At 67.7% G+C, this 57188-nt stretch carries 46 protein-coding genes (1 of these 46 cut by a window edge); 24 read left to right on the forward strand and 22 right to left on the reverse strand.

The annotated features are described in order from the left end of the window. On the reverse strand, positions 1-2431 hold the 5' portion of the coding sequence (locus C0R07_RS04015) for an efflux RND transporter permease subunit (protein WP_070473601.1). Its footprint begins 743 nt before the window's first position; 2431 of the gene's 3174 nt are visible here — the first part of the coding sequence; its start codon is at positions 2429-2431; its stop codon lies off the left edge, out of view. A gap of 4 nt (positions 2432-2435) precedes the next feature. Beyond that, complete coding sequence (locus tag C0R07_RS04020; protein ID WP_102788210.1) at positions 2436-3581, reverse strand: efflux RND transporter periplasmic adaptor subunit; 1146 nt, start codon at positions 3579-3581, stop codon at positions 2436-2438. Positions 3582-3702: 121 nt separating this feature from the next. On the opposite strand from C0R07_RS04020, the gene C0R07_RS04025 reads away from it, so the two are divergent. From C0R07_RS04025 to mgtE, 5 genes are all read left to right on the forward strand, one after another. Further along, complete coding sequence (locus C0R07_RS04025) at positions 3703-4368, forward strand: TetR/AcrR family transcriptional regulator (RefSeq protein WP_070425872.1); 666 nt, start codon at positions 3703-3705, stop codon at positions 4366-4368. Between the two features lie 131 nt (positions 4369-4499). Continuing rightward, positions 4500-5147 (forward strand): protein-L-isoaspartate O-methyltransferase family protein, encoded by a 648-nt coding sequence (locus tag C0R07_RS04030; RefSeq protein WP_102788211.1) that lies wholly within the window; start codon positions 4500-4502, stop codon positions 5145-5147. Positions 5148-5163: 16 nt separating this feature from the next. Then, the gene (locus C0R07_RS04035; protein WP_019183798.1) at positions 5164-6525 is read left to right on the forward strand and encodes a TolC family outer membrane protein; all 1362 of its coding nucleotides are present in this window, start codon (positions 5164-5166) and stop codon (positions 6523-6525) included. 458 nt (positions 6526-6983) lie between these two features. Next, entirely contained in the window at positions 6984-7652 is a 669-nt protein-coding gene (locus C0R07_RS04040) for a hypothetical protein (RefSeq protein ID WP_102788212.1), read from the forward strand. A gap of 175 nt (positions 7653-7827) precedes the next feature. After that, the gene (mgtE, locus tag C0R07_RS04045) at positions 7828-9210 is read left to right on the forward strand and encodes a magnesium transporter (protein WP_102788213.1); all 1383 of its coding nucleotides are present in this window, start codon (positions 7828-7830) and stop codon (positions 9208-9210) included. A 57-nt stretch (positions 9211-9267) separates the two neighbouring features. Here mgtE and waaA read toward each other — a convergent pair whose 3' ends face one another. Further along, positions 9268-10566, reverse strand: coding sequence for a lipid IV(A) 3-deoxy-D-manno-octulosonic acid transferase (gene waaA / locus C0R07_RS04050; protein WP_102788214.1), 1299 nt, complete (start codon positions 10564-10566; stop codon positions 9268-9270). A gap of 95 nt (positions 10567-10661) precedes the next feature. On the opposite strand from waaA, the gene C0R07_RS04055 reads away from it, so the two are divergent. Continuing rightward, positions 10662-11582, forward strand: coding sequence for an LpxL/LpxP family Kdo(2)-lipid IV(A) lauroyl/palmitoleoyl acyltransferase (locus C0R07_RS04055; RefSeq protein WP_019183794.1), 921 nt, complete (start codon positions 10662-10664; stop codon positions 11580-11582). Positions 11583-11673: 91 nt separating this feature from the next. Here C0R07_RS04055 and C0R07_RS04060 read toward each other — a convergent pair whose 3' ends face one another. From C0R07_RS04060 to C0R07_RS04075, 4 genes are all read right to left on the reverse strand, one after another. Further along, complete coding sequence (locus C0R07_RS04060) at positions 11674-12129, reverse strand: REP-associated tyrosine transposase (RefSeq protein ID WP_070473612.1); 456 nt, start codon at positions 12127-12129, stop codon at positions 11674-11676. Between the two features lie 106 nt (positions 12130-12235). Then, entirely contained in the window at positions 12236-13558 is a 1323-nt protein-coding gene (locus C0R07_RS04065; RefSeq protein ID WP_102788215.1) for an O-antigen ligase family protein, read from the reverse strand. After that, positions 13539-14651, reverse strand: a complete 1113-nt coding sequence (locus tag C0R07_RS04070) for a glycosyltransferase (protein ID WP_070473615.1) — start codon at positions 14649-14651, stop codon at positions 13539-13541. The genes C0R07_RS04065 and C0R07_RS04070 overlap by 20 nt, the downstream gene beginning before the upstream one ends. Positions 14652-14666: 15 nt before the next feature. Then, on the reverse strand, positions 14667-14864 hold the full coding sequence (locus tag C0R07_RS04075) for a zinc-finger domain-containing protein (RefSeq protein WP_070473617.1): 198 nt from the start codon (positions 14862-14864) through the stop codon (positions 14667-14669). Between the two features lie 387 nt (positions 14865-15251). Here C0R07_RS04075 and C0R07_RS04080 point away from each other — a divergent pair, with 387 nt between their 5' ends. Beyond that, positions 15252-18608, forward strand: coding sequence for a GH92 family glycosyl hydrolase (locus C0R07_RS04080; protein WP_102788216.1), 3357 nt, complete (start codon positions 15252-15254; stop codon positions 18606-18608). 8 nt (positions 18609-18616) lie between these two features. Next, a complete protein-coding gene (locus tag C0R07_RS04085; RefSeq protein WP_102788217.1) occupies positions 18617-19303 on the forward strand; it encodes a basic secretory protein-like protein in 687 nt (228 codons plus the stop codon). Positions 19304-19728: 425 nt separating this feature from the next. Here the strand turns inward: C0R07_RS04085 and C0R07_RS04090 are convergent, their stop codons facing one another. Together C0R07_RS04090 and C0R07_RS04095 are read right to left on the reverse strand one after the other, a co-directional pair. Beyond that, positions 19729-22023, reverse strand: a complete 2295-nt coding sequence (locus C0R07_RS04090; protein WP_019183787.1) for an NADP-dependent malic enzyme — start codon at positions 22021-22023, stop codon at positions 19729-19731. Between the two features lie 199 nt (positions 22024-22222). Further along, positions 22223-23572, reverse strand: coding sequence for a dicarboxylate/amino acid:cation symporter (locus C0R07_RS04095; protein WP_070425883.1), 1350 nt, complete (start codon positions 23570-23572; stop codon positions 22223-22225). A gap of 264 nt (positions 23573-23836) precedes the next feature. Here C0R07_RS04095 and C0R07_RS04100 point away from each other — a divergent pair, with 264 nt between their 5' ends. Next, positions 23837-25003: an OprO/OprP family phosphate-selective porin gene (locus C0R07_RS04100; protein ID WP_102788218.1), complete on the forward strand. Its 1167-nt coding sequence runs from the start codon at positions 23837-23839 to the stop codon at positions 25001-25003. A 56-nt stretch (positions 25004-25059) separates the two neighbouring features. Then, positions 25060-27723 (forward strand): hybrid sensor histidine kinase/response regulator, encoded by a 2664-nt coding sequence (locus C0R07_RS04105; protein ID WP_102788219.1) that lies wholly within the window; start codon positions 25060-25062, stop codon positions 27721-27723. Here the strand turns inward: C0R07_RS04105 and C0R07_RS04110 are convergent. Continuing rightward, positions 27720-28370, reverse strand: a complete 651-nt coding sequence (locus C0R07_RS04110) for a LuxR C-terminal-related transcriptional regulator (protein WP_019183783.1) — start codon at positions 28368-28370, stop codon at positions 27720-27722. The genes C0R07_RS04105 and C0R07_RS04110 overlap by 4 nt on opposite strands. A 111-nt stretch (positions 28371-28481) precedes the next feature. On the opposite strand from C0R07_RS04110, the gene C0R07_RS04115 reads away from it, so the two are divergent. Then, positions 28482-29783 carry a CitMHS family transporter gene (locus C0R07_RS04115; protein WP_102788220.1) on the forward strand — a complete coding sequence of 434 codons (1302 nt, stop codon included), beginning with the start codon at positions 28482-28484 and terminating at the stop codon, positions 29781-29783. Here C0R07_RS04115 and C0R07_RS04120 read toward each other — a convergent pair. Genes C0R07_RS04120 through C0R07_RS04130 form a run of 3 tightly spaced genes read right to left on the reverse strand, consistent with a single transcriptional unit; the run spans position 29711 to position 32920 of the window. Beyond that, a complete protein-coding gene (locus C0R07_RS04120) occupies positions 29711-30850 on the reverse strand; it encodes an ABC transporter substrate-binding protein (protein WP_070473626.1) in 1140 nt (379 codons plus the stop codon). The two genes, C0R07_RS04115 and C0R07_RS04120, sit on opposite strands and share 73 nt — an antisense overlap. Continuing rightward, the gene (locus tag C0R07_RS04125) at positions 30847-32229 is read right to left on the reverse strand and encodes a sensor histidine kinase (RefSeq protein WP_102788221.1); all 1383 of its coding nucleotides are present in this window, start codon (positions 32227-32229) and stop codon (positions 30847-30849) included. The genes C0R07_RS04120 and C0R07_RS04125 overlap by 4 nt, the downstream gene beginning before the upstream one ends. Beyond that, entirely contained in the window at positions 32219-32920 is a 702-nt protein-coding gene (locus C0R07_RS04130; protein ID WP_102788222.1) for a response regulator transcription factor, read from the reverse strand. Before C0R07_RS04130 ends, C0R07_RS04125 begins: the two co-directional genes overlap by 11 nt. A 156-nt stretch (positions 32921-33076) precedes the next feature. Here C0R07_RS04130 and C0R07_RS04135 point away from each other — a divergent pair, with 156 nt between their 5' ends. From C0R07_RS04135 to phbB, 3 genes are read left to right on the forward strand one after another with little or no spacing between them, the layout of a single operon-like run. Next, entirely contained in the window at positions 33077-34258 is a 1182-nt protein-coding gene (locus C0R07_RS04135; protein WP_102788223.1) for an OprO/OprP family phosphate-selective porin, read from the forward strand. 40 nt (positions 34259-34298) lie between these two features. Next, positions 34299-35627, forward strand: coding sequence for a CitMHS family transporter (locus C0R07_RS04140; protein ID WP_046273531.1), 1329 nt, complete (start codon positions 34299-34301; stop codon positions 35625-35627). A 25-nt stretch (positions 35628-35652) separates the two neighbouring features. Next, entirely contained in the window at positions 35653-36393 is a 741-nt protein-coding gene (gene phbB / locus C0R07_RS04145) for an acetoacetyl-CoA reductase (RefSeq protein ID WP_019183776.1), read from the forward strand. Positions 36394-36614: 221 nt separating this feature from the next. Here phbB and C0R07_RS04150 read toward each other — a convergent pair whose 3' ends face one another. The 3 genes from C0R07_RS04150 to rsgA all read right to left on the reverse strand — a co-directional run bounded on the left by C0R07_RS04150 (position 36615) and on the right by rsgA (position 41454). After that, positions 36615-38906 (reverse strand): TonB-dependent receptor, encoded by a 2292-nt coding sequence (locus tag C0R07_RS04150; RefSeq protein WP_019183774.1) that lies wholly within the window; start codon positions 38904-38906, stop codon positions 36615-36617. 177 nt (positions 38907-39083) lie between these two features. Next, entirely contained in the window at positions 39084-40325 is a 1242-nt protein-coding gene (locus C0R07_RS04155) for a flavohemoglobin expression-modulating QEGLA motif protein (protein ID WP_019183773.1), read from the reverse strand. 31 nt (positions 40326-40356) lie between these two features. Then, positions 40357-41454: a ribosome small subunit-dependent GTPase A gene (gene rsgA, locus C0R07_RS04160; RefSeq protein WP_026069867.1), complete on the reverse strand. Its 1098-nt coding sequence runs from the start codon at positions 41452-41454 to the stop codon at positions 40357-40359. A gap of 185 nt (positions 41455-41639) precedes the next feature. On the opposite strand from rsgA, the gene C0R07_RS04165 reads away from it, so the two are divergent. The 5 genes from C0R07_RS04165 (at position 41640) to C0R07_RS04185 (ending at position 45034) form a co-directional block, all read left to right on the forward strand. Further along, positions 41640-42914, forward strand: coding sequence for a pyridoxal phosphate-dependent aminotransferase (locus C0R07_RS04165; RefSeq protein WP_070473632.1), 1275 nt, complete (start codon positions 41640-41642; stop codon positions 42912-42914). Further along, positions 42914-43534, forward strand: a complete 621-nt coding sequence (locus C0R07_RS04170) for an SGNH/GDSL hydrolase family protein (protein WP_070473633.1) — start codon at positions 42914-42916, stop codon at positions 43532-43534. The genes C0R07_RS04165 and C0R07_RS04170 overlap by 1 nt, the downstream gene beginning before the upstream one ends. 17 nt (positions 43535-43551) lie before the next feature. After that, on the forward strand, positions 43552-44235 hold the full coding sequence (locus C0R07_RS04175) for a class I SAM-dependent methyltransferase (protein ID WP_167390319.1): 684 nt from the start codon (positions 43552-43554) through the stop codon (positions 44233-44235). A 68-nt stretch (positions 44236-44303) separates the two neighbouring features. Further along, the gene (locus C0R07_RS04180) at positions 44304-44675 is read left to right on the forward strand and encodes a hypothetical protein (RefSeq protein ID WP_046273503.1); all 372 of its coding nucleotides are present in this window, start codon (positions 44304-44306) and stop codon (positions 44673-44675) included. Positions 44676-44710: 35 nt separating this feature from the next. Further along, positions 44711-45034 carry a hypothetical protein gene (locus tag C0R07_RS04185; RefSeq protein WP_046273502.1) on the forward strand — a complete coding sequence of 108 codons (324 nt, stop codon included), beginning with the start codon at positions 44711-44713 and terminating at the stop codon, positions 45032-45034. A 30-nt stretch (positions 45035-45064) separates the two neighbouring features. Here C0R07_RS04185 and C0R07_RS04190 read toward each other — a convergent pair whose 3' ends face one another. Then, a complete protein-coding gene (locus C0R07_RS04190; protein WP_102788225.1) occupies positions 45065-45841 on the reverse strand; it encodes a polysaccharide deacetylase family protein in 777 nt (258 codons plus the stop codon). A 58-nt stretch (positions 45842-45899) separates the two neighbouring features. On the opposite strand from C0R07_RS04190, the gene grxD reads away from it, so the two are divergent. Next, a complete protein-coding gene (grxD, locus tag C0R07_RS04195) occupies positions 45900-46826 on the forward strand; it encodes a Grx4 family monothiol glutaredoxin (RefSeq protein ID WP_046273500.1) in 927 nt (308 codons plus the stop codon). A 76-nt stretch (positions 46827-46902) separates the two neighbouring features. Here grxD and C0R07_RS04200 read toward each other — a convergent pair whose 3' ends face one another. The 5 genes from C0R07_RS04200 to C0R07_RS20280 form a co-directional block, all read right to left on the reverse strand. Further along, positions 46903-47442, reverse strand: a complete 540-nt coding sequence (locus C0R07_RS04200; RefSeq protein ID WP_102788226.1) for a DUF924 family protein — start codon at positions 47440-47442, stop codon at positions 46903-46905. Between the two features lie 52 nt (positions 47443-47494). Next, positions 47495-48271: an AMP nucleosidase gene (locus tag C0R07_RS04205; RefSeq protein WP_102788227.1), complete on the reverse strand. Its 777-nt coding sequence runs from the start codon at positions 48269-48271 to the stop codon at positions 47495-47497. A 66-nt stretch (positions 48272-48337) separates the two neighbouring features. After that, positions 48338-48712: a hypothetical protein gene (locus tag C0R07_RS04210; RefSeq protein ID WP_102788228.1), complete on the reverse strand. Its 375-nt coding sequence runs from the start codon at positions 48710-48712 to the stop codon at positions 48338-48340. 167 nt (positions 48713-48879) lie between these two features. Continuing rightward, positions 48880-52101: an autotransporter domain-containing protein gene (locus C0R07_RS04215; RefSeq protein WP_428991886.1), complete on the reverse strand. Its 3222-nt coding sequence runs from the start codon at positions 52099-52101 to the stop codon at positions 48880-48882. Positions 52102-52113: 12 nt separating this feature from the next. Beyond that, on the reverse strand, positions 52114-52461 hold the full coding sequence (locus C0R07_RS20280) for a hypothetical protein (RefSeq protein ID WP_428991887.1): 348 nt from the start codon (positions 52459-52461) through the stop codon (positions 52114-52116). A gap of 252 nt (positions 52462-52713) precedes the next feature. Here C0R07_RS20280 and C0R07_RS04220 point away from each other — a divergent pair, with 252 nt between their 5' ends. From C0R07_RS04220 to C0R07_RS04235, 4 genes are all read left to right on the forward strand, one after another. Beyond that, on the forward strand, positions 52714-54120 hold the full coding sequence (locus C0R07_RS04220) for an amidohydrolase (RefSeq protein WP_070425916.1): 1407 nt from the start codon (positions 52714-52716) through the stop codon (positions 54118-54120). 14 nt (positions 54121-54134) lie between these two features. After that, entirely contained in the window at positions 54135-55397 is a 1263-nt protein-coding gene (locus tag C0R07_RS04225; RefSeq protein ID WP_428991894.1) for an amidohydrolase family protein, read from the forward strand. Between the two features lie 72 nt (positions 55398-55469). After that, positions 55470-56102: a 2-hydroxychromene-2-carboxylate isomerase gene (locus C0R07_RS04230; RefSeq protein ID WP_102788230.1), complete on the forward strand. Its 633-nt coding sequence runs from the start codon at positions 55470-55472 to the stop codon at positions 56100-56102. A gap of 90 nt (positions 56103-56192) precedes the next feature. Further along, on the forward strand, positions 56193-57137 hold the full coding sequence (locus C0R07_RS04235) for a DegV family protein (protein WP_102788231.1): 945 nt from the start codon (positions 56193-56195) through the stop codon (positions 57135-57137). The last annotated feature ends 51 nt before the right edge of the window (positions 57138-57188 follow it).

Genomic DNA, 57188 nt, shown 5'->3' on the forward strand with positions numbered 1-57188 from the left:
TGCTGGTCGGGATCGCCAGGCTGCCCAGCATGTCCAGCCGCACGCGTTCGTTGTCCGGCCCACGCAGCAGCATTTCGATCAGGCGGTTGCCTTCCCGGTAGGTGCTCACACTCATGCCCGACAACGAGGTGCCCAGCAGCTGGCTCACCTGCGCGCTGCTCACACCCAGTGCGCGTGCCCGGTCCTGGTCGATCACCAGCCGTACCACTTTGCTCGGCTCGCTCCAGTCCAGGTTGACGTTCATCACGTGCGGGTTCGCACGCACCTTGGCTTCCACCTGCCGGGCGATGGCCTGCACCTGCTCGATATGCTCGCCGGAGATGCGCATCTGCACCGGGTAGCCGACCGGCGGGCCGTTCTCCAGGCGGGTCACGCGCATCTGCACGTCCGGGAACTGCGGAATCACGTCCTTGAGCAGCCAGTCGCGGGTCGCCTCACGTGCCTTGGTGTTCTCGGTCAGCACCACGAACTGCGAGAAGTTGGTGGCCGGCAGCTGCTGGTCCAACGGCAGGTAGAAGCGCGGCGAGCCGGTGCCCACGTAAGCGACATAGTTGCTGATGCCCTCGCGGTCCTTGAGCAGTTTTTCCAGCTTGGCCGCCTGGGCCTGGGTCGCCTGCAGCGAGGCGCCCTCGGCCAGTTCGATGTCCACCATCAGTTCCGGGCGGGTCGAATCCGGGAAGAACTGCTGGGGCACGAAGCGGAAGATCAGCAGCGAGAACACGAACAGCGCGGCGGTGGCGGCGATCACCCACCAGCGATGGCGCAGGCAGACATCGAGGAACCTGCGGAAGCGCACGTAGAACGGACGCTGGTACGGATCGTGGTCGTGCGCATGCACCTTCGGTGCGATCCAGCGCGCGAACGCGGGATGGCGGTCGGCCCACTGCATGCGACGCGCGTGCCAGCGCCCGACCAGGCTGTCCGGCTTGGGCGGCTGCGGGTTGAACAGGTCCGGCAACATCTTGTCGCCCAGGTACGGAATGAACAGCACCGCGGCGATCCACGACACCACCAGTGCGATGGTCACCACCTGGAACAGCGAGCGGGTGTACTCGCCCGTGCTGGAGGCGGCCGTGGCGATCGGCAGGAAGCCGGCCGCGGTGATCAGCGTGCCGGTCAGCATCGGGAACGCGGTCGACTCCCACGCGAAGCTGGCCGCGCGCAGGCGGTCGTACCCCTGCTCCATCTTGGTCGCCATCATCTCCACGGCGATGATCGCATCGTCCACCAGCAGGCCCAGCGCCAGCACCAGCGCGCCCAGGGAAATCTTGTGCAGGCCGATGCCGAAGTAATGCATGACGAAGAAGGTCATCGCCAGCACCAGCGGAATGGTCACGCCCACCACCAGGCCGGTGCGCAGTCCGAGCGAGAAGAAGCTCACCAGCAGCACGATCACCACCGCTTCGGTCAGCACCTGCACGAACTCGCCGACCGACTCTTCCACCGCATGCGGCTGGTCGGAGACCTTGCGCAGCTGCATGCCGGCCGGCAGCGTCTTCTGCAGGCGTTCGAACTCGGCGTCCAGCGTACTGCCCAGTTTGAGGATGTCGCCGCCGTCTTTCATCGCCACCGCAATGCCGATGGCGTCTTCGCCCATGAAGCGCATCTTCGGCGACGCCGGATCGGCAAAACCGCGCTTGATCTCGGCGATGTCGCCCAGGTGCACGGTGCGGTCGCCGGCCTGGATCGGGAAGCTGCGGATGTCCTCCACGCTCTGGAACTGCCCGGTGACGCGCAGCTGCACGCGATCGGTCGGGGTTTCAAAGAAGCTGGTGGCGGCAATCGCGTTCTGGTCGGCCAAGGCCTGCTGCACCTGCTGCAGCGATACGCCCAGCGTGGCCAGCTTGGTGTTGGACAGCTCGATCCAGACCTTTTCGTCCTGCAGGCCTTCCAGCTCGATCTTGCCCACATCGGGCACGCGCTGCAGTTCCAGCTGGATGCGGTCGGCGTAGTCGCGCATCACGGCGTAGTCGAAGCCCCGCCCGGTCAACGCGTAGATGTTGCCGAAGGTGTCGCCGAATTCGTCGTTGAAGAACGGACCGACGATCTCGCGCGGCAGGGTCGGCTTGATGTCGCCCACGCGCTTGCGCACCTGGTACCACAGGTCGGGAATCGCCTTGGAGCGCAGGCTGTCGCGCGCCACGAAGATCACCTGCGATTCGCCCGGGCGCGAGTAGGAGCGGATGAACTCGTACTGCCCGGTGTTCAGCAGGGCTTTTTCGATCGGCTCGGTGACCTGGCGGGAGACCTGTTCGGCGGTCGCGCCGGGCCAGTTCGTGCGCACCACCATCACCTTGAAGGTGAACGGGGGATCTTCGGACTGGCCCAGGTGCTTGTACGACCACGCGCCGATGATCGCGAAGGCCAGCATCGCAAACAGCACCAGGGGCCGGTTGCCCAGCGCCCATTCGGAAAGATTGAAGCGGCGCACGGGATCAGTTCCCCTTGCCGGCAGCAGGCGCGTCGGCCGCGGCAGGCTTGGCTGCCGGTGCCAGCACCGGGCGGTTCTGGCGGTCCACCGCCGTCACCGGCTGGCCCTCGCGCAGCAGATGGCCGCCGGCGGCGACCACCCAGTCGTTCGCAGTCACCCCGCTCAGCACCGGAACCGATTCAACGGCGTACGCCCCGACCGTCACCGGCGTGGCCTTCAACGTGTGCCTGGCAGGATCGACCACCCACACGCTGCTGCGGCCGTCGGCGCCGCGCTGTACGGCGGCCAGCGGCAACTGCAGCGTGCCCTGGCGTCCTGCGGCGGCGAACACGCGCGCGCTCTGGCCCAGTTCCACTTCGGTCAACGCTTCCGGTGCCAGGCTGACGCGGGTGGCATAGGTGCGCCCCTGTGCATCGGCGGCCGGGGCGATCTCACGGATCGTGCCCGGCAGCATCTGGCCGGGGCGGTTCCACAGTTCCACCTGCACCGGCTGGCCGACCTGGTAATCGCGGATGTTGCTCTCCGGCAGGGCGATCACGACTTCGCGGCCGCCGTCGGCGGCCAGGGTGAACACGGTCTGCCCAGCGCTGACCACCTGCCCGGCTTCGGCCTGGCGACTGGCGATCACGCCATCGGCCGGCGCGCGCAGCTGCGCGTACTCGGCCTGGTTGCGCGCCACGGCCAGATTGGCGCGTGCGGCATTGGCCTGGCCCTGCGCGGCCTTGAAGGCAGCAGTCTGGCTGTCCAGCGCGGACTGGCTGACCAGTTGCTGCTCGGCCAGGGTGGCGTAGCGCTTCTGGTCATCACGGGCACGGATCAGGTCGGCTTCGGCAGCGGCCAGCTGCGCCTGTGAGGCGCTGGCCTGGGAGGCGTAGTCGGCGGCGTCCAGCTCGGCCAGCAACTGGCCCTTGCGCACGCGCTGGCCGGCATCGACATGGCGCTTGATCAGATTGCCGCCGACGCGGAAGGAGAGCGGGCTTTCCTCGCGGGCCCGGATCTCACCGGGGTAGGCGGCCACTTCCTGGCCGGCCACGGTGCCCGGGTGGACAACCAGCACCGGCATCGGCGCGGCCGGTTCGGCATCCTGCTTGCCACATGCTGCCAACGCCAGCGCCAGCAACCCACCACCCATCCATCGCATGTTTTTCATGAGGTCCTGGACCTGAAAGTAACCCGGGAAAAGCCATTGGAAACGCTCTGTTCCAATCGCCTCAATATTGAACCAGTCGGTATAGTATAAATATCGAACCGATTGGTCTAGTATTGATTGGATGACTGATCCGACCTCCTCCAAATCGCCCTCCAAGCCGGTCGCCAAGGCCGCCGGGCCGGGGCGCCCGAAGGATCTGGGCAAGCGCGCGGCCATCCTGGAAGCGGCCAAGTCGCTGTTCGTCGACCAAGGCTACAACGGGGTGAGCATGGACAGCATCGCCGCCCAAGCGGGCGTATCGAAGCTGACCGTTTACAGCCATTTCGGCGACAAAGAGACGCTTTTCACCGAAGCAGTGCAGTCCAAATGCGTCGAGATGCTGCCTGACGAACTGTTCGTCACCGACGTCGAAGGCCCGCTGCGCGACCAGCTGATGGGCATCGGCCACGCCTTCTTCACCCTGATCACCTCCGATGCGGCCGTCGCCGTGCAGCGGGTGATGATGTCGCCGGATACCGATGATCGGATCCGCGAGATGTTCTGGCTGGCCGGCCCGCAGCGGACCACCGATGCGCTGGCCGACTTCCTGCGTGCCCGTACGGCCCGCGGCGAGCTGGAGATCACCGATTTCCCGACCGCCGCCATCCAGTTCCTGACCTTGATCAAGGGCGAGCTGCATACGCATATGATGTGCGGGCTGCGGCCGGCCCCGGCCGAGTGCGATGCCAACGCTCATGTGAGCGCCAGCGTCGACTTTTTCCTGCGGGCGTATGCCCGGCGGCACTAAACTGAATGGACCGGAGGTCGCGGTGACTTCCGGCACTGCGACCCCGGCGCGACGGCAGCGATGCTCTCAGCGCGCCGCCGGCTCCCGGCACCGGTAAAATGGCCGGCCCACTGCGCTGGATATAGAACCTCATGACGATCGATTACTCCCACGCCCGCGAACTGATGGTCGAACAGCAGATCCGCCCCTGGGATGTGCTGGAAATCCGCGTGCTCGATGTACTGGCACGCTTGCCGCGGGAGGCGTTCGTCGCTGAATCGCACCGGGCCCTGGCTTACGCCGATATCGAGCTGCCGCTGGGCAACGGGCAGAAGATGATGAAGCCGGTCATCGGAGGCCGCACCCTGCAGGCGCTGGATCTGCAGCCGGGTGATGAAGTGCTGGAAATCGGCACCGGCAGCGGCTACCTGAGCGCCTGCATGGGCGAGCTGGCCCGCGAAGTGCTGAGCCTGGAGATCGATGCCGAGCTGGCCACCACCGCGCGCGCGCGTCTGGACGCCGCCGGCCTGGGCAACAACGTCCGCATCGAAACCGCCGACGCGCTGAGCTGGGATACCGAGCGCCGCTTCGATGCGATCTGCGTCACCGGCGCGGTGGATGTCATCCCGTCACGTTTCGCCCAGTGGCTGCGTCCGGGCGGTCGACTGTTCGTGATCCGTGGCCGGTCCCCGGTCATGGAAGCGGTGCTGGTCAAGGCGGACGGCACCACTGAATCGCTGTTCGAAACCGATATCGACTACCTGCGCGGTGCCGCCCCGGCACCCCAGTTCCAACTCTGAGTCCAAGGAAGCCGCAATGATCCGCCGATCCCTCGCCCTTGCGCTGGCCGCCGCCCTGCTGCCGATGACCGCCTCTGCCGCCGACCTGCTGCAGGTCTACGAAATGGCGCGCAACGGCGATCCGCAGCTCTCGGCTGCCGAGTCGACCCGCCTGTATGACAAGGAAGGCGCCGTGCAGGCGCGTGCCGCATTGCTGCCGCAGCTCAACGGCGAGGCCTCGCTCAACCGCAGCCGCACCAACCCGAACCATGATCTGACCTCCAGCTCGTTCACCACCAAGAGCCGGAACTACACGATCAACGGCAGCCAGACGGTCTTCAACTTCACCCAGTTCGCCAACCTGCGTTCGCAGCGCGAACTGAGCCGCGCAGCGGATTTCACCCTGGATTCGGCCAACGACGACCTGATCGTGCGCACCTCGGCGGCGTACTTCAACGTGCTGGTGGGCATTGAATCGCTGTCGGCCGCGCAGACCAACGAAGCCGCTGCCAAGAAGCAGTTCGACTTCGCCGACAAGCGCCTGGAAGTGGGCCTGGCCCCGATCACCGACGTGCACGAAGCCCGCGCCCAGTACGACCAGGCGCGCGCCAACACGATCATCGCGCAGAACACCCTGGCCGACGCCTACCAGGCGCTGACCGAACTGACCGGCCAGCCGGTCACCGACCTGCGCGCCCTGCCGGCCGATTTCCGTCCGGAGCTGCCGGCCAAGTACGCCACCATCGATACGCTGGTGAACGAGGCCGTTGCGCAGAATCCGGCGCTGAAGGCGCAGGAACTGAAGGTCAACGCTGCCGAATCCGGCGTCTCGGCCGCCCGCGGCGCGCACTACCCGACCCTGTCGATCGGTGCCACTGCCGGCAAGTCGGCCAGCTGGGGTGATGTGGTCGGCGACAGCGGCAGCTTCAGCCCGGACCGCCGCACCAACAGCGTCGGCCTGACCCTGAACGTGCCGATCTTCTCCGGCGGCGCCACCCAGTCCGGCGTGCGCCAGGCGCTGGCCCAGCGTGACATCGCCCAGGACGGTTACGAGCAGCAGAAGCGCGCCCTGGACCGCAACACCCGCAACGCCTACCAGACCCTGGTGGCGGGCATCAGCGAAGTGGAAGCGCGTCGCCTGGCGGTCGTGTCGGCACAGAGCGCCTATGACGCCTCGCAGGTCGGCCTGGAAGTCGGTACGCGTACCGTGCTGGACGTGATCCAGAACCAGCGCATCCTGTTCTCCGCGCAGCTGGACTACGCCAACGCCCGCTACACCTTCCTGCAGAACCGTCTGCAGCTGGGCCAAGCCGTCGGCACGCTGGACATCGCCGAACTGCAGGACATCAACCGCCTGCTGACCCAGAAGGCGGCCACGCCGAGCACCACCGTCAACTGATCGACGGCGCACGGCGAGAGAAAAAACCACCCGCCTGCGGGTGGTTTTTTTTTGCGTGCAAGGTGGTGATCGCGACATGCCACAGATGCTGCCCACGTGGCGGCCGCCATCGCGACCGCTTCGTGCGATGCCTACCCGCACACACTCTCCACCGTGAACCGGTCCACAGTCCGGCACGTGCCGTGAAAAAGGGCTTGACCCTCCGGCAGCGGCCGACTAAGGTCCGCCCCGCACCACCTTCCCTTTCCCTCCAGAGGCCCCCTCCTTGGACAGTCATAGTCGATCTCGTTGCTGCTCCTGAGCCGACGGACCCACTGACCCCAAGGTCGGTTCCGTCCGCACAGGACGGGGCCCACCGGCGCAGCTGACACGCTCGCCCGCCTCGCATCATCCGTATCGCCGTTCCACCGACCCCAAGAAGGGTGCCGCTGGCGTTTCCGTTTGCCTGGAGATTGCCCATGCACGTTTCCCGTGTGTTCGCCCTGCCCCTCGTGGCCGTGGCGATGCTTCCGCTCGACACCCGCGCCGCCGCCAGCCTGATGGTGGACGACGCCTCCATCACCGATGCCGGTCGCTGCCAGTTGGAAAGCTGGGGCCGCCATACCGATGCCGGCAACGACTGGACGGCCGTCCCGGCCTGCACGTTCGCCGATACCGAATGGTCGCTCGGCGTCAGCCATCAACACGCCACCTCGACGACGCAGTGGGCCGTGGGCGCCAAGCGGGTACTGCGTGATCTGGATCAGCGCCGCTGGGGCGTGGCGATCAGTGCCGGCCTCGGCAGCGACTGGCACCGCCCGCGCGCCGACGACTGGAGCCTCAATGCACCGCTGACGGTGGTGCTCGGCGCGTCGGATCGCACCCTGCTTCACCTCAACCTGGGCTGGGCACGCATGGGCGATGCACGGGGCCGCACCGATGGCATCGGCGTGGAAATCGTGGCTGCACCGCAGTGGTCACTGCTGGCCGAAACCGCCCGCGATGCGGCGCGCCAGCGCAGCAGCCAGTTCGGCGTGCGCCACGAACTCTGGCGTGGCGCCAGCGTGGATCTGCTCGCGGGGCGTGCCCACCACCGGCGCGACGGGCAGTGGATCACGCTCGGCCTCAATCTCGCCGCCGCGCCGTAATGCCGCGCGTGCCGGCTGACCGCACCGACTGATCCTGCCGGCCGCCTGCGCTGCGTACGCGGCGCGCACGCACACCCCTGCCTGCCTCGCCCGGGCGCACGCCGATGCGTCCCACGCCTGTACCTCATCACTGCGCGTTGTCACCCCACGCGCCGCTTTCTGCTGGAGAACCACCATGAACCGCGAAGACCTCCTGTTCTCGATCCGCACCCTCTCGCTTTCCCTCGACACGGCCGGCTTTGTCAGCATCGCCGCGACCACGCATCCCTCCGACCTGGTCGATGCGCTCGATGCGCTGAGCGTGGACAAGACACTCCCCTTGCTGATGATGCTCGACCCGCAGGCACGCGCCGAGCTGTTCGCGCACTTCACCGAGATACGCCAGGATCAGCTGCTGGCCGCGATGCCGCGCGAGGCGGTGGTGCAGCTGTTCGAACACATGCCCTCGGATGACCGCGCCGATCTGTACAACCGGCTCGGCGATGATGCCAAGCAGACACTGCTGCCGGCACTGACCAAAGTCGAGCGCGACGACATCCTCAAGATGGCGTCCTATCCCGAAGGCACGGTCGGCTCGGCGACGACGTCCGATTATGTCTGGGTTTCACCGGAGATGACCGTCGCGCAGGCGCTGGCACATATCCGCGCCACTGCGCTGCACAGCGAGACGGTGAACATCCTGTTCGTGCTCGACCACACGCTGCGGCTGCGCGGCACGGTGGCCCTGCGTGATCTGGTGTTGGCCAACGAGAACCGCACGGTCGCCTCGATCATGCATGAGCAGCCGGTCGCCGCAAAGGCGCACTGGCCCAGGCTGCAGGCCGCCGAACTGATCCGTCGCTACGATCTACTCGCGCTGCCGGTCACCAACGGCGGAGACCGCATGATCGGCATCGTCACCGTCGACGATGCGATGGACATCGACAAGGAACAGGACGCCTCGCAGCTGGCGCGCTTCGGCGGCACGGTGAGCGCGCACGGCAACGACCTGGACGTTCGCAGCACGCCACTGAAGCAGATGTTCCGCGTGCGGGTGTTCTGGCTGGCGATCCTGACCTGCTTCGGCATCGTCACCAGTACCTTTGTGGCCGCGCAGGAAGAGCTGCTGTCGCAGGTGATCGTGCTGGCCGCCTTCATCGCCCCGATCGTGGACATGGGTGGCAACACCGGCAGCCAGTCGGCCACGCTGGTGATCCGCAGCATGGCACTGGGCGAATTGAAACTGAGCTGGCGCGATGTGGCGTTCGTGATCAAACGCGAACTGCCGGTGGCCGCCGCGCTGGGCATCAGCATCGCCGTGCTGGAAGCGGTCCTGGCCTATTTCAGCAAGGGCGTTGGCATGGACGTGCTGCTGGTGGTGGGCTCGAGCATGCTGGTGTGCACCGCACTGGGCGGCATCATCGGCGCATTGCTGCCGTTCGCCGCACGCCGCATCGGGGCGGATCCGGCCACGCTGTCGGCCCCGATGATCACCTCGGTGATGGACCTGCTCGGCGTGTTCATCTACTTCGGCTTTGCCTACGCCTTCCTGGGCGACCTGCTGGTCGCCGCTGCCTGACGCAGGCGCGGGCCCGGTCGTCGCATCGCGCGATCAGGCCTGCGATCAGGCCTGCAATCAGGCCACCGGCGGCGGCAACTGCGGGGCGATCAGGGCTACGGTGCGCTTCAGTGCGCCGCGCCCGTTGCTCACCAGCGCGCAGCCCGCCCGGGCCATGTCCTCGCGGGCCTGCGGATCGCGCAGCAGGGTCAGCAGTGCATCGCCGACCCCGTTGGCATCCTCGGCAATGACCACCGCACCGGCCTCGCGCATGCGCCGGGAAATCTCGGCAAAGTTGTGCAGGTGCGGGCCAGTGACCGTTGCGGTGCCCATTGCCGCCGGCTCCAGCAGGTTGTGCCCCCCGATGGCCTGCAGGCTGCCACCGACGAAGGCCACCTGGGCGCACCCGTAGAACGACATCAACTCGCCAAGCGTATCGATCACGAACACATCGGTATCGGCCTGCGGCCACTGCTGCTGGCGGCGCGTGGCCACCTTCCAGCCCTGCTCGCGGGCCAGCGCTTCCACCCTTGGGAAGCGCTCGGGATGCCGCGGCGCCCACAACAGCAGCAGGCCCGGCACCGCCTCGCGCAGGCGGCGGTGCAGATCGATGGTGGCCTGCTCTTCGCCCTCGTGCGTACTGGCGGCGATCCAGACCGGATGCTGGGCGGGCACCAGCTCATGGAAGCGCGCGATGAAGTCCTGCACGTTCGGCGTGGCGATATCGAATTTCAGATTGCCCAGCGGCTGCACCTGGTCCGGGCGGGCGCCGAGCTGGATGAAGCGCTCGGCATCGTCGGCCGATTGCGCCGCCACACAGGTCACGGTACGCAGCGCGCGGCCGATCAGCGGCCGCAGCAGGCGGTAACCGCGCAGCGAGCGCGCCGACAACCGCGCATTGAGGATGTAGACCGGGATGCTGCGGTCGCGGCACCCGAACAGCAGGTTCGGCCACAGCTCGGTTTCCAGGATCAGCGCCAGGCTCGGCTTGAAGTGGCCGAGGAAGCGACCGACGCTGCCCGGCACGTCGTAGGGCAGGTACACGTGGTCGACCGCATCGCCCCACAGCGCGCGGACCCGTTCGGAGCCGGTCGGGGTGATGGTGGTGATCACCCAGCGGATGTCCGGACGCAGCGCACGCAAGGCGTTCACCAGTGGCGCTGCGGCGTTCACCTCACCCACCGAGACCGCGTGCAGCCAGACCCGCGGCTGGCCGCTGGAGTGCGGATAGGAGGCATAGCGCTCATCCCAGCGCTGGAAGTACTCGCGCACCCGGAAGCCCCGCCACACCAGGTGGTACACGGTGATCGGCAACAGCAGGTAGAGCACGGCCGAGTACAGGCCGCGCAGGATCCATTCGACAGGGCTTTTACGCATGGGCAAAGGATACGGGAGCGGCGCGGGGAAGACACGCCGCGCCGCCGTGATGGCCCTGCCGGGACGCATCCGGGCGCATCCATTAGAATCGAGGCATGTCCGATAACGCTTCCACCGCCACCCGGCCGTCCCTGCGCAATCCGCGCCACTGGCCGACCTTCGCTTTCATGCTGGTCGCCTTCGCGATCGCCCGCCTGCCGTGGATGCTGCAGCGTGCGCTTGGCCGCGGCGTCGGCACGGTGGCCTACCGGCTGGCCAGCAGCCGCCGGCGCGCCGCCGAGGTCAACCTGAAGCTGTGCTTCCCCGAGAAGGACGACGCCTGGCGCCAGCGCCTGCTGCGCGACAGCTTCGACGCGCTGGGCGTGGGCATCTTTGAATTCGCCCGGGCCTGGTGGGGCAGCATCGACAGCATCCGCCCGCAGGTGCAGATCGAGGGGCTGGAGCACCTGCACCGCATGCAGGCCGAGGGCCGTGGGGTGCTGCTGGTGTCCGGCCACTTCATGACGCTGGAGATGTGTGGCCGCCTGCTGTGCGACCACGTCGAGCTCTCCGGCATGTACCGCAAGCATCGCAACCCGGTGTACGAGTGGGCGGTGAAGTTCGGCCGCCTGCGCTACGCCAAGGCGATGTACGCCAACGAGGACATCCGCGCGACGGTGCGGCATCTGAAGAAGGGCGGCTTTCTCTGGTACGCGCCGGACCAGGACATGCGCGGCAAGGACACGGTGTTCGTGCCGTTCTTCGGCCACACCGCTTCGACCATCACCGCCACGCACCAGCTGGCCCGGATGACCGGCTGCGCGGTGATTCCGTATTTCCACCGTCGCGAAGGCGGCAAGTACTTCCTGAAGATCGGCGCGCCGCTGGAGAATTTCCCCAGCGAGGATGTCGAGGCTGATACTGCGCGCGTCAACCAGGCCATCGAAGCGATGGTGCGCGAGGCCCCGGACCAGTACCTGTGGATCCACCGCCGCTTCAAGCGCCAGCCCGGCGGCCGCAGCGATTATTACCGGTAGAACCACCCCATGGGTGGCTGCCCCCTCGGTAGCGCCACCCCATGAGTGGCTGCAGGGTGCCTGACCGCGAACAGCCACCCATTGGGTGGCTCTACGCTTCCATGGGCCACCGCGACCAGGCGTGCGGGTACTCCCCCAACGCACTGGCCAATCCCGCACGTATCGGGTTGGCGAGGATGTACAGCGCCTGCCGGCGCAAGGATGCCTCATTTCTCACGGCGTGGTCGAAGTACCCGTGCTGCCAGAGCTTTCCCTTTCGCTGCAGACGCTCATTCAACAATCGGCTGCTGCGTGATTTGAACAGCAGCACGCAACGAGCCAAGGTGTCTTGCCGCAGTTGGATCAACCAATGCACATGGTCCGGCATTACCACCCAAGATAACGTGCAGCTGACCCCGCAACGATCCATGTAGCGCAGCGTGTCGATGATTACCTCTGCGTTGAGGGGATCCTCGAACCACTTGCGCCTGTCGTGCGTGGTGGTGGTGAGCGCGTAGCAATACCCTGGATGCGAGTATCGGCCGCGTTGAAGGCGTTGGCTGGCCATCGCACGAGAGTGCGTTGGCCGGGGCATGGAGCCATCGGTGGATGGCGCGCATGTGCGTCGGCATGTCCCCATACCCGGGCCACAAGCAGCCACGCATGGCGTGGCTCTACCCGTCGTCGCGTGCCAACAGACTGCCGGCATACAGCGCGGCCAACAACAGCGTGAGGCCACCCCAGAAGGTGGAATAGAACGCCAGATGCGTGTTGAGCGGGAACACGGTCACCGCCAGCGCCAGCATCGCCGGGCGTGCGCGCTCACGGGCCTGGGCCGGCGCGAAGCGCCACGCGCGCCACGCCTGTGCGACCGCCGCCAGCCACAGCAGCAGGCCGAGGATGCCGGTTTCAGACAGGATCTCGAGCACGATCTGGTGCGCATGCAGTGCCGGACCCGCGCCCCAGACTTCCTGGGCGGCAGGGTCCGGGTTGCAGGCCGGGTAGGCGTCGCGGAAGCCACGTGCGCCGACGCCGTTGATGGGGTGCGCTTCGATCATGCAGGCAGCTGCCGCCCAGATCTGTGCGCGGCCGGACAGGGCTTGATTGACGCCATCGCTCTCACCCTCCCAGGCCATGGCGGTACGCGCAACGCGGTCACCGACCTGGGGCACGGTCACGGTCAGGACGACCGCTGCCACCGCACCGAAGGCGACGCAGGCCAGCAGCCCGCGCACGCCGATCAGGCGCCAGCCGGAGAACACCAGCACCAGCGCATAGGTCAGCCAGGCCGCGCGCGAACCGGCCAGCACCAGCACCACCCCCACCGCGGCCGCTACCAGCGACCAGCCGAGGATGCCGGCGCGGCGGGAGGCAGCAAACAGCAGGAACGGCGAGAGGCTGGCCAGCACCTGGCCGAACTTGAGATTGCAGGGGCCGAGCACCCCGCTGAGCCGGTCCACCAGCGCCATCTCTTCAGGCGAGCACAGGCCGTGACCACTGACGGCCCACTTGAGCTGGTCCATCGACCAGAACAACGGACTGCTGCCGAGGAGGGCCTGCGCCAATGCATCGGCGGTCCACAAGCCGGTGATCGCGGCCAGGCCGCCCAGGGTCAGCGCGCGCCGCTGCGGGGTGGCCACGGCTATCGCAACCAGCCACATGAAGGGCAGGTAGCGCAGGCCAGCGGCGGTTTTGCGCCACGCGGTGCCGGGGTCGATCGCATCGAAGGCGGACACTGCCTGTGGCAGCCAATAGCCCAGGAACAGGATGCTGGTCAGCGCCCACGCCGGGCTGCTGAGCAGGCGCTGATTGCCCTGCAGCCGCAGCTGCACCATGCGCACTGCCGCATACAGCGCGCCGAGCACCAGCACGCCTTCGGCGATGCCCGGCAACGGCCACAGCGCAACGAACGCGATGACCCACCACGGCGCCCAGCGGCCAGCGCGGGAGGCCGGCGACCCGGGCACGAGGGTCGTCTCAGCCGACGAGGGAGGCATAGAGCTGGAGCGTGTCACGCTGCATCGCCTGCAAGGTAAACGGGATCCGCGACGGCAAGGCCGGCGGCTGCAGCAACAGCTGCTGCGCGCGCGCCAACAGCGCATCGGCGTCGCCCAAGGGTACCGCGCCGGAGGGTTGCAGCTGAGTCAACAACTCGCCCACGCCGCCGTGGTTCCAGCCCAGCACGGGGCGACCCACCGACAGCGCTTCGACCACGGTGCGGCCGAACGCTTCGGCCTTGTCCGAGAGCTGCAGCACCAGATCGCTGGCGGCATAGGCCTGCGCGATGCGCGAGGTCGGCGCGGTCATCAGCACCGCATCGAACACACCCAGGCTGCGTGCCTGGGCGTCCAGTTCGGCGACATAGGATTCGCGACCCGGCTCGCGCGTGCCCGGCATCCACAGTCTGGCCGGCACGCCGGCAGCATGCAGCCCGGCCAGCAGGGTCAGGGCGTGGCGATGCCCTTTCAGGCGGGTGCCGCGGCCCGGCAGCAACAGCAGCGGCGCATCGCCGGCCAGCGCCGGATGCTGCCCGGCCACGGCCAGACGCGCGCGCCTGTCCTGGCGGCCCACGCGCGGGAACTGCGCGACATCGACACCGCGGGGGATCACCTGCAGCCGCTCGGCCGGGACCCTGGGGTAATGCGTCTGCACGAACTCGCGCACGCTGTTGGACACGCAGATCACGCGCTCGCCGCTGGTCATCACCGCGCTGTAGCGGCCCGGGGAATTGAGACCGTGCACGGTGGTGACCCAATGTGGGCGGGTCGCGGCCGGCAGATTGCGTACCGCGTACAGGCCCAGCCATGCCGGCAGCCGCGAGCGCGCGTGCACGATGTCCGCGCCCACCTCGTTGAAGAGATTGCGCAGGGTCAGCACGTGACGCAGGGTCAACAGCGATTTGCGGCCGATATCCAGGGTCAGGTGTTCGGCGCCACTGGCCAGCAGCGGCTCGACCAGGCGCCCACCGGCGGACACGACGATCGCCCGGTGGCCGGCGGCAACCAGGGCGGAGGCGATCTCAAGGGTGGAACGTTCGACCCCGCCGGAGTGCAGCGCCGGCAGCAGCTGCACCACGGTCAGTCGGCGCACAGTGTTGTCCGCGGATCAGTCGGCGAGCACGAACACGGCGCCGCAGTACGGGCACGCGGCCTCGCGGTTGGGCTCGTCTTCGATCGGCAGGTACACGCGCGGGTGCGAGTTCCACAGCGCCATTTCCGGCGTCGGGCAGCTCAGCGGCAGGTCGCTGCGGTGCACGGTGTAACGCTTCTCGGCGTTGGCGGGCGCAGTGGCGGTATGGCTCATGGCGTGGACACACAAAGGGGGTTGCGAGACCGTGGATTCTAGCATCTGGTGGCCGCGTCAGGCCGCAGGGGCCCTGCGGGTGCCTGGCGCCGCCGCTGGTGGCCCGGCGACGCATCACCGGTCCTTTTAAATCGATCCAAATTGCTTGTCAACAATTCGATATGAAACGGATTTGCCGGATTTAGATCGAACTAATTGCACTTGTCAGGGCCAGTTCCGGTGATGCAGGATCGACCGGTACCGATCATCGACCCGATCGCCTGCCCGCCCCCACCGGACATGCATCGCCTCTTTACCTGCCGTCTGCCGATGGCTGGGGCGACGCCGTCCGCCGTGGCCATCGATGCGGGTCCTGCCTGCCGCCTGCCCTTCCCGGGAGACCCTTGCATGACCCTGTCCGACCTGCGCCCCGCCCGCCGCGCCCTTCCCCTCGCCCTGGCCCTGGCCTGCGCATCCATCGCGTTGCCGGCGGCCGCGCAGGGCCTGCAGACCTCCTTCGAGCCGGGCCAGCCGGCCCCGGCCGCGGCGGCCGGCGAGGGCGCCCTGCAGGTCCGGATCGGCAATGGCCCCGCCGCGCCCTACGCGGCCAAGCCCGGCGTCGGTTACAGCGGCCTGCATGCGCTGCATTACGCCAGCACCGGTGGCGAGGCGCGCCGCCAGCTCTTCAAAACCGATCTGACCATCGACGCCGATACCACCCTGTCCTGGCTCGTGCTGCCCGAGATCGTCGGCAAGGACACCGTGGCCTCGACCTACGTCTCGCTTGACCTGGTCCTGGACGACGGCACGCGCGTTTCGGCCAGCGCCGCGCGCGATCACCATGGCGTGGCGCTGGGCGCGCGTGCGCAGGGCGATTCGAAGACGCTGTACCCGCAGCAGTGGGCGCGCAAAGCCGTGCGCCTGGGCGACACCCCGGCCCTGCGCGGGCGGCGCGTGGTCGCACTGGAGCTGGAGGTGGCCAGCGCCGCCGGCGCCCCGGTCGCCGGTTGGATCGACGACGTCCACCTGCAGGCGCAGCCGCGCAGCACGCCGCAGCGTCCCTCGGACTGGGTGCTGACCACCCGCGGCACGCAGGCCAACGGCACCTTCTCGCGCGGCAACAATTTCCCGGCCACCGCCGTGCCGCACGGTTTCAACTTCTGGACGCCGGTGACCGATGCCGGCTCGCTGACCTGGCTGTACCGCTGGAACGAACAGAACGACGCGGCCAACCGGCCGCGCCTGCAGGCACTGGCACTGAGCCACCAGCCCAGCCCCTGGATGGGCGACCGCCAGACCTTCCAGGTGATGCCGTCGGCCACGCGCGGGGTGCCCGAGGCCGATCGCAGCAAGCGCGCGCTCACCTTCTCGCGCGAGAACGAACAGGCCCGTCCGTACCGCTACGACGTACGCTTCGACAACGGCATCGCGGCATCGATCGCGCCAACCGACCACGCCGCGGTGTTCCGCTTCGCATTCCCGGAAGGGGGCGATGCCAACCTGCTGTTCGACAATGTCGATGCCCGCGGCGGGCTGACCCTGGATGGGGCGACACAGACGCTCTCCGGCTACACCGACACCCGCAGCGGCCTGTCCACCGGCGCCACCCGCATGTACGTGGTGGCCAGCTTCGACCGGCCGTGGCGCAGCAGCGGCACCGTGGAGACCGGCCGCCCGACCGGCTACATCAAGTTCGATGCCGGTGCCGACCGCCGCGTCTCGATGCGCATCGCCACCTCGCTGATCTCGGTCGAGCAGGCGCGCCACAACCTCACGCTGGAGCTGTCGGCCGCTGACGATGTCGACCGCGTGGCGGCACGCGCGCAGGATGCCTGGGACCAGCGCCTGGCCCGTTTCGACGTGGGCGACGCCACCGACGACCAGAAGACCACGCTGTATTCCAACCTGTACCGCCTTTACCTCTATCCCAACTCCGGGCACGAGAACGCCGGTACCGCGGCGGCACCTGACTGGCGCTATGCCAGCCAGGCCAGTGCCTCGGACGAGAACACCGACGGCAGCGCCACGCGCAGCTTCGCGCCGGTGCGCGACGGCAAGGTCTACGTCAACAACGGCTTCTGGGACACCTTCCGCACCACCTGGCCGGCGTATGCGCTGTTCACCAAGGACGATGCCGGTGCGCTGGTGCAGGGCTTCCTGGAGCAGTACCGCGCCGGCGGCTGGGTCGCCCGCTGGTCCTCGCCCGGCTATGCCGACCTGATGGTGGGCACCAGTTCGGACGTGGCCTTCGCCGATGCGTGGCTGAAGGGGATCGGCGGTTTCGACGCGCAGGAGGCCTATGCCGCCGCGCTGAAGAATGCGACCGTGGTTCCGCCGGACCGCCATGTCGGGCGCAAGGGCATGGACCGCTCCACCTTCCGCGGCTACGCCACTGCCGATGTGCATGAAGGCATGTCGTGGACGATGGAAGGCGCGCTCAACGATTTCGGCGTGGCCAACATGGCCGAGGCCCTGGCCAAACAGGCCGATACACCGGCCGCCCGCGAACGCTATGCCACTGAAGCCGATTATTTCCGTCACCGCGCTGGCACCTACGCCACGCTGTTCGATCCGGCCGCGGGCTTCTTCCAGGGGCGCAAACCGGATGGCAGCTGGCGGCTGGATGCCAAGGACTACGACCCGCGCGTGTGGGGCCATGACTACACCGAATCCAACGGCTGGACCTTCGCCTTCACCGCCGCGCACGACGGCGAAGGGCTGGCCGCGCTGTACGGTGGCCGCGAGCAGCTGGCGGCCAAGCTGGACACGTTCTTCGCCACCCCGGAAACCGCCGATGCCGCGTTCTCCGGTTCCTACGGCGGCACCATCCATGAAATGACCGAGGCGCGCGATGTGCGCATGGGCATGTACGCGCACAGCAACCAGCCGGCGCACCACATCCCGTGGATGTACCTGTATGCCGGGCAGCCGTGGAAGACCCAGCAGCATGTGCGCGAGATCCTGTCGCGCCTGTACCTGGGCAGTGAGATCGGCCAGGGCTACCCGGGCGATGAGGACAACGGCGAGACCTCGGCGTGGTACCTGTTCGCGTCGCTGGGCATCTATCCGCTGCGCATGGGCGCGCCGGAGTACGTGATCGGTTCGCCGCTGTTCCGCCACGCACGTGTCGAGCTGCAGGGCGGCGCGGTGCTGACCGTCAACGCTCCGGAGAACTCGGACACCAACATCTACGTGCAGTCGTTGAAGGTCAACGGCACGCCGTGGACCAGGACCTGGCTGCCGCACGAGCTGCTCGCCAAGGGCGCCACGCTGGACTTCGTCATGGGCCCGGAACCTTCGCGCTGGGGCACCGGCCCGGATGATGCACCGCGCTCGCTCACCGCGCGCGGCCAGCAGCCGGCCCTGCTGCACGACCTGCTTGGCAGCGGCGCCACCGCCCAGCTCGGCGACGGCCGGGCGGCCACGCCGCTGATCGATGACGACGCGGCCACGGCGCTGCCGCTGGGCGGCTCCAGCACGATCACCTTCAGCAACGTCGCCGCGGGTACACCCTCGATGTACACCCTGACCAGCGGCAATGGCCCGATCCGCGGCGGCGAATGGACGCTGGAGGCACGCACCACCGGGGGCCGCTGGGTGCAGGTCGACCAGCGCCGGGGCGAAGCCTTCGCCTGGGCCATGCAGACCCGTCCGTTCCGCATCGCCCAGCCGGGCCGCTATGCCGAGTACCGCCTGCGCATTGCGGCACCCGGCCGCCTGCAGCTGGCCGAAGTCGAACTGCTCGCCCCGGCCACCACCCGATGAGGCCCCGCATGCCGATCTCCCGTTGCCTGTTGGCCGGCCTGGTGGTCGGCGCCGGGCTGGCCGATGCCCACGCGCTCGAGACCACACAGACCCGCGAGGATGTGACCCTGCACTACCACGACCCCAGCGATGCGCTGGCCGCGCCGGTGCGCGAGCGCATCATCGAGACGTTTTTCGGCGCCTACCTGCGCGAGCGCGCCGATTTCCATCCTGCCGCGCCGACGCAGGTCGGCATCGTGATCGACCCCGGTTACGACGGCATCGCCTTTGTCGGTGAGAAGGCGCAGGCGGCGACGATCACGATCAACCCGGCGTGGCTGGCCAAGCACCCGGGCGACATCGATCTGGTCACCCATGAAGCCATGCATATCGTGCAGGGCTACCCGGAGTACGCCAATGCGCGCGTGCCGGGCTGGCTGGTGGAAGGCATCGCCGATTACGCCCGCGACCGCTACGGCGAGGACAATGCCGGGGCCGGCTGGGCGTTGCCCACGCAGGTCAAGCCGGAGCAGAACTTCGATACCGGCTACCGGGTGACCGGTGCGTTTCTCGCCTGGAGCGAGGCGCAGCATCCCGGGCTGGTGAAGGCGCTCGATGGCGCCCTGCGCGAGGGGCGCTACACGCCGGCGTTGTGGGAAACGCTCAGTGGCGTGGCGTTGCCGGCGTTGTGGGAACAGTACGTGCGGGCACGCTGATTGCTCCGGGTGCCCGATCGGCGTCTGCGAGGCGCCGGCCAGCGGCCGGCACTACCGGTGCCATCGGTGCCCACGGGGTGTTGGTAGGTACCGACCGTTGGTCGGTACGCTTTCGTGGGTCAGCGCGCGCCCACCAACCCGGCGTACAGCGCGAACAACTGCTGGAAATACCGCTTCGTGCGTGGATCGCGCATGACACCGTTCCCGTGGCTGACCGTGGAGGATATGGTCGGGCCCAGGGTGGCGGCGCCCCCACCGGAGCGCCACCACGGCCGGGCCGCGTGGTGCTATTGGGCGCCTGGGAGGTTGCAGGGCGGTGACGTCTGTGCGGCGCGCGTGTGGCAGAGCCACCGGTTTCGCTGCCTGAAACGAGAACGCGCCCCGAAGGGCGCGTTCTGGCAACTGAGATCAAAAAGACCGGCAGGTTACGCGCCGTTCTTTTCGGCCTCCAGCTGCTTGCGGATCTGCGCATCCACGGCCGCGATCGCGGTCATGTTGAGCACGCGGCGCGAGGTCGCGCTGGTGGTCAGGATGTGCACCGGCTTGGCCACGCCCATCAGGATCGGGCCGATCGCCACGCCGTCGGTGAACACGCGTACCAGGTTGTAGGCGATGTTGGCCGCTTCCAGGTTGGGCAGCACGAACAGGTTGGCGCGGCCCTTCAGCGTGCTGTTGGGCAGCAGCTTCTGGCGCAGGGCTTCATCCCATGCAGTGTCGCCCTGCATTTCGCCATCAACATTCAGACGCGGGTTGCGCTTGAGCAGCATCTCGCGGACCGCACGCATCTTCAGCGCGTCCCTGGAATCGTGGCTGCCGAAGTTGGAGTGCGACAGCAACGCCACCTTCGGCTCGATGCCGAACAGCTTCATTCGGTACGCCGCCTGCAGCGTGGCTTCGGTGATCTGCTCGGCGGTCGGGTCTTCCTGCACGTGGGTATCCACGAAGAAGAACACGCCCTGCTGGTTGATCACGCCGGTCATCGCCGAGGTGGAGGTCACCTTGGCTTCCAGCGGCAGCACGCTGCGCACGTAGCCCAGCTTCTTGTGGAAGCGGCCGACCACGCCGGTCAGCATCGCGTCGGCTTCGCCACGCGCCACCATCACCGCCGCGATCAGGGTCGGGCGCGAGCGCATCAGGTTCTTGGCCGCGGCCACGGTCACACCGCGGCGGCCGGTGAGGTTGTGGTAGTACTGCCAGTAATCGTTGAAGCGCGGGTCGTCGTTGATGTTGGTGATGTCGAAGTCGACACCGGCCTTCATGCGCAGGCCCAGGCGCTCGATACGCGATTCGATCACGTCCGGGCGGCCGATCAGGATCGGCTGCGCCAGGCCTTCATCGACCACGTTCTGCACCGCGCGCAGCACCACTTCTTCTTCGCCTTCGGCGTACACCACGCGCTGCTTGTCCGAACGTGCACGGTCGTAGACCGGCTTCATCATCAGGCTGGTGCGGTAAACGAACTGGGCCAGCTTCTCGCGGTAGGCGCCCATGTCGGCGACCGGACGCGTGGCCACGCCCGAATCCATCGCGGCCTGGGCCACGGCGGCCGACAGCTCCACCAGCAGGCGACGGTCGAACGGACGCGGAATCAGGTAGTCACGGCCGAAGCTCGGGGTCTCATCGCCATAGGCCGAGCCCAGGTCGCTGGCCTCGCGGCGTGCCATCGCGGCGATCGCGTGCACGCAGGCGATCTTCATTTCCTCGTTGATCGCGGTCGCGCCGACGTCCAGCGCACCACGGAACAGGTACGGGAAGCACAGCACGTTGTTGATCTGGTTCGGGTAGTCCGAACGACCGGTACCGATCAGCGCGTCCGGGCGGACCGAACGGGCCACTTCCGGCATGATTTCCGGGGTCGGGTTGGCCAGGGCGAAGATCACCGGATCCTTGGCCATGGTCTTGACCATGTCCGCGGTCAGGATGCCCGGGGCCGACAGGCCCAGGAAGATGTCCGCCCCATCGACGATCTCGGCCAGCGTGCGCTTGTCGGTATCACGCGCGTAACGCGCCTTCTCCGGGTCCAGATCGCTGCGGCCGGTGTGGATCACGCCGTCGCGGTCGAAGGCGAGGATGTTCTCTTTCTTCAGGCCCAGCGAGACCAGCATGTTGACGCAGGAGATGCCCGCCGCACCCATGCCGGTGGTGGCCAGCTTCACCTCTTCGATCTTCTTGCCGGTGACCAGCATGGCGTTGAGCACGGCGGCACCGACGATGATCGCGGTGCCGTGCTGATCGTCATGGAACACCGGAATGTTCATGCGCTCGCGCAGCTTGCGCTCGACGATGAAGCACTCCGGTGCCTTGATGTCTTCCAGGTTGATGCCACCGAAGGTCGGTTCCAGCGAGGCGATGATGTCGACCAGCTTGTCCGGGTCGTTTTCATCGATCTCGATGTCGAACACATCGATGCCGGCGAACTTCTGGAACAGCACGCCCTTGCCTTCCATGACCGGCTTGCCGGCCAGCGGGCCGATGTTGCCCAGGCCCAGCACGGCGGTGCCATTGGAGATCACGGCGACCAGGTTGCCGCGTGCGGTGAGCTCGCTGGCCTGCTGCGGGTCGGCCATGATCGCCTCGCAGGCGTGTGCCACGCCCGGGGAGTACGCCAACGACAGATCGCGCTGGGTCAACATCGGCTTGGTCGCGGTGACCTTGATCTTGCCGGGCGGCGAGAGCCGGTGATAGTCGAGGGCTGCCTGTTTGAAATCTTCGTTGGACATCGCTTTCTGCAGATGAATGGGCGAGAGGAACAGGGGATCATACCCCCGTTGGCGTGGACGGACCTGTCGCTACGCTGTCGCGGTCATGCTGCAACCGCACATAATCCAGCAGCGCGCACCGGGCCTTCAAAACAAAACATGGCCGTGCCGCCCCGGCAGGAACGGCACGACCATGCACCACACAATCAGCTCATCGGGCTCAATGCGCCGGGGCCGGCAGCGTCGCCGGCAGGTCATCGACCACCAGCGGCGGCAGCTCGGCTTCACGGCCATCGAGCACCATCGCCAGGCGGTCACGGTCCAGCGCGTTTTCCCAGCGCGAGACCACCACCGTGGCCACGGCATTGCCGATGAAGTTGGTCAGCGAGCGGCATTCGCTCATGAAGCGGTCCACGCCCAGGATCAGCGCCATGCCGGCCACCGGCACTTCCGGCACCACGGCCAGGGTGGCGGCCAGGGTGATGAAGCCGGCACCGGTCACGCCGGCGGCGCCCTTGGAGCTGAGCATCGCCACCAGCAGCAGGGCGATCTGGTGGCCCAGGGTCAGCTCGGTGTTGGTGGCCTGGGCGATGAACAGCGCCGCCAGGGTCATGTAGATGTTGGTGCCGTCCAGGTTGAACGAGTAACCGGTCGGGACCACCAGGCCCACCACGGACTTGCTGCAGCCAGCCTTTTCCATCTTCTCCATCAGCGAGGGCAGCGCCGATTCCGAGGATGAGGTGCCCAGCACCAGCAGCAGCTCGGCCTTGAGGTAACGGGCCAGCTTGAACACCGAGAACCCGCACAGGCGGCAGACCACGCCCAGGATCACCGCCACGAACAGGAAGGCGGTCAGGTAGAACGAGCCGACCAGCCAGGCCAGGTTGACCAGCGAGCCGACCCCGTACTTGCCGATGGTGAAGGCGATCGCGCCGAACGCGCCGATCGGGGCGGCCTTCATCAGGATGTGGACCAGGCGGAACACCGGCGCGGTCAGCGCCTCCAGGAAGGTCAGCACCGGGCGGCCCTTCTCGCCGGTCAGGGCCAGCGCGATGCCGAACAGCACCGCCACGAACAGCACCTGCAGGATGTTGCCCTCGACGAAGGCACTGACCAGGGTGGCCGGGATGATGTCCATCGCGAAGCCGACCAGGGTCAGCTCATGGGATTTCTGCACATAGCCGTTGACAGCGGTCTGGTCCAGGTCGGCCGGGTTGATGTTCATCCCCGCGCCCGGCTGCACCACGTGCGCCACCACCATGCCGACCACCAGGGCCAGCGTGGAGAAGAACAGGAAGTAGGCCATCGATTTGGCGAACACCCGGCCCACGGTGCGCAGGTGGGTCATGCCGGCGATGCCGGTGACGATGGTCAGGAAGATCACCGGGGCGATGATCATCTTCACCAGCTTGATGAAGGCGTCGCCCAGCGGCTTGAGCGATTCGGCGAAGGCCGGCTCGTAATGGCCGAGGATGGCACCGAGGACGATCGCCACCACCACCTGGAAATACAGTTGGCGGTAGAACGGCAGCGGCTTGGCCGCCAGCGGGGCGGTGGTGGGAACGTGCATGGGAAAGCTCCGGCAGTGTCACGAAGGATGCCGGCCGCGTTGGGCGGCATCTGGCGTGGCCTTTTTACGCCCGCATCTCGCCAACGCAGATAACCTATTGGTACTAGCCCCCCGGTTCAGCTGGCCGGACTGCCTACACTGCCCCGGCACCGCGCCCCCACGGCGGCGGGTGGCCCGGCAGCGGATCAAGGGGGACAGACCCACAGATTTGCCGTCCGCGGCCGTTGTTGTACTGCCCCACCCTTATTCAAGCAGCTACCGCCCATGCGCCCTACGCCCCTGTTCATCGCCCTGGCCCTGACCACCGCCCCGCTCGCCGCCACCGCGGCCGACTGGGACAACTGGCCGACCAAGACCACTTTCAGTGACGGTACCGAGCTGGCAGCGACTGCCAACATCGCCTATGACCTCAACGACTTCTCCGGCGGCAGCGGCATCGAAGACGCCGACGCCGTGCGCCGCAAGGAATTCGGCGCGACCCTGAAGAAGAAGGGCGTGTACGACGCCATGGTCTATTACGACTTCCAGGCCGACACCTGGCTGGACGTGTTCGTCCGCTTCGAGAGCAAGGCCTTCTTCGGCAGCGACATCGGCCGCTTCCGCTTCGGCTACATGAAGACCCCGGTCGGCCTGGATGCCGGCACCTCCTCGCGCGCCGGCAGCTTCCTGGAAACCGCCCTGCCCGTGCAGGCGTTCTACGAAGGCCGCCGCACCGGTGCCGAATGGGTGCTGGAGCGCCCGCAGTACCTGCTGCAGGCTGGCGCCTACGGCGGCAAGGACCTGCAGGGCGACAACCCCGGCACCACCCAGGCCGTGCGCGGCGTGTGGACCCCGGTCAAGGCCGCAGGCGACGTGGTCCACCTGGGCCTGGCGTATTCGCAGGAAAACCCGCGCGGTTACCGCGATGGCCGTGACGTCTCGCACGCCGCCAGCGCGCGCCTGCGTGCGCGTCCCGAAGCCGGCCTGACCGACATCCGCCTGGTCGACTCCGGTGCCCTGACCACCGCCGACAAGATCGTGCGCACCGGGCTGGAAGGCATCTGGATCCGCGGCCCGTTCTCGCTGCAGGGCGAAGCGCTGCAGACCACGGTCAGCCGTGACGGCAAGCCGGATTACACCGGCAGCGGCCAGTACGCGATGGCCAGCTGGATCCTGACCGGCGAATCGCGCCCGTACAGCGCCGGCGCGGTGGCCAACGTCAAGCCGGCCCACGGCTACGGCGCGGTCGAGCTGGTCACCCGCTACAGCCGCATCGATCTGGACGATGCCGACGTGTTCGGCGGCCGCCAGCACGATTGGACCTTCGGCGCCAACTGGTACCTGACCTCGCACTTCAAGTTCCAGGCGAACTACGTCAAGGTCGACGCCAGCCGTCGCGGCGTGCGCAGCCAGCCGGAGATCTTCGAACTGCGCGCGCAGATGCATTTCTGAGCCCGCCCGGCGGACGCGTTGACGCGCGTCCGCCCTGCCCTGCCTAGACTGGCGCCATGTACCGCGTCTCCCGCTATCGCCCCTGGTGGCTGCTCATCGTCCTGATGCTCGGCGGCACGGCGCTGTGTGCGCTGCTGGCCGGGCGCTATGCGCAACAGCGGGCGCTGGATGACGAAAGCCTGCAGGTGCGGCGTCAGCTCGGCCTGTATGCGCAGACCCTGCAGCAGCGCATCGATCGCTTCGGCACGCTGCCGCAGGTGCTGGCGCTGGACCCGGACCTGCACCAGGCGGTGTCCCATCCGCTCACCGCCGCCGAGCGGCAGCGGCTGAACCTCAAGCTGGCCCAGGCCAACAGCGTCACCCGCGCCTCGACCCTGACCCTGATCGACCGGCACGGCATCGCCGTGGCCGCCAGCAACTGGGACCAGCCGACCAGCAATGTCGGCGAGGACTACAGCTACCGCCCCTACTACCAGCAGGCGATGGCGCGCGGCAGCGGGCATTTCTACGGCATCGGCATGACCACGGCCGTGCCGGGCTACTTCCTCTCGCAGGCGATCTACGACGATCGCGGCACCGTGCTGGGCGTGGTGGCGATCAAGATCGAGCTGCGCGCACTCGAACAGGAATGGCTGCAGAGCCCGGACATCGTGCTGGCCACCGACGCGCATGACGTGGTGTTCCTGGCCAACGGCGATGCCTGGCGTTACCGCCTGCTGCGCCCGCTCGGCCCGCAGGAGCGCAGCGAGATGCTGGCAACCCGCCAGTACGCCGACCGCTCGCTGCAGCCGCTGCAGGCCCGCACCGCGGAGGTGCTGGCCGATGGCGGGCGCATGGTGCGTGTGGAGCAGCCCGCCCTGCCACGGCCGGTGCTGTGGCAGACGCTGGCCCTGAACGAACCGCAGTGGAAACTGCACCTGCTGCATGACGCCAGCGCCAGCACGGCCGTCGGCCGCAGCGCCGCGCTGGCCGCTGGCGGGATCTGGTTGGCGCTGTGTTTCCTGGGCCTGTTCGTGCAGCAGCGCCGACGCCTGGCCGCGCACCGCCAGCGCAGCCGGCGCGAGCTGGAAAGCGTGCTCAAGCAGCATGCACAGGAGCTGCGCACCGCCCAGGACGGCGTGCTGCAGGCCGCGCAGCAGGCCGACAGCGGTCTCAGCCGCAGCCTGGCCCACCTGCCACAGGGCGTGGTGGTGATCGACAACGAGCAGAAGCTGGTGGCGTGGAACGCGCGCTATCTGGAGCTGTTCCGCTTTCCGACCGGGCTGATCCGGGTCGGACGCCCGATCGAGGAGATCTTCCGCTACAACGCGCGCCGTGGTCTGCTTGGCCCCGGGCCGATCGATGAAGCCATCGAACGCCGGTTGAACCATCTGCGCAGCGGGCGCCCGCACATGCGCGAGAGCGAGAAAGACGACGGCACGGTGCTGGAGATCCGCGGCAACCCGCTGCCCGACGGTGGCTTCGTCACCAGCTATGCCGACATCACCGCCTACAAGAACACCGCGCGCGAACTGCGCTCGCTCGCCGATGCGCTGGAGCACCGCGTCGCCGAGCGCACCCGGGATCTGGATGAAGCGCGCCGCGAAGCCGAACGGGCCAACCGCTACAAGTCCCGGTTCGTGGCCTCGGCCGTACACGATCTGCTGCAGCCGTTGAACGCCGCGCGGATGTTCGTTTCGGTGCTGCGCGGCAAGCTGCAGGGCGACGCGCGCGAACTCAGCGAGCACGTGGATGCCGCGCTCGCGGCGCAGGACGCCATCCTCAACAGCCTGCTCGATATCTCGCGGCTGGAATCGGGTGCGCTGCAGACCCATGTACGCGCCTTTGCGCTGTCGCCGCTGCTGGAAACGCTGGCGCGCGAGTTCGGCCTGGCTGCCGAAAGCCGCGGCCTGCAGCTGCGCTGGGTGGATACGCAGGCGGTGGTGGTCAGCGACGAGGCGTTGCTGCGCCGGATCCTGCAGAACTTCCTGTCCAATGCGCTGCGCTACACCCCGCGGGGCCGGGTACTGATCGGGTGCCGCCGCGACGGTGCCCAGCTGCGCATCGAAGTGCATGACCAGGGGCCGGGCATTCCCGACAGCCTGCAGGGCGAGATCTTCGAAGAGTTCCGGCGGCTGGACGATGGCGTGGACCAGGAACGCGGGGCCGGACTGGGCCTGGCGATCGTGGAGCGCATCGGCCGCCTGCTCGGCCACCCGATCCGCCTGCGCTCGACGCTGGGGCGTGGCAGTGTGTTCTCGGTAAGCCTGCCCATGGGCGAGGCGGCAGACGTGGTGCCCGCATCGGCACCCGCGGCTGCCCCGGTGGTCGACACCGGCGATGACAGCCCGCTACGCCATTGCCGGGTCTGGAGCATCGATGATGATCCGCGGGTCTGCGCCGCCACCCGCGCGCTGTTGGAACGCTGGGGCTGTGCGGTGGAACTGGCCGATGGCCCGCAGGCCGCGCTGGACCTGGCCACGCCCGCCACGGTGCCGCAGCTGCTGCTGCTCGATGTGCGCATGGGCGAGTTCCATGGCCCCGATCTTTACGAGGCGCTGTGCGTGCAATGGCAGGCGCGGCCCCCGGTGATCCTGGTCACGGCCGAACGCGACGATGCACTGCGCGCACAGGCGGCCGAAAACGGGTGGGGATTCCTGTCCAAGCCGGTGCGTCCGCCGGCCTTGCGCGCGCTGATGACGCAGGTGCTGCTGCGCCATCGCGGTGATGCCACGCGCTAGATGCCGGGGCCTGCGTCCCCTTCCGGCTCCAGCGCCTTCACCAGCACCGCCGCCTGCGTGCGGCTGTGGCACTCGAGCTTCTTCAGGATCGCGGTCACGTGCACCTTGACCGTGTTTTCGGCCAAGCCCAGTTCATAGGCGATCTGCTTGTTGAGCAGGCCGTCGGCCAGGCACAACAGCACCCGGAACTGCTGCGGGGTCAGTTGCGCCAGCCGCGTGGCCAGCAGCGCATCGGATTCGGACCGCTCTGCCGCCATCGCCGGGAACCACACGCCGCCATCGAGCACCGCCGCCACCGCCTGGCCGAGCGTTTCGGCCGGCGCTGATTTGGGAATGAACCCCGCCGCGCCGAACTGCTGCGCCCGCCGGATCACGCGCGGGTGGTCGTTGGAGGACACGATCACCACCGGTATGTCCGGATGCGCACCGCGTACGTGCAGCAGCGAGGAGAATCCGCGCGCACCGGGCATGGTCAGGTCGAGCAGGACCAGTTCGATCTCGGCGTGCTGATCGAGCGCGCTTTCCAGTGTCGCGGCACTGGCCACTTCAATCACGTGGACCTGCGGCAGCGCCTGACGCAGGGAATGCACGACCGCAGCGCGGAGCAGCGGGTGGTCATCGGCGACCAGGACGGTGATGTCACTCATGCACGAAGTGTGGCATGCCACCCGGCGCACTGTCGCATTCGGCCGCTGACAGCTGGATGACAGCTCACCGGTGACAGGGTCGGATCGACATTTCCTTGTACTGGAGGCTGCATGCTGACACTCATCGGGCTATTGACCATTGCTGCACTGGTGGCTCTGCTGATCACCGGGCGAACGACGGCCATCATCGCCCTCGTGTTGGTCCCGCTGGTGGCTGCGCTGATTGTCGGAACCGGCACGGATGCGCTTGCTGGCTACTTCAATGACGGCCTGAGGCGGGTCGCCCCGATCGCTGCGATGTTCATGTTCGCGATCACTTTCTTCGGGGTGCTGCAGGATGCGGGGCTGTTCCGCCCCCTGGTTGACGGGCTGGTGCGGATGACCGCGGGCAATGTCGTCGCGGTCGCCATGATGACCGCACTGCTGGGGATGGTGGCGCATCTGGACGGTGCCGGTGCCACCACCTTCCTGCTCACCGTGCCGGCGCTGCTGCCGCTGTACCGGCGCCTGCACATGAGTCCGTACCTGATGCTGCTCCTGCTGGCGACCGGTGCAGGCATCTTCAACATGCTTCCGTGGGCGGGGCCGCTCGGGCGCGCTGCCGCCGTGACCGGCATCGACGTCGGCGTGCTGTGGCAGCCGCTGGTGCCGGTGCAGGTGGTCGGTGCGGTGTTGCTGCTGGCGATGGCGGCCGTGCTGGGACTGCGCGAACGCGGGCGTGCTGCCCGCCTCGCCGCCAGCGGTGGCGACCTGGCGCCTGCCGGGACCGCTGCGCCGCTGCCCCGCGCAGCGGCGCCAGTACCCGTGCGCCATGCGGGGCTGAACGCGCTGCTGTTCGTCGCGGTCCTGGGTGCGCTGGTCGGTAGTCTGTTGCCCTCGGCCTACATCTTCATGATCGGCTTGGCGCTGGCCCTGCTGATCAACTACCGGCGCCCCGCGCAGCAGATGGAGGCGATCGCCGCGCATGCGCCGGCGGCGCTGAAGATGGGTGCGATCATCCTGGCCGCGGGCTCGTTCCTGGGGGTGATGGACGGCAGCGGGATGCTGCGCTCCATCGCGGCGGACCTGGCCCATGTGCTTCCCGACTCCATGCTGCCATGGCTGCATGTGCTGCTGGGCGTGGTCGGCTTGCCGATGGAACTGCTGCTCAGTACCGATGCCTACTATTTCGGACTGCTGCCGGTGGTACTGGAGATCACTACGCCGCTCGGCGTGGACCCCGCGCACAGCGTGTATGCGCTGACCATCGGAAACATCGTGGGGACCTTCATCAGCCCGTTCTCACCGGCGCTATGGCTGGCGCTGGGGCTGGCCGGAGCGGACATCGGGCGCCACATCCGCTACTCGCTGGGGTGGATGTGGGGCTTCTCTCTGCTTCTGTTGGGGGCTGCCTGGTTGCTGGGCGTGTTCTGATCTTCGCGCGGCGTGCTGTCACTGCCTGCGGGCAGCACGCTGGCGCGCCAGGCTTCCAGGAACTGGCGACGCTTGAGTGCGTCCAGATACACCAGCAGGCCGGGGCCGAGCTGGATCGGGCGAAGGTTGCTGGATGGCCCGCCGCCAGTAGTAGCCGCGGGCAGGATCGAGGTCAGGCGTGCCTCCCGTGAGAGGACCTGCTGCCCGCGCGGAGACAGCAGGTAATCCAGGAATCGGCCCGCTTCCTCGGGGTGCCGGCTGCTGCGCGGTATGACCGCCGTACGCAGCACCACCAGGGTGTAGTCCTCCGGCTCGACGATGGCCAACGGCGCGCCGGCCTCGATCCGTGCGCGTGCATAGGACCCCAGCACGTTGTAGACAAGGGCCAGTTCGCCCCGGCTGACCCGGTCCAGCAGCACGCCGGTCCGTTCCTCCAACTGCACCGCGTTGTCGCCCAGTGCACCCAGCAGCGCGCCGGCAATGCTGCCGCGCTGGCTGTCCTGGGTGGCCATGAGGTAACCCACGTTGCTGCGCTCGATATCGTAGGTGCCCACCCGCCCTTTCAACGGTGCATCGGCAGCGTGCAGCAGATCGAGCAGTTGCCGGCGCGTGCGCGGCACCCGGTTCGCCGCCAGGCGGCGGGTGTTGTAGACCATGACCACCGGCTCGTAGCTGATCCCGAACGCCTCGTGCCGCCACTGCGCCCAGGAGGGCAAGGCATCGGTCTGCGCCGAGCGGTGCGGCAGCGCGTGTCCATCGTTGACGAGCTTGGTCTGCAGGTCCATGCCACTGCTGATGAGCAGATCCGGTGCCGCACCAGGCCCCGGCACGTGCAGGTAACGGCTGTAGATATCCTGGGTGATGATGTCTTCGTAGATCACCTCCGTCCCCGGATGCAACCGCTGGTAGTCGGCGATCACCGTGGCGAACACCTCGATGTCGGTCGAGCCATGGATGCGCAGCTGCGCGGTGGGCGCGCCCTGCGCGGGAAAGCGCTGCACGTCGCCGGGGTCGGCCGCTGCGGTGAAAGCCACCAGCATCAACCACAGACCAGACAGAACCTTCATGCGTGCCTCCTCGGCAGCCGGATCGTGGCGATCAGGCCGCCGCCCACCCGGTTGGACAGATCGATATGGCCGCCATGGCTGTCAACCACGCGCTTGACGATCGCCAGCCCGAGCCCGGCGCCACCGGCGGCCGCACCTTCGCCACGCGCGAAACGCTCGAAGACCCGCTCCGCATCGGCCGGCGCGATGCCTCGGCCGTGATCGGCGATGGTCAGTACGCAGTGGGTGTCATCGGTGGTCAACGCGAGCTGCAACGCGCCGTCCCCACCGTACTTGAGCGCGTTGTCGATCAGGTTCTTGATCGCTTCGCGCAGCAGCAGTGCATCGCCGTTGACACAGGCCGGCTCGCGGGTCACCGCCAACTGCACGCGGGGTGCGGGCAATGCCTGCGGAAGCGCCTCATGCAGGGCCTGGTGCACGGTCTCGGCCAGGTCCACCGGCGCGAACCGCTGCAGGTTCGCGCGATGGATCACGCTGGCATCGCTGAGCAGCTGGTTGAGCAGGCGGCTCATGTGGGTGGCGTTGCGCTCGATCGCCTGCAGGCTGCGGCGCATGTCCTCCGGATCATCATCATCCAGTGCCAGCTGCGCCTGCGCGCGCAGCGCGGCCAGCGGCGTACGCATCTGGTGCGCGGCCTCGGCCATGAACGCGCGCAGGGTTTCATTGCTGGTCGACAGCCGCCCCATGAAGCGGTTCAGCGCACCGACCATCTGGTCCATCTCCTGCGGCGTGGCCGCATCCAGTGGCCGCAGATCGGAGGGCTCGCGCCGGGACAGCTCGCGTTCGACCCGCACCAGCGGCCGCAGCGCCCGGTGCACGCCGAGCGCGACCAGGGCCAGCGACAACAGCGAGAGCACCACGATCGCGACCAGGGCGCGGGTCACCATGTCCTGGGCCAGCGCCTCGCGTGCGCGCCGGGTCTGCCCGACCTGCACGCGGACTTCCGCCTGCGCGGACGGGGAGGAGACCCGCCGCGACACCACGACGAAGCGCACGGTCTCGCCGCTGTACGGCGCATCGAACAACTGCGGGCGATCGCTCGGCGCGCGCGGCGGCGCCGGCAGATCGCCGTAGCCGGTCACGGTCTGGTTGCGTGCATCGGAGACGCGATAGAACACGCGGTCTTCCGGCGCCATCGCCAGCAGGTCGAGCGCGGCGTAGGGCAGATCGACCTGCCACTGCGCCTCCACCAGCGCCACCGAATCGATGATCGACAGTGCCGAGGACACCAGCAGGTGATCGTAGGAACGATTGGCGGCGCGCTGGCCATAGTCGCGTGCACCGAAGAACAGCGCCACGGCGAACAGCGCCATCAAGCCGCCGAGATAGAGCCACAGCGTGCGCCGGATCGAGCTCGGCGCGCGGGCATCACCCGCCATCGGGACGGCTGTCATCAGGCGTGGCGTCGTGTGCTTCGAGCAGATAGCCGCTGCCGCGTACGGTGACGATGCGCAGCGGTGCATCGGCCAGCTTGCGCCGCAGGCGACCGACGTAGAGTTCGATCGCGTTCGGGCCGGCCTCGTCATCGAAGCCGAACAGGCCGTTGCCGATCTCGTCCTTGCCCACCACCTGCCCCAGCCGCCCCATCAGGATCTCAAGCAGGCGGTACTCGCGGTTGGGCAGCTCGATCGGCTGGCCCTCCAGGCTGACCCGGTGCGCGGCGTTGTCGAACTGGAAGCCACCAATCTGCACCACCTCGCTGGCCTGCCCGCGGGTGCGGCGCAGCAGCACGCGGCAGCGCGCCTCGAACTCGCGGAAATCAAACGGTTTGCCGAGGTAATCATCCGCGCCGACATCCAGCGCCTGCACGCGATCTTCGATCCCGTCACGCGCGGTGAGCATCAGCACCGGCGTGCTGTCGCCGCGCTCGCGCATGCCGGCCAGCACGCGCAGACCGTCCAGCTTGGGCAGGCCGATATCGAGCACGACCAGATCGAAGCTCTGGTAGCGCAGCACGCTCGCCGCGGCCAGCCCGTCGCTCTGCCAGTCCACGGCATGCCCACTGCGGCGCATGCGGCGGACGATCGCGTCGGCCAGGTCCGGGTTGTCTTCCACCAGCAGGATGCGCATCGGTCGGGATCGGGAAAGGTGCGGGAATGCTAGCGCGTGCGGCCGCCTCCGTGCGCTTCGCTGCGGTGCAGCAATGACTGACAGGTGGATGACAGCATCCCGGCACTAGGCTGCGCCCTCGCGTCACCACTGAACATCCGGCACCTGGGAGGGTCCATGGAACTGAACGCATTGCGCTGCTGTCTGCCGGCTGCCTGCACGCTGTTGTTGGCCGCGCCGGCCTGGGCCGCCGACGACCGTGATGACGAGCGCCCGGTCACCGCCAGCCTCGGCGGCCGCCTGCACCTGGATTTCGCCGATTTCCACAACGACCGCCGCGGCACCCCGAACAAGGACGACACCGAGATCCGCCGCGCGTGGCTTGACGTATCCGGCAAGTTCTTCGTGGTCGACTACAAGATGGAAGCGGATTTCTCCGGCGACCGGGTCGAGGCCAAGGACGTGTTCGTCAGCCGCAGCTTCGGCGATGCCGGCAAGCTGACCGTGGGCCAGTTCAAGCAGTTCTTCTCGCTGGATGACCGCACCAGTTCCAACTACGGCACCTTCCTGGAGCGCGGCAACGCCGGCACCACGTTGGCCCCGCTGTATCGCCTCGGCGCGTCCTGGCAGGCCGCACGCGGCGACATGACGTGGGCGGCCAGCGCCTACAGCCTGGAGAGCATCGACGCATGGCAGGTCAAAGGCCGTGCCGCCGGTGGCCGCGCTACCTGGGCGCCGGGCGCCACCGCCGGCGACGTGCTGCACCTGGGCCTCTCGCTGGCCCATGAGCGCTACGACAACCCCGGCACGGACGGCGTGCCTGCCCTGCGCATCCGCCCGCGCCCGGCCGGCCACCTCTCCGACAACAGCCGCCTGACCCTGGTCGATCTCTCGGCCGGGCGCGACACCGACGTCAACAAGTGGTCGCTGGAGTACGCACAGGTGAACGGGCCGCTGTCCTGGCAGGGCGAATTCAGCGGCGCCACCTTCGACGACGGCAGCCAGCGCGGCAAGGTGCTGGCCGGCTACGGCCTGGTCAGCTGGTTCGTCACCGGCGAATCGCGCGTGTACGACCGCAAGACGGGGCGCTTCGGCCGGGTCAAGGATTTCCAGCACACCGCCGGCGCGTTCGAACTGGCACTGCGCTATGACCAGATGCGCGGCGACCAGCACCTGATCGGCCAGCCGGACCTGCGCGACGGCCAGACCGAGGCGTGGACGCTGGGTGGCAACTGGTACATGCGCCCGAACCTGCGCTTCATGCTCAACCTGATCGAAAGCCGCAACCGCGACCGCCTGGCCGACGCCACCGTGGATCGCACGCGCGCGGTCACCGGCCGCCTGCAGTACGACTTCTGATGCCTACTTTCCGCACCGTTTCTTCTGGAGAATGCAGATGATGCTGAGCATCCTCGGCTTTGGCATGGTCATTACATTCATGTATTTGATCATGAGCAAGCGGCTCTCGCCGCTGGTCGCCCTCATCACCATTCCGATCCTGTTCGCGCTGATCGGCGGCTTCGCGGCCGGCATCGACGACATGATGCTGGAAGGCATCAAGAAGATCGCGCCGACCGGCGTGATGCTGATGTTCGCCATCCTGTACTTCGGGGTGATGATCGATGCGGGCCTGTTCGATCCGCTGGTGCGGATCATCCTGCGCTTCGTCAAGGGCGACCCGATGAAGATCGTGCTCGGCACCGCCATCCTGGCGATGCTGATCTCGCTCGACGGCGATGGCTCGACCACCTACATGATCACCGTGTCGGCGATGCTGCCGTTGTATCAGCGCCTGGGCATGAACGCGTTGAACATGACCTGCGTGACCATCCTCGCCGGTGGCGTGATGAACCTCACCCCGTGGGGCGGGCCGACCGCCCGTGCCGCCACCGCGCTGCACGTGGACCCGGCCGACGTCTTTGTGCCGCTGATTCCCTCGATGGTGATCGCCTGCGCCGGCGTGCTGGTGCTGGCCTGGTACCTGGGCATGAAGGAACGCCGTCGCCTGGGCGTGGTGACCCTGCCGCAGGGCGGCAGCTGGATGGACAACAGCGTCTCCGATGACGGCAACACCCTGCCGACCGTGGAAGATGCCGAAGACATCAAGCGGCCGAAGCTGCTGTGGGTCAACCTGGCCCTGACGCTTGCCCTGATGACCGCACTGATCATGGGCGTGCTGCCGATGCCGGTGCTGTTCATGGTCGGCTTCGCCATCGCCCTGGTCATCAACTACCCGAACCTGGCCGAGCAGCGCCGCCGTGTGGTCAACCACGCCGGCAACGTGCTGTCGGTGGTGTCGCTCATCTTCGCGGCCGGCATCTTCACCGGCATCCTCAACAACACCGGCATGGTCGAGGCGATGTCGCACAGCTTCCTGGCGGTCATTCCCGACAGCTGGGGTCCGTACCTGGCGGTGATCACCGCGTTGGCCTCGATGCCCTTCACCTTCTTCATGTCCAACGACGCCTTCTATTTCGGCGTGCTGCCGATCCTGTCCGAAGCGGCCGGCAACTACGGCATCACCCCGGTGGAAATGGCGCGTGCCTCGCTGGCCGGCCAACCGGTGCATCTGCTCAGCCCGCTGGTGCCCTCGACCTACCTGCTGGTCGGCCTGGCCAAGGTGGAGTTCGCCGACCACCAGAAGTTCACCCTGAAATGGGCCATCGGCATTTCGCTGCTGCTGATGTTCGGTGGGCTTCTGTTCGGTCTGTATCCGCTTGCGTCCTGACCCGTTTACCAAGGAGCGTTCCGCCATGACTCTTCGCATCGCCTACGTCACCAGCGCCATGGGCAGTGTCGGCACTGCCATCTGCCAGAAGCTGGCCCGCAACGGCCACACCGTGGTGGCCGGCTGCGCACCCAATTCGCCGCGCAAGGCTGCCTGGCTGCGCGAACAGCGCGAGCTTGGTTTCGATTTCATCGCCTCGGAGGGCAATGCAGCGGACTGGGCCTCCACGGTGGCGGCGTTTGCGAAAGTGAAAGCCGAGGTGGGCGAGATCGACGTGCTGGTCAACAATGCCGGGGGCAGCCGCGACGTGTTGTTCCGCCAGATGAGCCCGGACGACTGGAATGCAGTGATGGGGTCCAACCTGCACGCGCTGTTCAACATCACCAAGCAGGTGATCGATGGCATGAGCACGCGCGGCTGGGGCCGGATCGTGAACATCGGCTCGGTCAGTGCGCACAAGGGCCAGATCGGCCAGGTGAACTTCGCGACGGCAAAGGCGGCGATGCATGGTTTCAGCCGGGCGCTGGCCAATGAGGTGGCAACGCGCGGGGTGACGGTGAATACGATTTCGCCCGGGTATATCGCGAGCCAGTCGATCAGCAGTTTCCCGCCGGATGTCCTGGATCGCCTGGCGGGTTCGGTGCCGATCCGTCGTCTGGGCAAGCCGGAGGAGGTGGCCAGTCTGTGCGCGTGGTTGGCGTCGGATGACGCGGCGTATGTGACGGGTGCGGATTATGCGGTGAATGGTGGTCTGCACATGTTCTGAGGATTTTGCGCGTCCTGTTTGATGCGTGACCTCCCCCACGAGGTGAGCCGCGATGCTGATTGGCATCGCGGCTTTTTTTTCGCTGGTTTGCGTTATGTGGACGTCGTTTCGGTAGCGCCGGCCGCTGGCCGGCGCCTCGCGATGGCGGGTTCAGGGGGTTGCCGGCCAGCGGCCGGCACTACCGGCACCACCGACCGACGGTCGGTGGCTACCCCACCGGATCAGAACTCCGCAGCGACCGTCATGAACAGCTGGCGCGGCGCGCTGGCGTGGATCGCGTAGCGGGTGCCGGTCGGGTCGGTCGGGGCGAACGAACTGAGCTGGCCGGCGTAGCGCTTGTTGGTCAGGTTGGTCGCGTTGAGCGAGACCTTGATGTCGCGCAGGCCCATGCCCGGCCCGAACGAGTACCCCATGCCCGCATCGAAGGTGGTCACACCCGGCACCGACTGGTCGTTGGTGTAGGTGTAATACCGCTTGCCCGTGTACTTCGCGCGCAGGCTGGCGAAGAAGCCATCGCGGTTCCAGCTGATTTCACTGGAGGCCATGCGCTCGGGCGTATCGACCGTGATCTTCCCGGCCACCGGCACGATCGCACCGCCCGAGGTGTAGTTGTCCTCGTAGGTGGTCTTGTTCCACGAGAGCGCGTTGTACCACTGCAGGCCGTCCATCGGCTTGAGGATGAAGGTCAGTTCCGCACCGCGGCTCTTCACCGAACCGACGTTGATGAAGCGCGTGATGCACTCCGGTCGCGTACCCACTTCGATGCTGGTGCACGGGTTGAGCGAGAGCAGGCGGTTGTCGAACATCACGTGGTAGGCCGCGATCGAGGCCTGGTACTTCTCGCCGAAGGTGCGGAAGCCCGCTTCCAGCGTCTTGGACTTTTCCGGCTCCAGCCCGGCGCTGGCGGCGAAGGATTCCGGCGAGACCTGCAGCGGGCCACCGCTGCCGCCGCCGACGAAGGCGGCGATGTTCTCCGAGTACGAGGCAAATACTTCCTGGTTCGGGCTCAGCTTGAAGCCGATACCGGCCTGCGGCAGCACCGATTCCTTGGCGGTCAGGGTGCCGGAGGCGTAGCTGGCTTCGGTGCCCGGCTTCGCGTTGGCGGTCATGCGGGTGTTCGGGCTCTTGATGCCCACATCCACGGTCAGGCGGTCGTCCAGGAAGCGCATGCGGTCCTGCACGTAGAACTGGCGCGTGCGGATGTCGAAGTCCTGGTCGAACAGGCGGCGGTCCGGGTGGTTGAGGTAGCCGTCATCCAGGAACGGACCGGTGATGTAGTAGAAGTTGCGCTCCACGTTGTGGTCGTTGCGCTCGTACCACAGCCCTGCCTCCAGCGAATGGATGCCCCACTGCCAGCTCAGCGCGGCGGTGATGCCCTGGCGGTTGATGGTGTAATTGGTGCTGCGGATGGAGATCGGCAACATCTCCGGGGTGCCCGGGTTGGACGGCTGGCCCGGTGCCCACCAGTGGCCCTGGCCACGGTTCTCATGGTGGTAGCCAAGCAGCTTCAGGCGGGCGCTGTCGCCCAGCGCGAGGTCGGCATCCAGCGAGTACAGGTTGTCATCACGCAGCGCGCGGCTCTGGTAGTACGCATCATCGATGCTGTTGACGCCACCGGTGAACGCACACTTCTGGGCGTTGTAGGTGCCCGGTGCGCAATAGGCGGCGGCGACGGCGCGATCCCAGTCCGGCGCGTAGATGTTCCAGTCCCAGCCCAGGCCGCGCGCCAACATGCTCTTGGACAGGTAGGCGTAGTTGGCCTGGCTCACGCGCGAGGTCGCCGCGAACGCGCCGAAGCGATTGTCACCCACGTTCCAGATCGCCTTGGCATTGAACTGGCGGGTGGTCTGGTTCTGGTTCGGCTCGGCCCACATGTCCGCGTCCTGGTGCACGCCGGACACGTAGGCAGAGAAGCCATTGATATCGCCGGTGTCCACGCGCAGGTAGCCACGGCGCTGGTTGTCATCGCCGACGGTGACACTGGCCTTGCCGCCGAACTCGGTGGACGGGTCCTGCGAGAAGTACTGGATGGTGCCACCGAGGTTGCTGGTGGAGGCCACGCCCAGCGAGCCGATGCCCTGCGACAGCTCGGCGCCGGCCAGGTTCTCGGCGATCAGCGCACGGGCGATGCTCAGGCCGTTGTAGTTGCCGTAGCTGTTGTCGCCCAGCGGAATGCCATCCAGTGTGTAGCCCAGGCGGCTCTTGTCGAAGCCACGCAGGCTGATCGTCTGCGATTCTTCATTGGCGCCGAAGGCATCGTTGGACTGCACGGAGACGCCTGGCAGGCGGTCGAGGATCTTCTGGCCGCTGGTACCCGGCGGCAGCACTTCCTTGTCCACGGCGGTGATGCGCTGCACCTGGCGGGTCTCGCCCTGGCCGATCACCGAAACGGTGTCCAGGGTCTGCGCGCTGAGCGCGACGTTGGCAGCGGCGGTGGCGTCTACATCGGCAGCGTGGGCGTTGGCGGCGCACAGCGCGAGCGCCACCGCGATCGTCAGGGGTCGGGTAAGCATGGTCGTCCGTTACATGGGGGAAGATGACCTGCGCAATGCAGGTGCATGACCAGCATGCGAGCGGAACATGAAAGGATGTTTACGGTGCGGGTCATCGCAGATGAATTGCGATGCAGTGCTCATTAACGCACTGAGTGCATGTGGAAGGCGCGCGAGCTTGCCGGCCAGCGGCCGGCACTACTCGGGGGCGAGCTGGTCCATGCGGATGCGGTTGGCGAACAGCGAGAAGGCGAGCATGCCGGCCAGCCCATTCGCGCGGCTGACCCAGTGCGGGAGCCAGCGCGGCGGGCGCAGGATGCCCTCTTCGAACAGCGGCGCAAACGCGATCGCATCGGTCAGCGACATCTTGCCGGCAAACAACCAGCGGCAGACCTGCAGGCGGTCCTCGGCCAGCATGTGGCGGAAGAAGGTGTGCACCGAGACCAGCCCGCGCAGGTACACGGTGTCCTTGGTGAAGGCTGCGCCGCCGCTCGGCGGCACGCCGCGGAACACGCGCTGGGCCGAGGCAAAGCTCTCTTCGTTGTTCTGCCCCGCCGCGCAGAAATAGCGGAACACCTCGATGAAATCGGCGCCCTCGCGTGCCATCGCGATGGCTTCGGTACGCAGGCTGATGCGCTTGAGGCGCTCGATGTCGATGCTGCCGGTGATCTGCTCGGCGAACGTGGCCAGCCCTTCCTGGGTCGCGGTGACCCGCGGCGACGACAGCGCCAGGCTGGGCAGGTGGGGCTGTTCGCGGCCGTTGAGTGCGGTCAGTGAGTGGACCAGCGCCTCGTGGTGGAACAGCTGCGCGCGATCGTAGGCGCTGAAGCGGGCGCTGGTGCGCAGGCGGATCCGGTTGGGACCGGCGGCGGCCTTGGAGATCAGCTCCGGATCCAGCTGCACGGTGATGATGCGCGACTCGAAGAACGCATCCAGATCGCTCTGCAACTGCAGCTGCAGGGCCGTGGCCGAGACCGGCACCTGTTCTTCGGGTGCGAGCAGTTCGTGGTCCAGCTCCTGCGCGATCTGGATGAAGTGGCGGGCAGCATCGCGGGTACTGGGTCCATTGCCTGGCAATGGCTGCTCCGGCGCGCCGAACAACTCCACCGAATAACGGTCGACCTCGGCGGTGCCCAGCGATTCGAGCAGGCCGGCGGCCTGGTCCCAGCTGTGCGCCGAGCGCTGCACATACAGGCCGATGGGATGGTCGGGATCGCATTGGGCGCTGATCGCAGCCAGCCGGTGGCGGGTATCGCTGAAATCGAGCCGGGGGTAATCGACCTGCGGCAGCACCGGCTGGCCGCGGGCGACGCTGGCCAGGAACGGGGCCTGCAGCGCGGCCGGCCAGCTGGTCAATCCCAGCAGTTTGATCCCGCCCACCGCCTCGACCAGTTGGGCATCGAGCGCGGTGTGGTGGGCAACGTCACGATCCACGGTCATTGGCGTGTCCATGGACGGACAGTAGCAAAAGCTATCGCCGGCCGCCCTTACCGCCCGGGCGCCACTGGGCGCCCTTGCCCACGTGCTTGCGTTCGATCGCCTGCTGCGCCTGGCGCACGGCCAGCTTGGCAGCGGCGGCGGCCACTTCTTCTTTCAGCTTGAAGTAGTTGAGCAGGCGCTCTTCATCCAGCGTGCCGTCCTCGATGGCCGCGCGGATCGCGCAGCCCGGCTCACGCTGGTGGGCGCAGTCGCGGAAGCGGCATTGCGCCGACAGGGCTTCCACGTCGGAGAAGCCACCTTCGCTCAGGGCCTCCTCACCGGTCGGCTTGAGTTCGCGCATGCCGGGGGTATCGATCAGGCAGGCGCCGGCCGGCAGCGGGATCAGCGCGCGGTGGGTGGTGGTGTGGCGCCCGCGCGAGTCGTTGACGCGCACATCGGCGGTCTTCATCCGCTCCTCGCCCAGCAGCGTATTGGTCAGGGTCGACTTGCCGGCCCCGGAAGATCCCACCAGCACCACGGTCTGGCCGGCGGCCAGCCACGGCAGCAGGGCCGAGGCACTGGCCGGGTCCTTGCCGTTGATGGCCAGCAGCGGGATGTTCTGCGCGGCCAGTTCTTCCAGCACGTCCAGGGCGTCCTGGCTGTATTCGGTCTGGTCGGCCTTGGTCAGCACCACCACCGGCTGCGCGCCGCCCCCGCCGACCAGCAGCAGGTAGCGTTCGATCCGGCGCGGATTGAAGTCCGCATCCAGGCCACAGACGATGAACACCGTATCGATGTTGGCCGCGATGACCTGCTGGTGGTAATGCTCGCCGGCCGCGCCACGCTTGATCGCGGTGCGCCGCGGCAGCAGGGCCACGATCTTGATTCCCTCCAGCAGCACCCAGTCGCCCACCGCTGCGCGCTCGTGGCTGGGGAAGCGTGGGCGCTGCCACTCCGGCGGCGACTCGGTCTTGATCGCCGCGTCAGGTGCATCGGACACGATGTAGCCGGTGCGATGCTGCTCGATCACCCGGCCCGGGCGCGCCTGCGGGAACTGCTCGAACAGGGCCTGCCAGGCCGGCAGTTCAGGGCCGCCCGGCCAGGGCCAGCCGATGGTCTGCAGGGCACGGTAATCAGTGGGTTCGCTCATCGTGCCCATTCTAAAGGGTGTGGCGGCCGGGCGTCGCCGCGATGGGCCGGCGCTGGGGTCGACCCGTGGAAATCCTTTCAGTTGAAACCGCCTTGCCAGCGCAGGGAATGCGGCCGGAAACGCTTGCCCTGCAACGCAACAATTCCGCTACCATGCGGTTTCCATGCCTGAATGACGGCCCGTTCATGTCCACGCCTCCGCTGAAGCCGCTCGCCACCCGCGAGCGCCTGTCCGAAGTCCGCTACGAGATCCGGGGCGAACTGGCGCGACGAGCGCGGGAGCTGGAGGCCCAGGGCCGCAAGCTGATCAAGCTCAACATCGGTAACCCGGGCAATTTCGGGTTCCGTGCGCCGGAGCACCTGCAGCGCGCGATCGCCGACGACATGGGCCGCACCGATCCCTATACCCACCAGCAGGGGCTGCCGGAGGCGCGCGAAGCCATCGCCGCCGCGTACGCCCGGCGCGGCGCACCCGATGCGCACCCGGACCGGGTATTCATCGGCAACGGCGTCAGCGAGTTGATCGACCTGTCATTGCGCGCCCTGCTCAACCCGGGCGACGAAGTGCTGGTGCCCTCGCCCGATTACCCCTTGTGGTCGGCCGCGACCATCCTCAACGATGGCCGCCCGGTCTATTACCGCTGCGCGCCGGAGAACGGCTTCCAGCCCGACCCGGTCGAGATCGAGGCGCTGGTGTCCTCGCGCACCCGCGCGATCGTGCTGATCAACCCGAACAACCCCAGCGGCGCCAGCTACTCGCGTGAGCTGCTGGAGCGCATCGTCGCCATCGCAGCCAAGCACAACCTGCTGTTGATGGTCGATGAGATCTACGACCAGATCCTCTACGACGACGCGCAGTTCCATGCCGTCGCACCACTGGCGGGCGACCACCCGTGCATCACCTTCAGCGGCCTGAGCAAGGTGCATCGCGCCTGCGGCTGGCGCGTGGGCTGGGCGATGCTGTCCGGTGCGGCCGAGCGGCTGGGCGAGTTCCGTGCAGCGATGGATCTGCTCAGTGCGCTGCGCCTGTGCGCCAACGTGCCGGGCCAGTACGCCATCGATGCGGCGGTCAACGGGCCGGACACGATCTCGCCGCTGTGCGCGCCCGGTGGCCGCCTGTATGAAACCCGCCGCGCAGTGATCGAGGCCTGCAATGCCAGCGAGCACCTGTCGCTGGTGGCCCCGGCCGGTGCGCTGTATGCGTTCCCGGCGGTGGTCGGTGCGGCGGCGCGCAGCTTCGACGACCATGATTTCGCGCTGGAACTGATGAACGAGGAAGGCGTGCTGGTGGTCCCGGGCTCGAGCTTCAACGTGCCCTACCGCCACCACTTCCGTGTGACCCTGCTGCCCGAGCCGGAGGTCATGCGTGATGTGTTCGCGCGCATCGATCGCGCCCTGGCACGGCGTGCCGAGGCCAACACCAAGGTGGTGCCGCTCAAGCCGCGCAGCGCGGTGGCCTGATGGGCCTGCCGTACCTGGCCCTGGGCGATTCCTACACGATCGGCGAAGGCGTTGACCCCGCCGGGCGCTGGCCGATGCAGTTGGCCGCCGCCCTGCGCGATATCGGCGTGGCGGTGGACGATCCCAGGATCATCGCCACCACCGGCTGGACCACCGACGAGCTCGAGGCCGGTATCGATGCAGGCGCACCGCAGGGGCCGTTCGAGCTGGTGAGCCTGTTGATCGGGGTCAATGATCAATACCGTGGGCGCAGCGTGGACGAGTACCGCCCGCGCTTCACCGCGCTGCTGCAGCGCGCGCTCGCCTTCGCCGGTGACCGTGCCGCGCGGGTGCTGGTGCTCTCGATCCCCGACTGGGGCGTGACCCCGTATGCCGTGGCATCCGGGCGAGACCGCGTGCAGATCGGGCAGGAACTGGATGCCTACAACGCGGCGGCGGCAGCGATCTGCGCCGAGCACGATGTAGCGTTTGTCGACATCACCGACCTGAGCCGCCAATGGGGGGGCGAGACGGTGATGCTGGCCGACGATGGCCTGCACCCCTCCGCGGCGATGTACACGCTGTGGCACCAGCGCGCGTTTGAAGTAACGCGCGTGCTGTGGGCGGAGCCCAGCCGCTGAGCGAGGCCACGCTGCCGCTGGCCAAGGAACAGGCCCGCCGGATCGCCACGGCGTTCCTGCCGGCACAGCGCTTCGGCAACCGCCGCGATTACTACTACAGCCGCGGCAAACTTGGCAGCGATCCGCTGTATCCCGGGGTGCTCGCCGCGCTGGAGGATGCTCCTGCCGCGCCCTTGCTGGATATCGGCTGCGGTTTGGGCCTGCTGGCCCACGTGCTGCACCAGCACGGCAGTGCGCTGGCGTACCACGGCCTGGATATCGACGCCGACAAAGTGGCCCGCGCAGAGCGGGCCAGCGCACGCGCCGCGCTGCCGCACGCCCGGTTCACCTGCGTGGATGCCAGCGCCGCCCTGCCCGCACACCACGGCAACGTCGCGCTGCTGGACGTGTTGCAGTACCTGCCCGCCGCGGCCCAGACCCGGTTGCTGCACGAGGCCGCCGCACGCGTGGCGCCCGGTGCGCGGCTGGTGATCCGCACTGTGCTGGCCGACAACAGTGGCCGCGATCGCACCACGCGCATCACCGACATGCTCGCGCACCTGGTCGGGTGGATGGGCACGCGGCCACGCCATTACCCCGATGCCGGGAGCCTGCGCGCCCCCCTGGAGCGGGCCGGGCTGCAGCTGCGGATGACACCGCTGTATGGCAACACCCCGTTCAACAACTGGCTGATCGTCGGCGATCGGGCGCGCGTCGCTTGACCGACGTGGCTCGCGCCACCGGCCGCACGCGCGCATACTCGCGCCCCCCTTCCGGCACGGAGCCGCCCATGCCTCGACAGACCCGACATTCCGCGCTTGGCATCGCCGCGCTGATCGTCAGTGGCGTGGGCCTGGTGATGCTGCTGCTGAGCATGCATTACGCCCATGCGCCCGAACACGCGGCGATGCGCGAGCTGCCATGGTCGCTGGCCGCACTGCTGGGCAGCAGCGTCGGCCTGGCGATCCTGGCCCTTTTGCTCGGCCTGGGCAGCGTGCTGCAACCCCGCCGGCGCCGCCTGTTCGGCATCATCGCGCTGCTGGTGACCCTGGGCCTGCTGATCGCCCAGCTCTCGCTCGGGGGCTGGATCAGCGACCAGTGGCATGCGTCGCACCCGCCCGCAGGCGCCACGACCCCGACCACGCCCGCCCTGGCCCACTGACACCGTCCGTTCCACCGCATCGACAAGGAGCCCTGATGCACACCCCTCATTCCGGCATGGGTATTGCCGCGTTCATTACCGCCGTGTGCGGCGCCGTGTTGATGCTGGGCCTGGTCGTCATCGCCGGCATCATCGAGACCACGACGCCAGGCGGCATGGAAGAAACCTCGATGTCGGCGATCCTGGTCGGTCTTGGCCTGATGCTCACCGCCCTGATGCAGCTGGTGGCCTTCGGCCTGGGCGTGGCCGGTGCATTGCAGGCGGACCGCCGCCGCGTGTTCGCCGTGCTCGGCCTGGTGTTCTCGATCGGCAGCATGCTCGGCGTGGTGCTGCTGATGGTCATCGGCTCGCTGAGCTGAGCCCGGCCTGCGCCGGTCCCCGGTCTGGCGTCAGTCCGGCAGGCCGGCATGCAGGCCACGCGCCTGCACCGCCTGCAGCACCGCTTCGATGATGGCCAGGTTGTGGCCATGCGCGGCACCCTCATGCAGCAGCACGATGCTGCCGGGCGCCAGATCACGGGTGATCCGCTCGACCACCTGGCCGGGCGTGCAATCGACACCGTCGAAACCACGGGCGCTCCAGCCGACCCGGGTCAGCTGCCACTGCTTCAATGCAGGGGCCACGAACGGATTGGTCATCCCCACCACCGAGCGGTACCAGCGCGGCGGCGTGCCGGCGATCGCAGTGAGGGCCTGCTGGCACAGCGCGATTTCCTCCGCCATGGCCTGCCGCCCCAGCCGCCAGAAGCGGGTCTGCGGGTGGCTGTGGCTGTGGTTGCCCAGGCTGTGCCCGCGGGCCAGCATCGCCTGCACCAGCTCCGGCCGCGCCTGCGCGCGTTCACCGACCAGGAAGAAGGTCGCCTTGGCCTCGTAACGGTCCAGCAGCTCGAGCACCGCCGGGGTTTCTTCCGACGGCCCATCATCGATGGTCAGCCAGACCTTGCGCGCCTGGCCGGGCAGGCGGCTGAGCACCGGGGCATAGAAGCGGCTGTTGGGCAGGAACACCGGCACCATGAACAGGGCATGGGACGCCACCATCAGCGGCAGCCCACAGCGCCAGCCCCAAGCGACCCAGGCCAGCACCACCAGCACCTGCGACAGCACCAGCCACGGCAGCCAGCGCCAGGGGCGCCGGGGAATGCGATACAACGTTTCCGGTACGGTCATGCCCCATGATGCCATGCCGCGTAGAATAGGCGGTTCGCATATCCGGACCCCGACCGTCATGTCCCTTGATCCCGCCCTGCGCTCGCGCATCGAATCCATTCTCAACGCCAACCGCGTCGTGCTGTTCATGAAGGGTCAGCCGAGCATGCCGCAGTGCGGTTTCTCGGCCAAGGCCGTCGGCGCCCTGCAGGACCTCGGCGTGGAGTTCGACCACGTCAACGTGCTGGCCGACGCGGAGATCCGCGAAGGCATCAAGGCCTACGGCGAGTGGCCGACCATCCCGCAGCTGTACATCGATGGCGAGCTGATCGGTGGCAGCGACATCATCCTGCAGATGGCCGGCAGCGGTGAGCTGAGCAGCGTGCTTGGGCTGGCCGCCCCGGACCGCACCCCGCCGCGCATCACCGTGACCCCGGCCGCGGTGGAAATGCTGCGTGGCGCGCTGGCCGATTCCCCGGGTGCTGCGCTGCAGCTGGGCATCGACGCGCGCTTCCAGCCGAACTTCCAGCTGGCCCCGCACGACGACAACGCGATCGCCGCCGAGTCCAACGGCCTGCGCGTGCAGTTCGACCTGGCCAGCGCCCGTCGCGCCGAAGGCATCACCATCGACTGGGTGGACGACATCCGCGGCAAGGGCCTGGCGATCGACAACCCGAACGCCCCCAAGGCGGTGCAGGAACTGAGCGTGCGCGACGCCGACGACCAGCTGCGTGCCGGCAGCATCACCGTGGTCGACGTGCGCCCGGCCGACGAGCGTGCGATCGCGGCGATCAACGCCCCGTTCGAAACGTTCGACGGCGACAACCGCGCCCGCCTGGAAGCCCTGCCCAAGGACACCGCGCTGGCCTTCCTGTGCCACCACGGTGGCCGCAGCGCACAGGCCGCCGAGCAGTTCCGTGCCCTGGGCTTCACCAAGGTGTCCAACATCACCGGCGGCATCGATGCCTGGTCGAACGAGGTGGACAACGGCGTGCCGAAGTACTGATCTTCAGCACGTTCCTGCACAGAAAAACGCCGGCAATGCCGGCGTTTTTTGTGCGTGGCGCCCGGGCGTCCATCGGTTATCCCGCAAACCCGCCTTCGGCCAGGTAATCCAGTTCCTCCGGCGTCGGCATCCGGCCCAGCACCGCATTGCGGTGCGGGAAGCGGCCGAACCGGCGGATGATGTCGCGGTGCAGTTCGGCGTACTGCAGGTATTCCTTGTCGCCGAGCGCCTCGAACATCGCCACCGAGCGTTCCTGGTCCTGCGGATCCTCGGAGTGCTCGAACGGCAGATAGATGAAGGCCCGCAGCTTGGGCACCAGCTGCAGGTCCAGGCCTTCTTCCACCGCCCGCATGGCGTAATGACGCGCCAGGCCATCGGTGGCGTAGGAATGGGCCGTATCGCGGAAGCAGTTGCGCGGGAACTGGTCGAGCAGGATCATCAGCGCCAGCGCGCCATCGGCACTGCTGAGCCAATGCTCGCGCGCACGCCGGGCGGCGGCGAAATGCGCGTCCTGGAACTGCTGGCGAAACCGCGCATCGAACGCGTCATCGCGCGCGAACCACTTCTGCGGTCCGGCGTCGCGCCAGAACTCCACTACTTGTGCCGCCACGTCCATTTATTACCCCTGTGAATGGCCCGCCCCAAGACGCCCATCCGTTCCATTGCCGTTACTCGTCAAAACGCAGGTGGCGGACCGACTTGCCGTTGCGCCGTATCAGCTTAAGTGCCTCGATACCGATCTGGATATGGTTCTCGACGAACTGTGAGCTGACCTTGGCATCGGAGACCTCGGTCTTCACGCCGTCGGGAATCATCGGCTGGTCGGACACCAACAGCAAGGCCCCGATCGGGATGTGGTTGGCAAAGCCGGCGGCGAACAGGGTTGCCGTCTCCATGTCGATGGCCATGCAGCGCATCACCCGCAGCTTTTCCTTGAAGGCTTCATCGTGCTCCCAGACCCGGCGGTTGGTCGTGTAGACGGTCCCGGTCCAGTAGTCGTGGCCGAGGTCGCGGACCATGGTCGAGACCGCCCGTTGGAGGGCAAAGGCCGGCAGGGCCGGGACTTCCGGTGGCAGGTAATCGCTGGAGGTGCCCTCACCACGGATCGCAGCGATCGGCAGGATCAGGTCACCCAGCTGGTTCTTGCGCTTGAGCCCGCCGCACTTGCCTAGGAACAATACGGCCTTGGGCATCACCGCCGACAGCAGGTCCATGATGATGGCCGCGTTGGGGCTGCCCATGCCGAAGTTGATCAGGGTGATGTCGTCGCTGGTGACGCTGGCCATAGGCCGGTCAGCGCCCTGGATGGGCGCCCCGGTGAGCTGGGAAAAGGTCTGCAGGTAGCCACCGAAGTTGGTCAGCAGGATGTGCTGGCCGAAGTGTTCCAACGGCACGCCGGTGTAGCGCGGCAGCCAGTTTTCAACGATGTCCTGCTTGGTTTTCATGATGGATCCAACGAACGACAGGCGACAATTCTGCGAGACCCGCCGCGTGGCGTCGAGGGTGGGCACTCAATCCGGGTGGTCGATCCCATCGGCCTTGCCGCGGAGGATGAGCGAGGCCAGCGAAAGAAGGGCGGCCGGTATGGCCAGCAGCAGCACCAGCGCCATGGGCGCACCAAAGCCCCACAGCGACGCCGCAAAGGCGATGGAGGACATGCCAACCAACAGAAAGGGGTGCTGGATCCGCTTGATGGCCAGGTAGCTGGCAGTGCACGACAACAGGGAGAGGGCGGCGAGGACGATGCGCACCTCGTTGGGTAGCCCGCTGGGCGAATGCTCCACGAAGCCGGCCACCAGCATCAGGCCAGACGCGAACGCCAGCAGGACCAGCACCAGGTAGTAGTGCCTGGCATGCCTGCGATCAAAGCCTTCGGTTACCTTCATCGACACCTCCTTGTGACTGTCCGGTTCTCTGCGGGCGCGGGGTTGCCCGCCTGCTTGAACCTTCCACGTTGGATGACAGCGGCGCAAGTGGCGATCGCGACCTGGCGGCCGTGGGCAAGAAAAAGGCGGCCCATGGCCGCCTTTTCCCGTTTACCGGTACCGCTGGATCAGAACTGCACGGACCAGCGCGCGGTGACGCTGCGGTCGCGGGCGTCGTCACCGAAGGTGCCGTTGTAGCCCAGCTCCAGCTGGTTGCGCGGGCTCAACCAGGCCGACAGGCCCAGCTCGGCGACCACGGCGTTGTCGGCAATCGCCGCACCGCTGACCGCGAAGCTGCTGCCGCCGGTCCAGGCCAGATCGGCGACCTGGCTGCGGTCGCCGGAGGCACGGCGGTAGCCGACGCCACCGCGGACATGCAGCCAGCTTTCCTGCTGCCACGAGGTCTTCAGGCCCTTGTCGAACCGAACGCCGGCGGTCGCCACGTTGGTGCGGGTGTCGGCGACCTGGCCGTGCAGTGCCGCAGCGCCCCCCTGCTCGGTGATGCCGTCCACATCCACCTCGACCCGGGCGAACTGCAGGTACGGCTCCAGCCCGGCCTCGCGACCACCGAAGCGGTACGCGCCCTCGATGAAGCCCTGGCGGGTGGTGGCGTCGTACTTGGCCGACAGTGCGTCCTGGTAGCCGGCAAACGTCAGCTGACGCTTGCTGTCCACGTCATGGCGGGAATAGCCCAGACCGGCGCGCAGGCCAAATGCCCCCCACTGGTTGCCCACGTAGGCACCGAAGTGGGTGTTGTCGATCTCCGACCGGGCGCCGCGACCCGCGGCCTGCTTGATGTCGGTACGGCCGGTACCGACCAGCCCACCGACCTGCCAGCCACCACCGAACACATGATCGGCGCCGACCAGCAGCCCGTTGCTGTTGGAATCGGTGCGCGCAGCGTTGGCATCGCCATCGAGCTTGCCGCTGCCCCCGATCGCCTGCACCCATGCACCACCGGCAGCCTCATCCGCGGCACCCGGCGAACGCACGCCGACCGCACGGCTCAGGGCCGCATCACGCAGGTAGCGGCTGCTTTCCACCAGCGCCATCGGCGTGGCGGCGTGGAGTTCACCACTCAGCGCATCCAGTGCTGCACCGACCTGGGCCGGGAACAGCTGGGTCAGCGGCCTGGGCAGGCCCTGGTTGATGGCCAGGCCATCGGCGCTGGTGGCCACGGCGATCTGGTTCGGCGTGACCGCAGCGCTGGCCAGCGCGTTGCCGCGGGCGACGTCGATGCGCAGCCCATTGGCGCTGTAGCCCAGGCTGAACTTCAGGAACGGCGAGAAGGCCGAGAAGTCGGTCGTGGCGAACTGACCGTTGATGCCACCGGCGGCCTGCAGGAAGTTGAACTGCTCGCCGAGGTAGTACACGCCGGCTTCCGGCAGCGCCTTCAGCGTGCCGCCCAGCGTAGCCGTACCGGAGACGCGCAGCAGATCGCTGCGGCTGCCCGGCGCCAGCTCGGCCTGATAGATGCCGGTGGCGGTCTGCACGTAATCGCCGTTGACGGTCAGCGTGCCGATCGAGTTGCCCGGGGCGATGATGCCTTCCACGCGGGTGCTGCCCAGCGTGCCGACGCCCTTCAAGGTGCCCTTGGCACCGACCACCGTCGCGCCATCCTGCTGCACACCGTTGAAGGACACGGTGCCGGCGGTGACGAACAGGTCCGAGCCGTCCAGCAGGGCCCCGGCATCGACGCGGGTGGCACCCGCCGAGGTCAGCGAGCTGTCGACCAGCCGGCCATTGAGCACGAAGCTGCCGCCGCTGCCGACCGTGGTGTCGCCGGCCTGCTGCAGGCCGTTGAAGGTGACCGAGCCGCCGGTCACGTTGAGCGCCGAGCCCGCGAGCACGCCCGTGGTGGAGATCACGCTGCTGCCCCCCAGGCTGTTGAGCGTGGTGGACACCAGGCTGCCGTTGAGCAGGAACTGGCCGCCCTGCACATCGACCGAAGCGGTCAGTGCATTGGCACCGTCCAGTTCCAGCACGCCGTCGCGCACGATGGCGCCGTTGAAGCTGTTGTCACCGCTCAGGCGCAGCCAGCCGATGCCGGACTTGGTCAGCTTGCCCGGGCCGCCGATGTCATTGGTCCAGTCGTCCCACGCATCGCCTTCCCACACCTTCAGGCCACCGGCCTTCTGGTTCATGACCACGTCGGTGTCCACGCGCAGCAGGCCGTAGCCTTCGATGGCGGTCTTCAGATCGACCATGCCCCAGCCGTAGATCGCGTCGACGCCGGGCGCGCCCAGGTCGCGTGCCGTGGTCAACAACACATCGCGTACCTGTGCGTTGTCCAGGTACGGGAAGCGCTCCATCAGCAGACCGAGCGCACCGGTGATGTGCGGTGCCGCCATCGATGTGCCGGTCTTGTAGCCGTAGGTGTATTCAGGACTTTCGCTTTCGATGAGAAAACGCAGGTAATCCTCGGTCAGCTCCATGCGACCGTTGATCTCGCCGGCCACGATCGTGCTGGCGATGTTGGTGCCCGGTGCGGACAGGCACCAGTTGGCCGAAGCACCGCAGATGCTGGAACTGGCATCAATGACGTAGTCCGTTTCCCCTGCGGTGGGGAGGCGGACATTCGCGACGGCCAGCCAGTACGGCTCGATCTCCGGGTTCCAGCGCGGCAATGCCGCCGTGATGCCGGCCATCCCCCCGGCCGAGTTGCCTGCCGACCACACCTGGATCAGCTTGGAACCCGGTGCACCCTCGGTATCACCGTAAATGCTGCCGTAAACACCATAGTCCGCGCCGATCGCTGCGTACTGCGCGTCCAGACTGGCCACCGTGGCATGGCGGGTCGAGATACCCCAACTGTGATTGAGCACGCGCACGCCCTGTGCCTCGGCCTGTGCATACATGTCCAGCGTTGCTGCATCGTCCGGGTCAGTGCGATACAGCGCACGCGGCCGGTAGAAGTTGTCAGGATCCAGGCGCCACTCGTAATACGTGTCGCCAAAGACGCGGGCAGCGGTCAGGTTGGCGCCAAAGGCCACGCCATGCATCCCGGTGCCATCGCGGTTGGCGCCAACGGTACCCAACACGTGCGTGCCATGGTCGGCGTAGCTGAAGCCGTACGGCTGTCCCGCCGCGATCAGTCGATCAGCAAGCGCTGGAGGCACGCCGGGACCCAGACCGTAGTAGTTGTACCCGGGCTGGTCGCCGCGGGTACTGCCGCAGGCGCCTTCGCCCGCCACGATGCTCGGGTCGGCGCAGCCGCCGTTGCCGATGGAGATACTGGAGGTGTTGCGTCCGGCGAATTCGTCGTGGGCAAGGGCAGAGCCCGAATCGAACACGCCCAGGCGCACGCCCTGGCCGGTAAGGCCGCGCGCATACGCGTAATCGGCCCCCATCGCGGCCAGACCTCAGTCGGCATTGAACTCATCGCTATGCCAGCTTTCCACATCACCCGGCTTGCCCAGAATGGGGCCGGCGGCCTCGGCGCTGGTGCGCGGGCTCGTGAAGGAAACGGTCTGGTCGTTGGCGCCGGTCGGCGCAACAAAGGTCGCCGCCAGCGAAGCGCTGTGCAGGTCACGCGCGAACGCGACGGACTGCTCTGCGCGCTGCTGCTGGTAACGCTGCAGGACATCGGTGGTGGGGCTGGCCAGCGCCGGAACGGCGATGGCGGCAAGCAGGGTGCCGGTGATGGCCGAGGCCAGCAGGGACGGCGAAGGACGGCGGGACGCCGCGCGGGACAGGGAGTGCAGGGTCATGTACTGAGAACTTCCTTGATCTGGTTCGAGTGTCGGAATCTGGAACGGGAGGATCAGCAATGCTTCTGGAGCCGGCATCGATCACGCCGATGCCGACCTGAGCGTACCCGAAAAATTCATGGAAAGTTCACAATTGTGTCTCATAACGATGCTAGGTCCCATTTGATAAAAATATGCAAAAGGTCACTTGGCAAGGCGCCCCGCTCCCGGCTAGCGTCGAGCCATTGTGTCCATGCGGCTTCGGGGAGAACCATGCAGAAGTTGTTGAGCGTCGGCGTTGGCCTGGCGTTGATGTCGATCGTGTCCGCGCCGGCGCCCGCCGCGTCGCGCTTCCTCCAGGATCCCTACCCCAGTACCTATGCGCCGATCGCCTCGGCCCCGGTGTTGATCAGCAATGCCACCGTGCTCACCGGCACCGGCGTGCGCCTGGACAACGCCGATGTGCTGCTGCGCGACGGCCGCATCGCGGCGGTGGGTACCGGCCTCACAGCCCCCGCCGATGCGGTGCGTGTCGATGGCCAGGGCAAGTGGGTGACCCCTGGCATCATCGATGTGCACTCGCACCTGGGCGTGTATCCCAGCCCGGGCGTGAGTGCGCACAGCGACGGCAACGAGATGACCGCACCGGTCACCGCCAATGTCTGGGCCGAGCACTCGGTGTGGCCGCAGGATCCCGGCTTTGCCGCGGCACTGGCCGGCGGCGTGACCTCGATGCAGGTACTGCCCGGCTCGGCCAACCTGGTCGGCGGCCGCGGGGTGACCCTGAAGAACGTACCCGCGACGACCTACCAGTCCATGAAATTCCCCGGTGCGCCGTGGGGCCTGAAGATGGCCTGCGGCGAAAACCCCAAGCGTGTCTACGGTGGCAAGGGCACCGCCCCGGGCACGCGCATGGGCAATGTCGCCGGTTACCGTGCAGCCTTCATCGATGCCAGCGAGTACATCGCCAAGAACACCCCGAAACAGCCGAAAAAGAAGCGCTGGTTCAGCGGTGACGACAAGGGCGACAGTGCCGGCGACAGCGGCGGCAAGCGCGACCTCAAGCTGGATACGCTGGCCGGCGCGATCCAGGGCGATATCCGCGTGCACATCCACTGCTACCGCGCCGATGAGATGGCCACGATGCTGGATCTCTCCAAGGAGTTCGGCTTCAAGATCGCCGCCTTCCATCACGCGGTGGAGGCCTACAAGCTGGCCGACCGGCTCGCCGAGGAAGGCGTGTGCGGTGCGCTGTGGGCCGACTGGTGGGGCTTCAAGATGGAAGCCTTCGATGGCATCCAGGAGAACATCGCGCTGGTCGACCGCCCGGCCAACAGCTGCGCGATCGTGCATTCCGATTCGCCCGAGGGCATCCAGCGCTTGAACCAGGAGGCGGCCAAGGTGATCGCCAACGCACGTCGTGCCGGCATCGAGATCGCCCCGGAGCGGGCCATGATGTGGCTGACCTCCAACGCAGCGCGCTCGCTCGGCGTGGAAACGCAGACCGGCAGCCTGGAGGCCGGCAAGATGGGCGATGTGGTGGTGTGGAACGGCAGTCCTTTCAGCTCCTATGCGCTGGCCGAGAAAGTCTACGTCGATGGCCACCAGGTCTATGACCGCCAGGACGTGAGGCGGCAGCCGCTGTCGGACTTCATGCTTGGCCAGGAGGCACGCCCATGAGCCGCCGCGTCCCGATGCGCCTGCTGCCGCGCGCACTGCTGTTGCTTGCGGGTACCTGCGTAGCGACATCCGTGTCCGCGCAGGACCTGCTGATCCGCAACGCCACCGTACATACCGCCGCGGCGCGCGGCAGCCTGGAGCACAGCGACGTGCTGGTCCAGGGCGGCGTGATCCGCGCCGTCGGTCCGGGCCTGTCGGCGCCGGCCGGCGTGGCCGTGGTCGAGGCGGCGGGCAAGCCACTGACCCCGGCGCTGTTCGGCGGCATCACCGATATCGGCATCGAAGAAGTCTCCGGGGAGTCAGCCACGGTGGACAGCACGCTGAAACTGGACGACCAGCCGCTGCGCCCGGAATTCGACGTGACCCTGGCCTTCAATCCGGACTCGGTGCTGATCCCGGTCGCGCGGCTGGACGGCATCGGCTTCACCCTGCTCGGGGCGAATACCGGCGGCGGCTTCATCGCCGGCCAGGGCGGGGTGGTGCGGCTGGACGGCAGCGCCGATCCGGTCGGCCCGCAGGCGTTGTTCATTCGTCTCGGCGCGTCCGGTGCGGAGCTGACCGGCACTTCGCGCGCCGCGCAATGGATGCTGCTGGAGCAGATGGTCAGCGAAGCACGGGGCCGCGTTCCGGCCGATTCGCCGCATGCCCTGCTGACACCGGCCGGGCGCGCCACGCTGGCGCGTTACCTGGCCGGCCAGGGGCGGATCGTGGTGCAGGTCGACCGCGCCGCCGACATCCGCCAGCTGCTGCGCTGGGCCGGCCGCGAGAAGGTCAAGATCGCCATCGCCGGCGGGGCCGAGGCGTGGCGCCTGGCTCCGCAGCTGGCCCAGGCCGGCGTGCCGGTGTTCGTGGATGGGCTGGGCAACCTGCCGACCAGCTTCGATCAACTCGGCGCGACCCTGCAGAACGCCGCACGCCTGCAGGCGGCCGGCGTGCCGGTCAGCTTCGCCCAGCGCGACGATGCCTCGCACAACGCGCGCAAGATGCGCCAGCTGGCCGGCAATGCGGTCGCCAACGGGCTGCCCTGGGGGGATGGCCTGGCCGGCCTGACCCGGGTGCCGGCACAGGCGCTGGGCGTCGGCGACCGCCTCGGCACCATCGAGCCCGGCAAGCTGGCCGACCTGGTGCTGTGGGAGGGCGATCCGCTGGATGTCGGCCACTATGCCGAGCAGGTCTGGCTGGGGGGCCGCGCGATGCCGATGCGTTCACGCCAGACCGAACTGCGCGACCGCTACCAGGTCCCGGCGTCGAGCGAACCACGCGCATACTCGCGCTGAGCCCCTGCGCAGGGCCGCTGGCTGCGGCGGCCCTGTTTCCGCGCCCCTGTCGTCCTGCAACGTGAGCACCCGATCATGACCCTGCGCTGGTACTTCGATTTCGTCTCACCCTTCGCCTATCTGCACTGGCAACAGCTCAAGGCGTTGCCGCAGTTCAAAAGCATCGCCCCGGTGCCGATCGCCTTGGGCGCGGTACTGCATCACCTGGGCAACCTGGGCCCGGCCGAGATTCCGGCCAAGCGGGTGTTCACCTACCGGCAGGCGTTGTGGCAGGCGCGCAGCGCCGGGGTGACACTGCGCTTTCCGCCGGGCCATCCGTTCAATCCGCTGGCGGCGCTGCGTCTGTGCCTGGCCGCTGGTGCCAGCCACGAGACGGTCGAGATCCTGTTCAACTGGATCTGGCGCGATGGCCACGCCGGCGACAGTGCCGCCGCGCTCGCCCTGCCCGGCGCGATGCTGGACATCGCCGATGTCGCCGCGGCGATTGGCGCACCGTCGGTCAAAGAGGAACTGCGGCGCAACACGGATGCCGCGCTGGCCGCGGGGGTGTTCGGCGTGCCGACGCTGGCGATCGGCAGCGAACTGTTCTGGGGCAACGACGCCCACCCGCTGATGCAGGCGGTGCTGGCCGACCCGGGCCTGCTTGAGCAGGGGGAGTGGGCCCGGATCAAGGACCTGCCGGTAGCGGTGGAACGCAGCCGCTGACGCCCGGCCCCTCTCCCCGGTCAGGCAAGCCGAGCCGTTTTGCGATAGCGTTCACGTTTCCGAACCTACAACCTGCCGGAGGGGCACAGGATGCGCATCGGAATCGTGGTCGACTCTGCGTGCGATCTGCCGCAGGATTTCATTGAACAACACAACATCGTGCTGCTGCCGATCACCGTCCGCATCGGCGAAGCCATGCTGGCCGACCATCGCGACGAACAGGCCACGCTGAGTTTCCTGCATGCCCACGTGGCCGAGCACGGCGCCGAGGCGGAGACCATTCCGTTCAGCGTCAACCAGATCCGGGACCTGTTCCTGGGCAAGCTGGTGATCGACTACGACCATGTCTTCTGCATGACGATCACCAAGACCCGCAGCCCGATCCACGACAACGCGATGCAGGCGAGCTTCGCGATCCTCAACGACTACAAGCCGGTACGGCAGGCGGCAGGGTTCAACTCACCGTTCGCGCTGCGCGTGCTCGATACCCAGAACCTGTTCGCCGCCCAGGGCGTGACCGCGGTGGAAGCGGTGCGCCTGCGCGACAGCGGCGCGAGCGTGCAGCAGATCCGCGAACGGCTGGAACTGCTGGCGCACAATGTGCACGGCTACATGATCACCCGCGATCTGTACTACATGCGCGCCCGCGCACGTCACAAGGGCGATCGCAGCGTAGGGCTGATCAGCGCCGCGCTGGGCAGTGCGCTGGACATCAAGCCGGTGCTGCATGGCTACCGCGGCGAGACCGGGCCGGTGGCCAAGATCAAGGGCTTCGACAACGCCGTGCAGAAGCTGTTCGATTTCGTCGGGCAACGGGTCAAGGCCGGCCTGATGACGCCCACGGTGTGCATCAGCTACGGCGGCGAGCTGGCCGACCTGCGGGCCCTGCCCGGTTATGCCGCGCTGCGTGAGACCTGCCAGGCGCAGGGCGTGGATGTGTTCGAGGCGGTCATGAGCCTGACCGGGATGGTCAACGTGGGCAAGGGCGCGGTAACGATCGGCTTCGCCGACGGCCCGCATGTTTTCAGCGGCTGAGCACACTGGCCAGCCCTGCAGCGGCCATGCCACGATCCGGGCACGGCCGCG

This window comes from Stenotrophomonas bentonitica (assembly GCF_002887735.1).
GTDB classification, from domain to species: domain Bacteria; phylum Pseudomonadota; class Gammaproteobacteria; order Xanthomonadales; family Xanthomonadaceae; genus Stenotrophomonas; species Stenotrophomonas bentonitica_A.

Excerpts from the sequence above, each read along its gene's own strand:
- C0R07_RS04020 (WP_102788210.1), bottom strand. The coding sequence starts at position 3,581 with ATGAAAAACATGCGATGGATGGGTGGTGGGTTGCTGGCGCTGGCGTTG.
- C0R07_RS04025 (WP_070425872.1), top strand. The coding sequence starts at position 3,703 with ATGACTGATCCGACCTCCTCCAAATCGCCCTCCAAGCCGGTCGCCAAG.
- C0R07_RS04030 (WP_102788211.1), top strand. The coding sequence starts at position 4,500 with ATGACGATCGATTACTCCCACGCCCGCGAACTGATGGTCGAACAGCAG.
- C0R07_RS04035 (WP_019183798.1), top strand. The coding sequence starts at position 5,164 with ATGATCCGCCGATCCCTCGCCCTTGCGCTGGCCGCCGCCCTGCTGCCG.
- C0R07_RS04040 (WP_102788212.1), top strand. The coding sequence starts at position 6,984 with ATGCACGTTTCCCGTGTGTTCGCCCTGCCCCTCGTGGCCGTGGCGATG.
- mgtE (WP_102788213.1), top strand. The coding sequence starts at position 7,828 with ATGAACCGCGAAGACCTCCTGTTCTCGATCCGCACCCTCTCGCTTTCC.
- waaA (WP_102788214.1), bottom strand. The coding sequence starts at position 10,566 with ATGCGTAAAAGCCCTGTCGAATGGATCCTGCGCGGCCTGTACTCGGCC.
- C0R07_RS04055 (WP_019183794.1), top strand. The coding sequence starts at position 10,662 with ATGTCCGATAACGCTTCCACCGCCACCCGGCCGTCCCTGCGCAATCCG.
- C0R07_RS04060 (WP_070473612.1), bottom strand. The coding sequence starts at position 12,129 with ATGGCCAGCCAACGCCTTCAACGCGGCCGATACTCGCATCCAGGGTAT.
- C0R07_RS04065 (WP_102788215.1), bottom strand. The coding sequence starts at position 13,558 with ATGCCTCCCTCGTCGGCTGAGACGACCCTCGTGCCCGGGTCGCCGGCC.
- C0R07_RS04075 (WP_070473617.1), bottom strand. The coding sequence starts at position 14,864 with ATGAGCCATACCGCCACTGCGCCCGCCAACGCCGAGAAGCGTTACACC.
- C0R07_RS04080 (WP_102788216.1), top strand. The coding sequence starts at position 15,252 with ATGACCCTGTCCGACCTGCGCCCCGCCCGCCGCGCCCTTCCCCTCGCC.
- C0R07_RS04085 (WP_102788217.1), top strand. The coding sequence starts at position 18,617 with ATGCCGATCTCCCGTTGCCTGTTGGCCGGCCTGGTGGTCGGCGCCGGG.
- C0R07_RS04090 (WP_019183787.1), bottom strand. The coding sequence starts at position 22,023 with ATGTCCAACGAAGATTTCAAACAGGCAGCCCTCGACTATCACCGGCTC.
- C0R07_RS04095 (WP_070425883.1), bottom strand. The coding sequence starts at position 23,572 with ATGCACGTTCCCACCACCGCCCCGCTGGCGGCCAAGCCGCTGCCGTTC.
- C0R07_RS04100 (WP_102788218.1), top strand. The coding sequence starts at position 23,837 with ATGCGCCCTACGCCCCTGTTCATCGCCCTGGCCCTGACCACCGCCCCG.
- C0R07_RS04105 (WP_102788219.1), top strand. The coding sequence starts at position 25,060 with ATGTACCGCGTCTCCCGCTATCGCCCCTGGTGGCTGCTCATCGTCCTG.
- C0R07_RS04110 (WP_019183783.1), bottom strand. The coding sequence starts at position 28,370 with ATGAGTGACATCACCGTCCTGGTCGCCGATGACCACCCGCTGCTCCGC.
- C0R07_RS04115 (WP_102788220.1), top strand. The coding sequence starts at position 28,482 with ATGCTGACACTCATCGGGCTATTGACCATTGCTGCACTGGTGGCTCTG.
- C0R07_RS04120 (WP_070473626.1), bottom strand. The coding sequence starts at position 30,850 with ATGAAGGTTCTGTCTGGTCTGTGGTTGATGCTGGTGGCTTTCACCGCA.
- C0R07_RS04125 (WP_102788221.1), bottom strand. The coding sequence starts at position 32,229 with ATGGCGGGTGATGCCCGCGCGCCGAGCTCGATCCGGCGCACGCTGTGG.
- C0R07_RS04130 (WP_102788222.1), bottom strand. The coding sequence starts at position 32,920 with ATGCGCATCCTGCTGGTGGAAGACAACCCGGACCTGGCCGACGCGATC.
- C0R07_RS04135 (WP_102788223.1), top strand. The coding sequence starts at position 33,077 with ATGGAACTGAACGCATTGCGCTGCTGTCTGCCGGCTGCCTGCACGCTG.
- C0R07_RS04140 (WP_046273531.1), top strand. The coding sequence starts at position 34,299 with ATGCTGAGCATCCTCGGCTTTGGCATGGTCATTACATTCATGTATTTG.
- phbB (WP_019183776.1), top strand. The coding sequence starts at position 35,653 with ATGACTCTTCGCATCGCCTACGTCACCAGCGCCATGGGCAGTGTCGGC.
- C0R07_RS04150 (WP_019183774.1), bottom strand. The coding sequence starts at position 38,906 with ATGCTTACCCGACCCCTGACGATCGCGGTGGCGCTCGCGCTGTGCGCC.
- C0R07_RS04155 (WP_019183773.1), bottom strand. The coding sequence starts at position 40,325 with ATGACCGTGGATCGTGACGTTGCCCACCACACCGCGCTCGATGCCCAA.
- rsgA (WP_026069867.1), bottom strand. The coding sequence starts at position 41,454 with ATGAGCGAACCCACTGATTACCGTGCCCTGCAGACCATCGGCTGGCCC.
- C0R07_RS04165 (WP_070473632.1), top strand. The coding sequence starts at position 41,640 with ATGTCCACGCCTCCGCTGAAGCCGCTCGCCACCCGCGAGCGCCTGTCC.
- C0R07_RS04170 (WP_070473633.1), top strand. The coding sequence starts at position 42,914 with ATGGGCCTGCCGTACCTGGCCCTGGGCGATTCCTACACGATCGGCGAA.
- C0R07_RS04180 (WP_046273503.1), top strand. The coding sequence starts at position 44,304 with ATGCCTCGACAGACCCGACATTCCGCGCTTGGCATCGCCGCGCTGATC.
- C0R07_RS04185 (WP_046273502.1), top strand. The coding sequence starts at position 44,711 with ATGCACACCCCTCATTCCGGCATGGGTATTGCCGCGTTCATTACCGCC.
- C0R07_RS04190 (WP_102788225.1), bottom strand. The coding sequence starts at position 45,841 with ATGACCGTACCGGAAACGTTGTATCGCATTCCCCGGCGCCCCTGGCGC.
- grxD (WP_046273500.1), top strand. The coding sequence starts at position 45,900 with ATGTCCCTTGATCCCGCCCTGCGCTCGCGCATCGAATCCATTCTCAAC.
- C0R07_RS04200 (WP_102788226.1), bottom strand. The coding sequence starts at position 47,442 with ATGGACGTGGCGGCACAAGTAGTGGAGTTCTGGCGCGACGCCGGACCG.
- C0R07_RS04205 (WP_102788227.1), bottom strand. The coding sequence starts at position 48,271 with ATGAAAACCAAGCAGGACATCGTTGAAAACTGGCTGCCGCGCTACACC.
- C0R07_RS04210 (WP_102788228.1), bottom strand. The coding sequence starts at position 48,712 with ATGAAGGTAACCGAAGGCTTTGATCGCAGGCATGCCAGGCACTACTAC.
- C0R07_RS04215 (WP_428991886.1), bottom strand. The coding sequence starts at position 52,101 with ATGGGGGCCGATTACGCGTATGCGCGCGGCCTTACCGGCCAGGGCGTG.
- C0R07_RS20280 (WP_428991887.1), bottom strand. The coding sequence starts at position 52,461 with ATGACCCTGCACTCCCTGTCCCGCGCGGCGTCCCGCCGTCCTTCGCCG.
- C0R07_RS04220 (WP_070425916.1), top strand. The coding sequence starts at position 52,714 with ATGCAGAAGTTGTTGAGCGTCGGCGTTGGCCTGGCGTTGATGTCGATC.
- C0R07_RS04225 (WP_428991894.1), top strand. The coding sequence starts at position 54,135 with ATGCGCCTGCTGCCGCGCGCACTGCTGTTGCTTGCGGGTACCTGCGTA.
- C0R07_RS04235 (WP_102788231.1), top strand. The coding sequence starts at position 56,193 with ATGCGCATCGGAATCGTGGTCGACTCTGCGTGCGATCTGCCGCAGGAT.